Here is a 57,671-nt window from a genome sequence, read left to right as displayed (position 1 = left end):
CTAAAATTAATTGCTCAAGATAAAACGAATGAAGACATTAGTAATTCATTGAATGTAAGTAAGAGAACAGTAGAACATCATGTTTCTTCAATTATAAAAAAGCTCCGTGTCGATTCTCGTGTTGGTGCAGTCGTCAAAGCAATAAAGGAAGGAATGATTGAACTATAAAATGTAGCCCCTATATGAAAAGAAAAAGGCATGGAATCGATTTTCCACGCCTTTTTATTTTACTTGCTGTAGCGTATATTGATTAATTTGAAACACATGGTCACAAAGAATATCGGTATCTTCTTGATTATGACTCGTGATGAGTATCGTCCTCCCTTCCGTCTTAAAGGAAAGAAGTAAATTTCGTATATTGTCTATACTTGTACGATCTAATGCGTTAAATGGCTCATCTAAAATCAATGTTTGTTGATCTTCCATGATCGCTTGAGCTAACGCTAATTTTTGTTTCATTCCTAGTGAATAATGTTTTACTTTTTGTTTTGAATCTGGATCAAGCCCAACTTGTTCCATTGTTTTCCGAATCTTTTGATCATCAATTTGATTTTTAATTAAGGCTAGTTCTTTTAAATTTTGGAATCCTGTTTTATTGGATATATATCCTGGGCGTTCAATAATAATTCCGAAGTGATCTGGAAAGCGGTTGTTTAAACCAATTTCTTTTCCATCTACACGAATGATTCCCGAATCCGGTTTTAAAAAACCACATATTAGCTTAAAAAACACTGACTTACCTGAACCATTTGGTCCCATAATACCATATGTTTTTCCTTTTTCAATCGTTACGTTCACATGCTGAAATATTGGAACACCTTTAAAAGACTTGCATACTTCTTTCAATTCAATATGCACCACGTTTTTTCACCTTCTCTAAAAAATTCTTCTTCGTAAAAGAGCACAAATACTCATTATTATTGCTATCAACCACAGAAGTAAAACAAGGCTAATCAAATAAACGGATTTCCCTTCTAAAACATATCCTAAGCTGTTTAGCTTAAAAGGAATAAACGGCGAAGTAGACCATATCGTCATGATTGAGAGCAATGCTATACCATACACATTTTGGTTCAAAAAGTAAAAAAACATGACAAATAACACATAGAAAACAATTTGCAAATACCCATTAATAAAAAAATGATACAATAAATCAACTACTGCAACGTCCTTTTGAAACGATATGGAAAAGAGAAGCGGCACTCCCTTTAATAACGAAATAGTAAGTGATGCAACAAATAAAAAAACAAGATAAATCAAACTAAATAACGTTATGCTTAAAAATTCTTTTTTTAACCACTTATAAGCTGAGCCGTACCGTATGAATTCATAATAAATCATGTTCTTCTTCTCTTGTTGCCAAAACACGCTGAACACATAAGCAAATCCTATGTAAAAAATCATATATGTTAAAAGAGGCAAGAAGCGAGCATGCTTTGTTATACCTAGGAAAACAGAGCAAAAAAAATCCATTGACGTTCCCATGTCTTTTGTTTGTTGCACCCACATTACGACCACAACCGTTAATAAGAACGAGATATAATACTTATACTCGATAAAGAAAGTAATTATACTTCTTCGATTCCACAACACAATCAATATAAGTACAATAATTAGAAACGTAAAAAAGGGAACTAATAGATGATCAAATGTTTCTAAACTTTGTGCAAGAGAGAAGTAACTAAAAAACTTGAACTCCCCCATATGGCTTGGAAAACGCTTAAAGGACAAAATGGCGTATATCCATACAGAAAAAACAAAAGTAATGAACAAACGAACTCTTTTGATAAGCAAATAGAAAGAACAAAAAATGATATGCAAACAAATAAAAAAGAAAAAAATCAGTAAAATTTGATAAAAAAATGAAAGAAGTGGACTACTAATAAACTTTTGAATTGTTTGTGCTTCAATGAGAAATACATCTTCTTTGCTCAGAGCACTCCAAGAACTAGAGAATGAAACTCCTTTTAATAAAATAAGACTGACAACTAACCAAATAAAAAAAGTTTTGATGAGAACCTCCAAAAAACGGATGGTTGTTTTGTACCCCCATTTATTTAAGGAACCTAACCTTATAAGTGAAACATCTTCATAGTAAGAAATGATATAGAAAACGGAATAGAAGCAAAGAAAAGGAAAGATAAAATACGTAATGAGATAAGGATTTCCAAAATAAGCTATCATAAAATCCCATACATTTACAGCTTTTTTACTTTCGTGACTTAAAAAAATAATATACTCTTTACTTCTTAAACTGTAAAAGTAAATAATGCATGCTACACTACCCCACTTCAAGTAGCCAAACTCACTATGAAAAAGCTTAAACATACATTTCATCCACTCTTCCTTTTAAACGTACCATTAAAACAGTAACAACAACAGCTAATAAAAAAAATGGAACGAGCGCCGTCCATATGGGCTGTTGGAAAATACGAAAAGGAAAAATTGATACATCTGGAGAAAATTTGTCCATACCTATAATCTGAGTAAAAAATGTTCCTAACAAATAGTAGATAAACGGAATAAAAAGCGCAACGATCATCCGATCCATAAGCATAACTAAAACTAACCCAAAAGTAGCATACAACATCCCATTTAAGCCAACCCATGTTGAATAAATAACACCATAAGGTAAATTCCCAAGTGACAACAACTGTTCAAATGTCGTATATGGAATAGGATTGTTTAAGTCTTCATATAAACGAACTAATTCAAACTTTGGTACAATATACATACAAAAAATGAAAGGAATAAACATCATTAGAAAAGATATTACAAATGAAACAGTCGCATTTACTATAATTTTGCTAAATAAATAATAAGGAAGAGGAACTCTCGCTCGGGCGTAAAGTAAGAAATAATTTCTTCTCTCATCAAAAAAATGGACTGTATAAAGCAAAACCATTAAAATTGGGAAGAAAAGAGAAATGCCTCCGGAGTATAGACGTAAAAATATTTCAATATGTCTGTAGAAAATATATTGATCCTTAATAATGAAAAAATAAGCTATCGGAAAAAATATAATAGAAACCCATACAATTACATTCCCCTTATTTAACATCCGATTGAATTCAACATTTACCTGTCGCCGCAAAATAAACACCCCTTCTAATCGAATAAGAGCAGGGGGGATCATTCCCCCGCTCTTATTTAATTGCTACGCCATTCTCCTTTAACTCGCACATCAACAACCTCGTTGAAGTCTGTACTAAACTCTACTCTTGTGGCGGCACCCTTTTTTATAGAATTAGGCAACTTAAAAGGTCCACCAACAGTAGCTATACGAACCCAATTACCTGTCCCACCATCATAAGAATGAGCTCTTGCATCAACCGCTTTTCCTAAAGTAGATACTTTCAGATCTACAGACTCACTACTTTTGGATTTTTCTTGTTGAGGAGTAAAGGCATTTCCATTGAATTTTGGAACGATGACATCATACCCTTCATAGCTTGTTCCAGCCTGAGCAACAACTCCTATAGAGATTAGTAACATCGAAAAAACAATAGTCACTATTTTCTTTTGCAATCTTATCATTCTTCTTCCCCCAATGTTGTATAATGATAAAACGTTACATATTACCGATCGGTCTATTAAAATTATAAAAAAAAAAAGAAAATAATGTATATCCGTATTTTCCGCAATTTTTATTGTGGAAAATACCTAATTTTATCGTTTTAAAATATAAAAAAGGGTACTCCGTTTGTCTTTGGAATACCCTCTGAATTATATATACTAACACACATATAAAATACTATACTTGACAGAAGAACAACTTTAAATTCTTCCGTATTTAACTAACTGCTAAACCCCTTTATACGCTTGGCGATAAATGTCGGCAAGGTCGCTGACTAATGGTAATTTTGGGTTAGCTGTTGTACATTGATCTTCGAAAGCTAATTCAGCAAGTTGTTCGACTTTGCTTTCAAACTCTTCTTTGCTGACGCCTGTTGCCGCGATGCTTAATGGCATGTCGAGTTCTTTTGCGAGCTTAATGATCGCTTGAACGAGGCTTTCTACTCCTTCTTCTGTCGTTTTCGCTGGCAAGCCAAGCAAGCGGGCAATTTGCGCGTAACGCTGGTCAGCAACGAAATGTTCGTACTTCGGAAACGCTGTAAACTTTTTCGGTTTTTGCGCGTTGTAACGAATGACATGCGGCATTAAAATCGTATTCGCACGTCCGTGCGGAATATGGAATTCTGCACCAAGTTTATGCGCTAAGCTATGGTTAATACCTAAAAATGCGTTCGCAAATGCCATACCGGCAATTGTTGATGCGTTGTGCATTTTTTCGCGCGCTACTTCGTCGTTGCCGTTTTTGTATGCACGTGGCAAGTATTCAAAGACGAGCTGAATCGCTTTTAATGCTAATCCGTCTGTATAGTCGTTCGCCATGTTCGATACGTACGCTTCAATCGCATGTGTTAATACGTCCATACCTGTATCGGCTGTAATATGTTTTGGCATCGTCATAACAAATTGTGGGTCAACGATCGCGACATCTGGTGTCAACTCATAATCAGCGAGTGGATATTTTACATTATTTTTCTTATCTGTAATAACCGCAAACGATGTGACTTCTGAACCTGTACCAGACGTTGTTGGAATCGCGACAAATTGCGCTTTTTGACCGAGTTTTGGATATTTAAATACACGTTTACGAATATCTAAAAACTTTTGTTTTAAGCCGTTAAAGTCTGTATTTGGATGTTCATAGAACAACCACATCGCTTTCGCCGCGTCCATCGCCGAACCACCGCCGAGGGCGATGATGACGTCTGGTTGGAACGCATGCATCATGTCGGCACCTTTCATCACTGTTTCAATGGATGGATCTGGCTCCACTTCTGAGAAAATTTCGCAATGCACATAATCTGGGCGTTTGCGTAAATAGTACAACACTTTATCGACATAGCCAAGCTTCACCATGCCTGGATCTGTAACAATAAAGGCACGTGAGATGTTTGGCATTTTCGCTAAATATTGTGTTGCATGTTTTTCAAAATAAATTTTTGGCGGAACTTTAAACCATTGCATGTTTACATTCCTTCTCGCTAATTTTTTAATGTTCATTAAATGTGTCGCACCTACGTTTGTTGAAACCGAGTTACCTCCAAACGTACCGCAACCGAGCGTCAATGACGGAATGTATGCATTGTAAATGTCACCGATCGCCCCTTGTGAAGATGGTGCGTTCGAAATGATTCGCCCTGCTTTCATTCGCTTACCGAATTCAAGAATGACTTCTTGATTTTCTGAATGAATAACAGCAGAGTGGCCAAGTCCACCGAACTCAAGCATTTCTTCTGCTCGTTTTAATCCTTCTTCTGTACTATTCACCTTATAGCACGCCAATACCGGACTTAATTTTTCACGAGAAAGTGGCTCTTGCGGACCGACGCTTTTTAGTTCTGCCACAAGAATTTTCGTATCAACCGGCACGTCAACTCCTGCCATTTTCGCAATTTCATATGCTGGTTTACCGACGATATTCGGATTTACTGCGCACGTATTTTCATTAATGACAAGCTTTTCAACTTTTTTCTTTTCTTCTTCATTTAAGAAATAACATTTGTTTGAAATCATTTCGTTTTTTACCGCGTCATAAATTTCTTTATCAATAATGACCGCTTGTTCAGATGCACAAATCATACCGTTGTCAAACGTTTTTGAAAGAATAAGGTCGTTCACAGCACGTTTTATATTTGCTGTTTTCTCAATATAGCAAGGCACGTTACCAGGTCCAACCCCTAATGCTGGTTTTCCTGAGCTATATGCCGCTTTGACCATGCCTGCTCCACCTGTCGCGAGAATAAGCGAAACGCCAGGGTGATGCATCAATTGTTGCGTTGCTTCAACGGAAGGCGTTTCGATCCATTGAATACAATGTTCTGGCGCGCCAGCCGCAATTGCTGCATCACGTAAAATGCGTGCCGCTTCACTGCTACATTTTTGCGCGGACGGATGGAACGCAAAAATGATTGGGTTGCGGGTCTTAATTGAAATGAGCGCTTTAAACATCGTTGTCGATGTTGGGTTTGTTACCGGTGTTACCCCAGCAATGACGCCAACAGGCTCGGCAATTTCAATAATGCCTTCATGTTCATTTTCGCGGATAACGCCAACCGTTTTATCGTACTTAATGTTATGATAAATGTATTCTGTCGCAAAAATGTTTTTAATGATTTTATCTTCATATACGCCACGTTTTGTTTCTTCAATCGCTAATTTCGCTAAATACATATGTTTATCAAGTCCAGCTAACGCCATTTGCTTGACGATATGGTCAATCGTTTCTTGATCGTAATCGCGAAACGCTTTTAACGCTTTTTGCGCATTCGCCACGAGCGTATCGATCATCTTTGTAACTTCTTTCTTTTGGTCTAATACTTTTTCATCAACAGCCATATAAGACCCTCCTATATTTACTTGTGAATTTTTTCACAAGTTGATCGAAAATAAAAATGTGATTACTTTCACATTCACATTATAACGAAGATAGGATCGTTTGTGTGTGTCAACTTTGTGAAATATTGAGCAAATATATTGTGCAAGAGAACCGCTTCTTATAAAGAAGGCGGTTACTCACATACTGGATTGCGTGGAATTTTTGTAAACGAAATATCGTTGTACATGCGCGTATTTCGCTTAACGATCACGACATAGTTCACTGTCCATATATAAGAAGGAATATCTTGATCATCTTCAAACATCATTGCTTCAAATTCGTCCCCAATCATTTCTTCAAATAGCTCCAATGTATATGTTTCTGCATCTGTTGAAAAGTTTCTCCATTCGCATACGAGCATCATCTGTCACCTCAACTTTTCTTTTGTTACCATTATTGTAACATTCTTTTCTATACTATAGATTGTGAAATATTGAACAAATCATGAATATTGCTTATTTGTTATATATGCTTGTTTTGGATGATTTGGTTGGTCTGGATACTTTAAACGCATTTTCCCTTCCGCTAACAGCTTTCCTAAATAATTATTGCGCAGTCCGTCTGGCGTTCGATCTAATAAATAAGCTAATTCTTTTAACATGAATGGCCGATGGGCACATAGTTGCAAAATGATTTCTTCCATCTTTGCCGGTGCAAGCCTTTTTTTCTTACGCGCAATCTCAGCAATACTCCAGAGCTCTTGATCGATATTCGTTTCTTCTTCGTTATTTACGAAGTTAGGTGAATTATTTATGGAGTTTTGCTCTTTATTATAGGAGTTGTTTTCGTTATTTATGGAGTAAAGTCCGGTGTTTACGGAGTCGGAATCATTATTTACGGACTTAATCCCTTTGTTTATGGACTTCAAGTCGATATTTATGGAGTTTTGATCACTATTACAAGAGTTGTTTTCGTTATTTATGGAGTCAACCAACTCTAAATGGTCTGTCCAATCACATACCATCTCTAGATCATCGTCTTGTTTATGTCTTTCTGGAAAGGACACGATTGGTAATGTAATAACCGTCCGCTCCTGGAAATCGTATTGATCAATAACAGGCTGTTGCAAACAAATCGTTTCGATCGTTTTCAAACCGACTCCAGCTCGCTTGCAAAAATGAATGTAAATAAACATTTTAAACACATTCGGATTACGCAAATGGCTAACACCGCCGCTAAATGCTTGTTCTAATGGGATACCAAAAAGTCCTGGATTAGAAAATTGCACGGATGAGCGCTGCCGTTCGACAATAATGCCCCCATCACCGTTGTAATCGGCATGGACGATCGCATTAACAAGCGCCTCATGCATAGCTTCTTTTTCAGCTTCTGATCCATCTTTTAGCTCGTTCATTACTTTAAAATAAAAATCATAAATATTTCCCGACCACGTTCCATCTTGTGAAGTAAAACGATTTGTCCAATGCATATGATTATCGCCATGTTCACGATATTCAAGAAAGTATTGCGGTAAAACTTCTGTAATCATTCGCTCTTCGCTAAACATAAGAAGTCCTGCGAGTGTGAGACCCTCTTTGCTTGTGTTTCGTATTTTTCCCCATGCCCCAATCTTATATAAAAAATCTTTCGTTTCTAAACCGTTCCATGGGTGGTTTGGTTTGACTTTTGCAAATTGCTCACGATAATGGCGAACAGATTCTAAATGCAATTCATTCAGCCCGTAATGTTCTAAGACGATATTATCTTGTAAACGAACACTTGCATCTTTATTCACTTTAACTCTCCCTCTTACGTTATGTTATAAAAACATTTCTATACACGTCTATTTCCATTTTATCATCTTTACAAATGTTCATCATAAACTTTTCGATTTGGGGAAAATTAAGAAAAACATGGATATGGAGGAACAAACTCATGTCTTTACCAAAGTCATCTCAATCGTATTGGCTACAATCAACAACACTTCCTTCTTTTCCATCGCTTACGCAATCGCTTGATGTCGACATAGCGGTTGTTGGAGGAGGAATAACAGGCATTACAACGGCCTATTTGCTTGCTAAGCAAGGGGTGCGTGTCGCTGTCATCGAAGCAGACCGACTATGTAACGGCACAACAGGACATACAACCGCAAAAATAACTGCCCAACACGATCTCATTTACCACGAACTGATCGCTCATTTCGGTGAAGAAAATGCTCGCCATTATTACGAAGCAAATGAAAAAGCGTTGCAATCGATTTTGCAAACGATAAAAGAACACGATATTCATTGCGACGTATCGCTAGAAGACGCGTACGTGTATACGACGGAAGAAACACAATTACATATGCTTGAAGCGGAGTGGAAAGCGTATGTAAAGCTCGGCATCGACGGGGCATATGTCGATCAACTTTCGCTTCCTTTTTCCGTCCGAGGTGCAGTCATGATGCGCAACCAAGCGCAATTTCATCCGCTCCATTATTTAAAAACATTAGTGGAGCTCGCGGTCAAACATGGGGCATCTTTTTACGAACAAACTGTTGCACAACATATCGAGACAACCAATCGCCCGATTGTACAAACGAAAAATGGCGCAACGATCACGTGCGACACGGTTGTCATTTGTACCCATTTTCCGTTTGTTGACCCTGCTTTTTACTTTGCACGCTTGCATGCAGAACGGTCATACGTCATTGCAGTTGAAGCTCATGAACGACTGCAAGGTATGTATTTAAGCACAAATGAACCAAAGCGATCGTTGCGATACACGATGATAGACGACAAACCTCTTCTTTTGATTGGTGGTGAGTCGCACAAAGTTGGACAAGGAACGAACATGATTCAACACTACGAAGCGTTGCAATCATTTTCAGAACATATATTCGGACTTTCGAACGTGCAATATCGTTGGTCAGCGCAAGATCTCGTCACACTAGACAATCTTCCATACATCGGTCCTGTTCGCACAAGCCTTCCACACATACTTGTTGCAACAGGATATCGAAAATGGGGTATGACGACAAGTGTGGTCGCAGCTCAGCTATTAGCCGATTTAGCATTACAAAAAGAAAATCGTTATGCTCAGCTGTTTGCTCCGTCGCGATTTGTCGCTGATCCGTCGCTCAATCACTTACTGGCAGACGGAATCGATGTCGCGAAACATTTCTTCATTGGAAAGCTTGAATACGCCCTTCGTACCCCCCGCGACATATTGCGTGGAGAAGGGGCTGTGGTAAATGTAGACGGAAAACGAGCTGGTGCTTATCGCGACGATGACGGTACACTTTATGTCGTCGATACGACATGTACACATATGGGGTGTGAACTCGAATGGAACAACAGCGAGCGGTCATGGGACTGTCCTTGTCATGGTTCACGGTTTTGTTTTACAGGAAAAGTGCTAGAAGGGCCGGCCATCGAACCGCTTCAACAGCTGAAAGGGGATGAATAATGAACGGCACTCAACAACTATTGGCCCATTCGCTCGATGCGAATGAACAAACGTTGCGTGACTATTTTACAAAAACGCCTGATCTTGTATATTGCCATCTACTCATTGGCGAACCGAAAAAACGGGCGTTACTTGTATATCTTAATACGCTCGTTGATAAAAATTCGATTAACAATAATATTATTGATCCGCTTTTATTTGAAACGAAACAAATTCATACAATTGCAGATATTCAACTCCCGATTGGTTCAAAATCATACACGACAAAATGGGAACATGTCATTCAACATTTGTTTCAAGGAGAAACCGCACTATTACTAGACGGGGACAATCAAGTATTACTTTTAGATACACAAGGATGGCCACAACGTGCCATCGCAGAACCACAAATTGAATCGTCACTAAAAGGATCACATCAAGGATTTATTGAAACGTGCGAAAAAAATATCGCCTTAATTCGTCGCTATTTGCCACATCAACAACTAAAAATTGAAGAAACGACTGTCGGCAGACGGGGACATACCCCTGTCTCATTATTATATTTAGAAGACGTTGCTCATCCAGAAGTACTGCAAGAATTGAAAGATCGAATTGAACAAGTTGACGTCGATACAATCGTCAATACAGGCGAGCTCATGCAACATATTGAAGACAATCCATTTTCACCGTTTCCGCAATTTTTACTAACCGAGCGACCAGATGCTGCGGTCAGTAACTTACTACAAGGACGCATCGTGATCGTCGTTGACCGCTCACCTAGCGTCATGATTGGACCAATGACGTTTATTACGTTTTTCCAAACAGTTGACGATTACAGTACGCGTTGGATGATCGCGTCGTTTTTACGACTTTTGCGCTTGCTTGCCTTTTTTATGGCGATTTTTTTACCGTCCGCTTATATTGCGGCACTTTCGTTTCATTATGAAATTATCCCACTCAATTTATTGTTAACGATTGGTGAATCGCGCGAACGCGTTCCGCTTCCCCCTATTTTAGAAGCAATTTTAATGGAGCTTGCAATTGAAATGTTACGTGAAGCAGGTTTACGTTTACCTGCACCAATTGGGCAAACAGTCGGCATCGTTGGCGGTGTCGTCATCGGGCAAGCTGCCGTTGAAGCCGGCATCGTCAGCAACATTATGGTCGTTATCGTCTCATTAACTGCCATTGCGTCATTTATTATTCCAAATCCGGATATGTCGGAATCGATTCGTTTACTGCGCTTTCCAATGATGATTGCTGCTTCTTTATTTGGTTTAGTTGGAATGGTCATCGGTTTCATGCTTATTATCGGTCATCTCATTTCGTTAGAGTCACTTGGCACACCTGAAGGGAGTCCATTCGCTCCTGCACGATTGCGCGACTGGAAAGATACGATTTTACGCTTTCCGCTTTGGATGATGCGCACGCGACCATTATCCGCTCGTCCGACACAACTGACGAGACAAAAAAAATTTCGCAAATAAGTGGTGCTTATGAAACGATATAGATTTAACGAAATCACGATAATGCAATATATTTTTCTGATCTCAGGCGCACAAATCGGCATTGGCATTTTATCGCTTCCAGCCCAGCTTGCTGATATTGCCAATACGGATGGATGGATCGCTATTATTATTGGGTGGCTTATTTCTATCATCGCAAGCACGATCATTATAAAAACGATGGCGAAGCATCCACAAGACACGATTTTCGATCTTTCTCGTCGCTATTTTGGAAGGATATTTGGGACATTAATCCATCTTGTTTTTGTCGCTTACGCTTTATTAGCAGCTATTACTGTTATTTTTACGTCCATTCATATTACACAAGTATGGATTTTACCAAACACACCGAATTATCTCGTCATGATGTTATTTATGTTGCCTGCTTTGTTAATTACACGAAATGGTGTGCGCGTGCTTGGACGTTATGCTGAAGTCGTCTTTTACTTAACGCTTTGGATGCCCATTCTTATTGCGATACCGTTACAGAAAGGGACGATTTTATATATGCTCCCTATTTTAAAAGAAGGATGGGCACCTATTTTTCAAGCGGTAAAAACGACGATTTTGTCGTTTTTAGGTTTTGAATTAGCGTTCGTGTTTTACCCGTTTTTAAAAGAAAAAAAACATGCGATAAAAGCGATGGTCATCGCCAACAGCATTTCGGCTTTTACTTTTTTATTAATTACGGTCACATGTTTTATTTTTTTTAGTCCTGATGAAACTCCTTCGCTTATTTGGCCGACGCTGTCGCTACTTAAAACGATTGAGTTTTCATTTATTGAACGGTTTGAAGTCATCTTTTTATCGTTTTATTTGTTCGTCATGTCAACGACAGGCATTCCGTACATTTTCACAACTGTTTTTGGCATGAGTCAACTCATCGGAAAAAAAGACCATATGATTGTATTGCTTATTGCCGTTTGCATATTTATTTTAACGTCTTTTTTATACAATCCATCCTTTTCTCATATTCAAACGATGGGATCGTGGTGGGAACGATATGGCCTATGGGGGGCTTATATTTTTCCTATCTTCTTGTTTATTTATGTTTCCATGGCGCAATGGTTTCAAGGAGGAAAAAAGAAATGAAAAAATATATGTACGTCTTCCTCTGTTTTCTTTTCACAACTGGATGTAGTGCAAAAACACAACTAGATGATCTCACACTCGCATTGACTGTCGGATTGGATACAGGGAAAAATGGAAAATTACTTATCTATTCTGTTAGCCCGGTGTTTAATAAAGAGGCTAAAAACATTTACGAAGTCATTCGTACATTAGGAGTAACACCACGGGACGGACGTTCAAAAGCAAACGCCTTTGCCTTAGGGAAAATTGTTGGAGGAAAAGCTCAAAACATCATTGTCAGCAAAACATTTGCGAAAACACATGATATGTTTTCGTATTTAGACGTGTTTTATCGCGACCCAAAAAATTCAACAACAGCCAATTTCATCGTTTTTGACGGTCCGTTAAAAGATGTCATGTACATTCGTCTTGACGATAAACCGCGTCTATCTGTGGCTATTCGGGATGTGTTATTAACAGCACATAAAAGTAAACAAACAACAAAAATCAATTTACTTGAGTTTCGACGTTTATCGCTTGATCGTGCTCAAACCCCATTTGCACCGATCTTAAAAGTACAGAAAGGTGATTTAGTCGCAGGGGGGATTGCTTTATTTAATAAACAACGAAAATATGTCGGCTCATTATCACAAAAAGAAAGTCCATATTTTGCGATATTAAACAAAAATATTAAACCTGCGACATCGCTTACACTCGCTATAAAGGGTCTAACAAAACAAAAAGAATATGTAAGCATTTCGATTGAAAAGGGTGATTTTTCATATAAACCGTCGTTTCAAAATGGGATGTTTCGCTTTGACGTTCATATACATCTAGGTGCCATTTTGACCGAAACAACGACACATATTGATATGAAAAAAGAAAAGAAAAAACTCGAACAATTGCTCGCAAAAGAAATACAAAAACAACTTGAAGCGATCGTGAAAAAAATGCAAACATATGAAGTCGATCCGATCGGCTTTGGCTTATATGCTCGCGCCTATGAATACAAGCATTTTAAAAAACAAAAAAGCTGGCCAAAAGCGTTTGCGAAAGCAGAAATTAACATTCGTCCAACGGTTGAAATGATTAGCTATGGTGTGCTCCAATAAAAAGTTGCTGAACATAGGGCGATCGTTCATAATGAATTTAAAAAATAGCTAAATGAGGTGAGAAAAACGAGATGGACGATCGCGTCATTATTCGCTTTGACCATGTTACAAAACAATACGATGATGATCTTCCTGTGCTCGATGACGTCAGTTTTGAAATGGAGCGCGGCAAATTTTATACGCTTCTTGGCCCTTCTGGCTGCGGAAAAACAACGATTCTTCGCCTAATTGCTGGGTTTATCGAACCGACAAAAGGGGATATTTACTTTCACGGGAAACGAATGAACAATGTTCCAGCAAATAAACGACAAGTGAATACAGTATTTCAAGATTATGCGCTTTTTCCTCACTTAAACGTGTTTGAAAACGTTGCTTTTGGCTTACGCATAAAAAAAGTGCCAAAGGTAGACATTGAGCAAAAAGTAAAAGAAGCCCTTCGCTTCGTCAACTTAGAAGGATACGAACAACGGGCCATTCATGAAATGTCAGGAGGACAACGACAACGTGTCGCTATCGCTCGTGCGATCGTCAACGAACCGGATGTGCTGTTACTAGATGAACCGCTATCGGCGCTTGATTTAAAACTTCGAACAGAAATGCAATACGAGTTACGAGAATTGCAACGAAGACTTGGCATTACGTTTATTTTCGTTACTCACGATCAAGAAGAAGCGCTTGCGATGTCAGATGAAATCTTTGTGCTAAACAAAGGAAAGATTGAACAACGTGGTACACCAAAAGATATTTATGATGAACCTGTGAACCGTTTCGTCGCTGACTTTATCGGAGAATCAAATATCATTACTGGAACGATGATTGACGATTTTGTTGTGGAATTTGCGAATCAACGATTTACGTGCATCGATCGCGGCTTTGCGAACAATGAACAAGTAGATATTGTCATTCGACCTGAAGATTTAGAGTTAACAACTGTTGAGCGCGGCAAATTGCGCGTGCGCGTTGATTCTGTTTTATTCCGTGGCGTGCATTATGAGCTTTGTTGTTACGATACGTATGGAAATGAGTGGCTCGTTCACTCGACAAAAAAGGCGGATATCGGGGAAGAAATTGGCCTCCATTTTGAGCCAGAAGCTATTCATGTCATGAAGCGGAGTGGGGGTGAATAATATGCGCCGATATGCTTATGCCATCCCCTATTGGTTGTGGATCGGGTTGTTCGTTGTTGCACCGATTATTCTTATTATTTATTATTCTTTTTTCGATATTGAAGGCCATTTCTCGCTCGTTAACTATGAAACTTTTTTCACATCTGTTTATTTACGAATGACAGTAAATTCGTTTTGGTATGCATTTTTAATTACAGCATGTTCACTCCTTATTGCATACCCAACCGCTTATTTGTTAACAAAAACGAAGCATAAGCAGTTATGGCTGTTGCTTATTATTTTGCCGACATGGGTCAATTTATTGTTAAAAGCGTACGCTTTCCTCGGACTATTCGGCACGTATGGGGCAGTCAATGCGCTATTTGAGGCGATTGGAATTGGGACGAAACAACTATTGTTTACGGACTTTAGTTTTGTTTTTGTATCTGTTTATATTTTTATTCCGTTTATGATTTTGCCGATTTTTAATGCGCTTGAAAAATTGAACCCTTCTTTGATCGATGCAGCGCGCGACTTAGGAGCGAGCGAATGGACGATATTTCGTCGCGTCATTTTTCCGCTTACGCTCGATGGTGTCAAAGCAGGGTGTCAAGCGGTGTTCATTCCGTCGCTTTCGCTCTTTATGTTGACAAGATTAATCGCTGGAAACCGCGTTATTACGCTTGGCACTGCGGTTGAGCAACATTTTCTCGTGACGCAAAACTGGGGAATGGGGGCGACAATCGCTGTCTTTTTAATGATCGCCATGGCTAGCATTATGGCGTTAACAGGAAATAAAAAATGGGGGGTGAGACAATGAAATTTTCTCGCCTCTATTTAGCTTTTATATTTTTCGTATTATACATGCCTATTTTTTATTTAATTTATTACTCGTTTAATAGTGGCGGGACGATGCATCATTTCGAATCATTTACTCTTGACTGGTATAAAGAAGTGTTTGCTGATACACGCTTGTTTATTATCGTTTTGCATACAATGATTATCGCCTTATTATCGTCATCACTTGCGACAATCATTGGCGTGTTTGGCGCTATTACCATTTATTATGCAAAACATCGTTGGAAACAAACGTTGCTTACGCTAAATAACGTTTTAATCGTCAGCCCTGACGTCATTATTGGGGCATCGTTTCTGATCTTATTTACGATTGCTGGCATCCAGCTTGGATTTACATCTGTCTTATTGTCTCATATTGCTTTCAGCATTCCGATTGTCGTATTAATGGTGTTGCCAAAGCTGCAGGAAATGAGCCCGACGTTGATTGATGCAGCACGCGATTTAGGGGCAAATGAGTGGAACATATTAACAAAAGTCATCCTTCCATACGTTACACCTGGCATTTTTGCTGGCTTTTTCATGGCGCTCACGTACTCGCTTGATGACTTTGCGGTCACGTTTTTCGTGACAGGGAACGGCTTTTCGACGTTGTCTGTGGAAATTTATTCGCGCGCACGACAAGGGATTTCGTTATCCGTTAACGCTTTATCTACCCTTCTTTTCTTATTTACGCTTGTTCTCGTTGTTGTGTATTACGTCATCACACAACGCGCTAGCGTTAAGGGGGGACAAAAATGAAAAAAATATCATCACTTTTTTTGCTCGTTTGGCTCATTGCTTTTAGTTTGCTTTATGTCACAAAAACGATCGAATCGTCCAAAGGGTATGGGGGAGCTAATACGTTAACGATTTATAACTGGGGCGACTATATTGATCCTGCGCTCATTAAAAAATTTGAAAAAGAAACGGGTCTCAAAGTCATTTACCAAACATTTGATTCGAATGAAGCGATGATGACAAAAATTTCCCAAGGTGGCACAACATTCGATGTCGCTGTTCCGTCAGAATACGCCATCAGCAAAATGAAAGAGGAAGGGTTGTTACTTCCGATCAATCATTCAAAAATCCCAAACTTGCGCTATATTGATAAACGTTTTCTTGACTTATCGTTTGATCCAGGCAATGAATATTCCATTCCTTACTTTTGGGGAACGGTCGGCATCGTCTACAATCGTGCACTACTTGGCGGAAAAGAAATAACGAGTTGGAACGATTTATGGGACCCCGCATTGAAAAATCAAATTTTACTTGTTGACGGTGCACGTGAAATTATGGGCATGGCGCTAAATAGTCTACATTATTCACTTAACGATACAAACAAAATACATTTACTACAAGCAAAACAAAAACTTGATCAGCTAACACCAAACGTCAAAGCGATTGTCGGTGACGAAATTAAAATGCTGCTTGCGAACGAAGAAGCCGCGATCGGCATCGTTTGGTCGGGCGATGCAGCAGAAATGATGTGGGAAAACGAACGGCTTGATTACGTGATCCCAAAAGAAGGAACAAATTTATGGTTTGATAATATGGTTATTCCGAAAACAGCGAAAAACATTGAAGGTGCTCATCAATTTATTAACTTTATGCTTGACCCGAAAAACGCGGCTCAAAACGCGGAATACGTCGGCTACTCAACGCCAAATAAAAAAGCGCTTGAATACTTGCCGAAAGAGATAGTGGAAGACGAACGTTTTTATCCAAGCGAACAGCTTGCTAGTAAGCTGGAAGTGTATGAAAACCTCGGAAAAAACATGCTCGCGTACTACAATGAATTGTTTTTACAATTTAAAATGCATCGCAAATAAGGGTATGGGTTTTTCGCCATACCCTTATATTATTTTAGAAAATTTTTTATTTACTTCATTTACCCATTCGTTTAAAATGATTACTTGTGAAACCTATTTATTTAATATAAGATTGGTTTCATTAAAAAAATACAGAAAATAAAAATTATTATTTTAAAAAATGAAAGGGGTTTCGTTATGTCACAAAGTAAGCAACGCATTGTCGAAAGCGTTCCCCAACGTGGCTTTTTCGGCCATCCGAGAGGACTTTTCACATTATTTTTTACTGAGTTTTGGGAACGTTTCTCTTATTATGGTATGCGTGCTATTCTCGTATTTTATATGTATTATGAAGTATCGAAAGGCGGCTTAGGATTAGATGAACCGACTGCTCTAGCGATCATGTCCATTTACGGTTCACTCGTTTATATGTCGGGCATTATTGGCGGATGGTTAGCGGACCGATTATTCGGGACCGCAAAAGCTGTGTTTTACGGCGGTATTTTAATTATGCTCGGTCACATTGCTTTAGCTGTTCCAGGAAGTGTAACGATGTTTTTCGTTTCGATGGTATTAATTGTTCTTGGAACAGGATTACTTAAGCCGAACGTTTCAAGCGTTGTCGGTGATTTATATGCAGAAGGCGATCACCGTCGCGATGCGGGATTTAGCATTTTTTATATGGGGATTAACCTGGGGGCATTTTTAGCTCCACTCGTTGTCGGAACGGTTGGCATGAAATACAACTTCCATCTCGGCTTTAGTATTGCCGCGATCGGTATGTTTTTCGGACTTCTCGTATTTGTCGGAACAAAAAAGAAAAATCTCGGCCTTGCAGGAACACATGTACCGAATCCATTATCAGCAGCTGAGAAGAAAAAAGTGTTTACATGGGGTACGATCGGTGTAGCGATCATTGCCTTATTCGTTTTCATCGGCTTACAGACAAACACACTAACAATCGATTTGTTTGTATCGCTTGTCGGTATTTTCGGTATTGTCATTCCAACGATTTACTTTGTCGTTATGTATCGTAGTCCGAAAACGACAGATGTGGAACGTTCGCGCATTATCGCCTATATTCCTTTATTCATCGCAGCAGCGATGTTTTGGTCCATTCAAGAACAAGGTTCAACTATTTTAGCAACATATGCAGATAAACGAACACAGTTGCATTTTGCTGGTATTGATCTTTCGCCAGCTTGGTTCCAATCGTTAAACCCATTGTTTGTTATTACGTTTGCTCCGATTTTTGCTTGGCTATGGGTGAAACTAGGAAATAAACAACCATCCATTCCAAAGAAATTTTCTTTAGCGCTATTGTTTGCTGGATTATCGTTCGTCGTCATTTTATTGCCAGCTTATCTTGGTGGAAACGATTCGTTAGTAAGTCCTCTTTGGCTCGTGCTAAGCTACTTAATTGTTGTGTTTGGTGAACTATGCTTATCGCCTGTCGGTTTATCCGCAACGACAAAACTTGCTCCGGCGGCGTTTTCAGCTCAAACGATGAGCTTATGGTTTTTATCAAGCGCAGCAGCCCAAGCGATTAACGCTCAAATCGTGAAGTTTTATACACCAGAAACAGAAATGGCGTATTTCGGAACGATCGGTGGAATCGCCATCGTCTTTAGTATCATTTTGTTCATCATCTCACCAAAAATTGAAAGCTTTATGAAAGGGGTAAAATAAGCGGCTGAATTCAGCCGCTTTACTTATGATACGGTTCTCCCCGATTGATACGGAATGCGCGGTAAATTTGCTCGGTTAAAATGAGACGCATGAGTTGATGTGGAAAGGTCATTTTTGAAAACGAAAGCGATTCGTTTGCTCGTTTCATGACGTCATCGCTTAAGCCGAGCGAACCACCGATGACAAAAGCAATTTTGCTTTTTCCATATGTCGCTAACCGATCAAGCGTTTGAGCGAACTGCTCAGAAGACATCATTTTTCCTTCAATCGCTAAGGCGATCACATGCATGTCATCCGTAACTTTTGCTAAAATACGCTCGCCTTCTTTCTTTTTGACGAGCTCCATTTGTTGTTCGCTTAACTGTTCTGGCGCTTTTTCATCTGCTACTTCCACAATGTCCATTTTCGCATATGTTGATAAGCGCTTCATATACTCTTCGATGCCTTGTTTTAAATATTTCTCTTTTAACTTACCCACAGCAATAATGTATATATTCACAAGTGATCCCCACTTTACAAACATGATATCCACAAGTTTTATCCACATATCCACAACACGAATCCACATATTGTGTAGAAACATTAGTTCCCTACTATATATACAGCGCGTTGTTCACAAAAATCGCATATTTCTTCTTTTTTATCCACAGAAACTGTTGATATTTCTGGCGCTTGTTGTTTTTCATCCACATACATATCGATAGCGATTTCAACATGTTGCTCGCAACATTTCCACAAGACGTACCACTCCTTATTCATGACTGAAACGACAGGGAATTCCCTGCCGTTTCATTATAATGATTGTTTCGCTAATTTTAACGTCACCGTTTGTTTTTTGCCATCGCGGTAAAATGTTACTTTCATCGTATCGCCAATTTGTTTGCGATTATATAAATGTTTTCTTAATTCGATCACATCAGCGATTTTTTCGTCATCTAACGCTACAATGACATCAAACTCACGCAATCCCGCTTGCGCAGCTGGCGAGCCCGGTACAACTTGTAAAATAGCTACGCCTTCTTTGACGTTTGCCGGTAAATGAAGTGTCTGTTGCCAATGATATGCTGGGATGTCGCTTAATGAACGCAATTCTACGCCCATATATGGACGGCGAACTTGTCCAAACTTTTCTAAATCAGCAATAATTGGTTTGGCATAATTAATTGGAATGGATAATCCGATTCCTTCAACAGCTTCTTGAGCAATTTTCATGGAGTTAATTCCAATGACTTGCCCTTCGATATTTACGAGCGCTCCACCGCTGTTTCCAGGGTTAATGGCAGCGTCTGTTTGCAATACTTCCGCATGCCAATCTGGAATACCGTCTTGGTCAATATCAATTGGAATCGTCCGGTTTACTCCTGAGATGATTCCTTGTGTTACAGAGCCTGCGAATTGTAAGCCAAGTGGGTTTCCAACCGCAATGACTGGCTCCCCTACTTTCACGACATCAGAATTTCCGAATTCAGCTACATTTGTTACGTGTTTTGCGTCAATTTCTAATACGGCCAAATCTGTCCACACATCGCTCCCAAGTAAGCGGGCTGGCACTTTTGTTCCGTCGCTTAAACTTACTTCCACACGGCTGGCACCTTCAACAACGTGATGGTTCGTTACGATATATGCCTTATTTCCTTCTTTTTTATAAATGACTCCTGAGCCTGTTCCAGCTTCCCCGCCTTCTGACCAAAAACTTGCTTCTTGAATATTTACAATGCCAACAACCGCATTTGATACTTTATTCACCGCTTTTGTTACTTGAGTCACAACATCGACTGCTACACTCTTATCTACTTTTGGCTGCTCCGTCACAGTCGTCTGTTTTTCTTCCGTTTGTTCAAGTTTATAAGGTAAAATATCCCATTTAACTAACGAAGGAATAGAGACAACGACAATCATTCCGCCTAAAATAGCCCCGACTATTCCCGCTAAAAAAGCTCCACCACGATTGCCTTTTTGTTTTTGACGAATATGTTCGTAATGATCATCATAATAGCCCATCTTTCACCCGTCCTTTCTTTTAAAATATTGACCCCTTTTCCATTATAACCTTCTTTTCCCCTAAGCATCTAACAATATACATACGACATGTTGGTGAAAAAAAGGTGAAATTTATACTGAAATCAGTGCCGTCGGACGAGCTGGATCTGTGTCATACAGTTGAAAAGATTCTCCGACAACTATTCCTTTTCGCTCAAGCGTCTGGGACACTGTCATTCGTGCTAATTCTTTCATATTGTTATCTTGGCTTAAATGCGCTAAATAAATGCGCTTTGTTTTATCACCAATGACGTCTGCTAAAGCAAGACCTGCGTCTTCATTAGATACGTGTCCGACATCACTTAATATGCGTCGCTTAATGTTCCATGGATATTTCCCCATACGTAACATTTCTACATCATGGTTACTTTCAAATACAAATACATCCGCATGGCGAATGACATCTTTCATGCGCTCGCTCACATACCCTGTATCCGTAATGAGAGCTAGCTTTTTTCCTTCATAATGAAACACATAAAACATCGGCTCCACAGCGTCATGGGACACACCGAACGATTCAACATCCAAATCTCCAAATGTACGAACAGAACCCGTTGGAAAAATAAATTTTTGCTCAAGCGGAATGTCACCGATGAACCCGTCCATCGCTTTCCAAGTCTTTTCATTCGCATAAATCGGAAGGCGATACTTGCGAGCAATAACACCTAGTCCTTTAATATGGTCGCTATGTTCATGTGTCACTAAAATACCAGTTACATCTTGAATGCGGCGATCAATATGGGCAAATAATTGTTCTAATTGTTTGCCGCTTAACCCAGCATCAACAAGCAATCGCTCCCGTTTCGTTTCTACGTAAAAAGCGTTGCCTGTGCTGCCGCTTGCTAAAACGCTAAACCTCATGTTATTCACTCCAACACTTTATTTTCATCGCTAATGACTTGTCCTTCAAATGCGTTCACATAATAATCTGTTTTTCCATTTACAACAACGTGCCATGTCGGTGTTAATACTTGCGAAGTCGTAAACTGAACGAGCGCATAGTATCCCAGATCGATTTTTGTTACTCGATCGCCCGGCTTTAAGTAATTTCGCTTATACAACGTCTCTAATGCTTTAATCGCCGGCAAAATTTCTTGTTTTTTCTCGTTTTTCTCTAAATCAACGAGCAACGTTTGTTCATAGCCAACCATTTCATTTCGATCATTCACATAAATAAGCAACATACTGCTCACATTTTTATAGATGGTTTTCCCTTCATATTGTTGAAAATAAATGAGCGCTTGTAAGTCTTCATCATACTTCCAAAATGTATATTGATCACCTGCAATTATATTTTGTCTTAAAAACTCTGTTAGGCGATAGCCGTCTTTTGGATCTTGTAGCGGCACAGGTTTAATAAAATGAGCTTGCAAAACGGTTTCGTTTGCCGCTTCAACTTGTTGGTTTGGCAAATTTTTGACTTCTTCTTCCGTAAACGTTTTACTTTTCCCACTAACGTATGTCGCTTTCGTGATCTCTTTTGGTAAATCGACATATGTAATGCCATCCGCTTCGAGCTGTTCCTCGATAGTCGCTTCCAAAATCACATCAAGCTGGCTACTATTTTTTTTCTGGATGAATTGGTAACCTAAAAATATATCCAGAATGAGAAATGTAATAATAAAAATCGTTTTCGTTTTACTCCAATCCAATGATATCCCCTCTTCGTTCATCTGTCGTCATCACAATTTTTCGCCATGTTCCATTATACAAACAATACCAGCTCGGCTCTAACATGACGATATTTTCTCGCTCCGAATCACGAACGAGCTCATAGCCAATCGCAATATCGTCAATGAATTCATGTTGAATATTTTTTTGCTTTTTCAACTGATCAATGACTTCATATCCGGAGGAAAGTGTAATTGGTAAACTTACCCGGTCAGGAATGGCCAATGTGAATAACGGACGTTGGTAATTCATAATCTCATTTTCTCCCCATATTTGCACAATTTCTGCCATTCCATAACGATTAAATACAGGGTAGCCATTGGCAAACAAACGAAAGGTTACCTTTCTTCCATTTTCGTCTAACTGATCAAAATAATACGTATCCGTCCAACCGCCATGATCGTTCACAAAATCAATGCTCTTTTGCAAAACCGTCGGATCCGCCGCCTTTATCTCGCCACGGGCAGCTGGATTGACATACAACAACAATTTTTTGGATAAATCAACATCCATTAAACGCGACCCGTCTGTATACTCCTCACCAAAATTGAGTACATCTTTTTTCACAAAACTTGGGTCTGTAAATAATGCATCTTTAAAACGATCGCTACTTAACTCGTCCATGTAGTATTGCAAGCGGTTTAATACGAGGGGACGAGCGGGTAAAAACAACGATTTTGTCTCGCTAATGTCATAAGATAAAAAAGGTGTGTAACGTTCTGCCCGCGCATAATATGTTTGTTTCAAATTTTCAATCACCGCATCTTGAACAACCGCTTTATATATACGCTTCTCATTGGCAGATACGAAATAGACATTCATTTCTTCTTCGTTTTCATTCATCGGAATGATGATGCGATCAAACTGAACTTTTTCGATATCCTGGTCTTCAAATTGAAATATCGTTCGATACATTTCGATCGGTATGTCATCAGGATAAATAATTTCAATTTTTCCTTTCCCATGTATAAACGAAAGAAACTGTTCTTTTTTAATTGTGCTTGATATATTTTCGAAATGATCGAACGTCCAATTTTTCATCTCTTTCATAAATTTATAAATATCCGAGTGATGTGTCATTCCATAATGTTGTTCATTTTTATGAATAAAAATATAACGTGGCTGAATAACCGTACTATAATCAACAGCAACATTGCTGACAGGGACGTTTTGAATGTATTTTGCGTTTTCAATAAAGTCATATTTCGGCTGATACGTCCATAAACTCCACGTTAAAAAAACGCTCGTACATACAAGAATCGTCAATACAATGGACTTAATCGTTTCGTATTTCATCGTTTTCATCCTTTTTTCTGTTGTTCAATCGGCAAAGTAAAGTAAATAGTTGTCCCTTTTCTTTCTTGGCTTTCGGCCCAAATACGTCCTCCATGTGCGACGACAACTTCTTTTGCAATAGCAAGACCTAGTCCTGTTCCACCGAGTTTACGTGAGCGCGCCTTATCGACACGATAAAAACGCTCAAAAATTTTAGATAAATCCGATTTTGGAATGCCGACACCCTCATCTTTTACACTTACTTCAATATAGTCCGTTCTTTTTCTTACTCGAAACGTAATTTTCCCTCCTTGTGGAGAGTATTTTAAGGCGTTAGAAATAATGTTATCGAGTACTTGAGTAATTTTGTCTTCATCCATATATACAATCATTTTCTCATCCGGGAAATCTCGAATAAACGAAACATTCTCTTTTTTTGTTAATTCAAATCGATCGATGACTTTATGGAAATACGGGATAAAATGTACACGTGTTTTTTTCAATTTATAATCTTTACTGTCGAGCTTAGAAAGCTGCAACAAGTCATTGACAAGACGAATCATTCGTTCTGTTTCATTTTGCGTCACCTCAATAAACCTCGGGGCAATCTCCTCATCCCGCCATGCTCCATCTGCGAGCGCCTCTAAATAACTGCGCATCGTCGTTAGTGGCGTTCGCAATTCATGCGAAACATTCGCTACAAACTCTCGACGATCACGATCAATTTTTTCGTGTTCCGTAATGTCATGCAACACAACAATTAATCCGTTCACAAATCCTTTTTCTTTTTGAATCACAGATAAAGAGGCACGTAAAATGTACATTTCGTCATCTGTACTAAAATCTAAAATTAATGTTTCACGTTCTTCAATTAACGTTTCGAACGTATATTGTTCATCTAATCCTAATACCGTCACAATCGGTGCAGAAAGCACTGTTTCACGTGAAACATTTAAAATGTTTAGCGCAGCATCGTTAATTAAAATAATTCGTCCTTTTCTATCTGTTGCAATCACACCATCTGTCATGTGCGTCAATACCGATTCTAATTTACGACGCTCTCCTTCTGTCGTCGCTTGCGCTTCTTGCAATTTTTTCGTTAAGTTGTTAAAGCTAAGCGCAAGCTGTCCAATTTCATCGTATCCATATACTTTTACTTTTCGGGAAAAATTCCCTTTCGCCATTGCCAATGCTTGTTTACGCATATCTGAAATCGGGCGTGTGATGGTCTGTGCCAACAAAATGCCTAACAATGCAGTAATGGCTAAAGCAATGCCTGTTCCTGTCGCTAAAATATTATTAATTTGCCTCATTTGCGCAAAAACATTTTCCATCGAAGCAATGACATAAATTGCCCCTTTAATTTCATTTTTCACCTTAATGGGCGTAGAAGAAATATACATACGATGACCTGTTTTTGGATCAACAAGCATTTTTTCTGTCATTTCGCCCGCAACTAATGTTCGTTTAATTAGTAAATCTGTCGTCCGCTTTCCTACAATATTTTGATTATATGGGTTCGATGTTCCTAATACTTTACTTTTATGATCAATGACGCGCACTTCAGAAATATCTTGTGAAACAAAATCTTGTAAAATAGTCCGAATTTCTTCTTCGAGTGTAGGGCTTTTTTTATCACGTTCTTTGTTCATTTCTTGTTCAATATTATAAGCAAGTAAAATGACACGTTCGTTTAATGAGTTTTTAAAAGTTTCAACAAGTTGCGCTTCCAATTGGCGCACGAAATAAGCCCCGATAATTTGCATTGCAATTAAAATAAGCAAAATGTAAATCAAGGCAAATTTCACATGAATCGATTGAAATATACTTACCTTTCTCATGCGGTTACTCCTGTTCTGGATTTCGCAAATAATATCCTACCCCACGTCTTGTCACAATCCATGTCGGGTGCGAAGGGTTATCTTCGATTTTTTCACGCAAACGTCGCACAGTTACATCAACGGTGCGCACATCACCAAAATAGTCGTATCCCCATACCGTTTGCAGTAAATGTTCACGCGTCATCACTTGTCCAATATGCTTTGCTAAATAGTGAAGAAGTTCAAATTCCCGATGCGTTAGTTCAATCTGCTCTCCTCGTTTCGATACAGTATAAGCATCTGGATGTATGGTGAGCGAGCCAATTTTTATTTCACTCATTTCTTTTACATCTTGTTCTTGTCTTTGTTGGTGACGCCGTAAATTAGCTTTGACACGCGCTAACAGTTCGCGTGTGCTAAATGGTTTCGTAACGTAATCGTCTGCGCCAAGTTCTAGCCCAAGCACCTTATCAATTTCAGAATCTTTCGCTGTCAACATAATAATCGGCATATCATATTTTTTACGAATTTCGCGACATACTTCCATTCCATCTTTTTGAGGTAGCATAATATCTAATAAAATTAAATCAGGCTGAATGTCTTCTACTTTTTGTAGCGCTTCCACACCGTCATATGCACAATGTACGTCATATCCTTCTTTTCTTAAATTAAATTGCAAAATATCAGCAATCGGTTTTTCATCATCAACAACTAAAATTTTTTTCTCCATGTATATTCACTCCCCCAAAAGACATATTTACATATAGTGTACCATGTCACCATTATAAAACAAAAAAGCATAGACACACATATGTATCTATGCTTACAAGTGGCTCGGGACGGAATCGAACCGCCGACACAAGGATTTTCAGTCCTTTGCTCTACCGACTGAGCTACCGAGCCATATAAATAACCCATTTACTATCGTTCATTTGTTTGAAACATGCACGTCCTTCGTCCCGCTCTCAGCTTGTTTACTCAAGATGTGACTCGAGCGGTACGCTGTAGCTTCTCAAAGAAACTTATTCACTCGTGCTCTACCGACTGAGCTACCGAGCCATATAAATAACCCATTTACTACCATTCATTTGTTTGAAACATGCACGTCCTTCGTCCCGCTCTCAGCTTGTTTACTCAAGATGTGACTCGAGCGGTACGCTGTTGCTTCTCAATGAAGCTTATTCATTCGTGCTCTACCGACTGAGCTACCGAGCCATATAAATAACCCATTTACTATCGTTCATTTGTTTGAAACATGCACGTCCTTCGTCCCGCTCTCAGCTTGTTTACTCAAGATGCGATTCGAGCGGTACGCTGTTGCTTCTCAAAGAAGCTTATTCATTCGTGCTCTACCGACTGAGCTACCGAGCGATATAAGTAACTATTCCAATAAAAATGGCGGTTCCGACGGGATTCGAACCCGCGATCTCCTGCGTGACAGGCAGGCATGTTAACCCCTACACCACGGAACCGCATCCAAAAGACATTTATTATTTTACTATATAAGTAACAATAAAACAATAGTTTTTTAAAAATACGTCGATGATTTGCTCATCGACGTATTTTTCATGCATACACATTGCGGACAACATTTGTTTGAGAACGGTCTGGTCCAACCGAGAAAATAGAAAGCGGAATACCTGTTAATTGCGAAATACGCTCAACGTAACGACGTGCGTTCGTTGGAAGCTCATCTAAACTTTTGACACCTGTAATATCTTCCGTCCATCCCGGCAATTCTTCATACACCGGCTCACATTCCGCCAACACTTTTAAGTTCGCAGGGAACTCCTCGATGATTTGTCCTTTGTAACGGTAAGCAACACAAATTTTTAACGTTTCAATACCTGTTAACACATCAATCGAGTTTAATGATAAATCTGTAATACCACTAACGCGACGTGCATGACGAACAACAACGCTATCAAACCAACCAACACGGCGTGGACGTCCCGTTGTCGTTCCGTATTCACGCCCTACTTCGCGAATACGATCACCAATTTCATTGTTTAACTCCGTTGGAAACGGACCGTCGCCGACACGTGTTGTATATGCTTTAGCTACCCCAACAACATGTTTAATTTTTGTCGGACCAACACCAGCCCCAATCGTAACCCCACCAGCAACAGGATTTGACGATGTAACAAACGGATACGTGCCTTGGTCGATATCTAACATGACACCTTGGGCACCTTCAAATAAAACACGGCGTCCTTCGTCAAGCGCATCATTTAATACAACAGATGTGTCACAAACGTACTTTGCGATTTGCTGTCCATATTCGTAATATTCATCAAGAATGTGTTCTAACTTAAATCCTTCTACACCGTACACTTTCTCAAAAAGCATGTTTTTCTCTGCTAGATTGCGAGCTAATTTTTCTTCAAATACTTCACGATCAAGCAAATCTGCGATTCGGATACCGACACGCGCTGCTTTGTCCATATAAGCAGGGCCAATTCCTTTTTTCGTCGTTCCGATTTTATTCGCCCCTTTTCTTTCTTCTTCTACTTCATCAAGCTTTAAATGATAAGGCAAAATGACGTGCGCGCGATTGCTGATGCGTAAATTTTCCGTACTTACGCCACGCTCGTGTAAATATGCTAATTCTTGTACGAGCGCTTTCGGATCGACAACCATCCCATTTCCAATGACACAAATTTTATCTTTATAAAAAATACCAGAAGGGATTAAATGTAATTTATACTTTTCGCCGTTAAATACAATCGTATGTCCGGCGTTATTTCCACCTTGATATCGTGCAATGACTTCTGCATGCTGTGATAAAAAATCTGTAATTTTTCCTTTTCCCTCATCGCCCCATTGTGTTCCAACAACAACAACTGAAGACATAGCGAGCACCTCCGCTTCATCAATTCCAAACATAGTAAGTGTACCAAATCAACTATGAAAAATCAATAAAAAACCGAACATTTATGTGTTCACTCTTTATTTTTATTCGTATAAATTACGCTCCCGGCGGAACGTTTGCATCATCGAAGCGGCGCTCTAAGTTGACAAACTTGTTATACTCTTTTACAAAAGCAAGTTGTACTGTACCAACAGGGCCGTTCCGTTGTTTTGCAATAATAATTTCAATGATGTTTTTGTTTTCTGATTCTTTATCGTAATAATCATCACGATATAAAAAAGCAACAATATCCGCGTCTTGTTCAATACTCCCCGATTCGCGTAAGTCAGACATCATCGGACGTTTATCTTGACGTTGCTCGACACTACGTGAAAGCTGGGATAAAGCAATGACAGGGACATCTAATTCACGAGCTAACGCTTTTAGCGAGCGGGAAATTTCTGATACTTCTTGTTGACGATTTTCACGATTGCGTCCACTTCCTTGAATGAGCTGCAAGTAATCGATTAATATCATACCAAGTCCTTGTTCTTGTTTTAGGCGACGACATTTGGCACGAATTTCACTAACACGAATGTTCGGTGTATCGTCAATAAAAATACCGGCATTTGACAGACTTCCCATCGCCATCGTTAACTTTCCCCAATCTTCTGGCGTCAGTTTACCGGTTCGTAAGCTTTGAGCGTTAATGTTCCCTTCTGCGCAAAGCATACGCATGACGAGTTGTTGCGCTCCCATTTCCAAGCTAAAAATTGCCACATTCTCCCCCGTACGCGTCGCTACATTTTGAGCAATATTTAATGCAAATGCTGTTTTTCCAACAGACGGACGAGCGGCAACAATAATAAAATCGCTTCGTTGAAATCCTGCTGTCATCCGATCAAGTTCAATAAACCCTGTTGGAATTCCGGTAATTTCACCTTTCCGATTATGGAGCATTTCAATGTTGTCGTATGCTTGAACAAGCACATCTTTTATATTTTGGAATCCGCTCGTATTTTTCCGTTGAGATACTTCTAAAATTTTTCGCTCGGCTTCATTTAACACATCTTCTACTTCATCTTCACGCGTATAGCCGTCTTGAGCAATGGATGTAGCCGTACGAATTAAACGGCGCAAAATAGATTTTTCTTCTACAATTTTTGCGTAATAATGCACATTGGCCGCTGTTGGAACGGCATTTGCAAGCTCCGTTAAATACGAAACGCCTCCCACTTCTTCAAGTGCATTTGCATCTGCTAATTCTGATGTAACTGTCACAAGATCAACAGGTTCGCCACGATCAGATAATTGTAACATCGTTCGGAAAATTTTCTGATGGGCCGCTCGATAAAAATCTTCGGGAATTAATATTTCTGAAGCAGTTGTGAGCGCGGATGGCTCCAATAAAATCGCTCCGAGCACAGCTTGTTCAGCTTCAATATTTTGTGGGGGGAGTCGATCAGCAAATATGTCTGTCATGTACGCTCACCGTCCTTTCTCATAAGAAAAATGTGATTATATGCACGGAAAAAAATCCGGCATAAAATCACATTTCATTACTTTTGTTCCTGTACATGTACTTTTAATGTAGCAGTTACCTCTGGGTGAAGTTTAATTGGTACATTTGTATAGCCAAGCGCCCGAATGGCATCATCTAGTTCAATTTTTCGTTTATCAATTTTAATATCATGTTGTTGCTGAAGCGCCTCTGCAATTTGCTTGCTTGTAATTGAACCGAATAGACGACCACCTTCACCAGCTTTTGCAAATAATTCAACAGTTAACGTATCAATTTTTTCTTTCAGTTGCTTCGCTCGAGCTAATTCTTCTTCCGCTTCTTTCTTTTGTTTATTTTTTTGCGCTTCCAATGCTTTTAAGTTGCCTGGTGTTGCTTCAATAGCAAGTCCTTGTTTAAATAAAAAGTTTTGCGCATAACCATCAGCAACGTTTTTTACTTCTCCCTTTTTCCCTTTTCCTTTCACATCTTTTAAGAAAATAACTTTCATGTTTTTGTACCTCCCTCAATATATTCTCGAATTGCTGCCTTCAATCGTTTTTCTGCTTCGTCAATTGTTACATTAGCAAGCTGAGTGGCCGCATTCGTTAAATGACCGCCACCATCAAGCTTTTCCATAATTAACTGCACGTTTACATCTCCTAATGACCGAGCGCTAATTCCGATCGTTTGATCGTTCCGTTTCGAAATAACAAAAGAAGCAACAACACCATGTAAAGATAATAGCGTATCCGCTGCTTGAGCAATTAATACAGGATCATATGCTTCATTAGCATTTCCTTTTGCAATTGCGAAACCATGTTCATCAATGATAGCGTTCTCAATTATTTTAGCACGTTTAATGTAATGCTCAATATTTTCTTTTAACAGTTTCTGGACAAGCGTCGTATCTGCTCCTTGAGCACGTAAATATGAAGCGGCATCAAACGTTCGTGAGCCGGTGCGTAATGTGAAACTTTTCGTATCAACAACAATACCAGCTAATAAAGCTGTCGCCTCAAGCATAGACAATTTCGAGCGCTTCGGTTGATATTCTAACAATTCCGTCACTAACTCTGACGTAGATGATGCATATGGCTCCATGTAAACGAGAATCGGATCTTGAATGAACTCTTCTCCACGGCGGTGATGATCGATCACTACAACCCGATCTAACCGTAACAATAACCGTTCTTCAATGACGAGCGAAGGTTTATGCGTATCTACAACAACGAGCAACGTATCTTCTGTCGCTAACTCCAATGCTTGCTCAGGAGAAATAAATCGTGACCACAATTCCGTCTGTTTTCTCACTTCCTCAACCAATCGCTGTACGCCAGAGTCAATACGGTTTGTATCAATGACAATAAACGCCTCTTTTTGATTCATTTGGGCCACTTTTAAAATACCGATAGCCGAACCGATAGCATCCATATCGGGATATTTATGCCCCATAATAAACACTTGCTCACTTTCTAAAATGAGCTCTTTTAACGCATGCGATATAACACGAGCTCTAACCCTCGTTCGTTTCTCCATCGGATTCGTTTTCCCGCCATAAAATTTTACTTTACCGTTCGGTTGTTTAATCGCTACTTGGTCGCCGCCGCGTCCAAGTGCTAAATCTAAACTAGACTGCGCCAACGCCCCGAGTTCTGGTAAAGACGGAGAGTTTGTTCCTATTCCGATACTTAACGTTAGCGGAACATGATTTTTCGCCGTCTGTTCGCGCACTTCGTCTAGAATAGAAAATTTATTTTTTTCTAGTTGCTGTAAAATATATTCGTTTAACACAGCCACAAATCGATCTGACGACGTACGCTTTAAAAATAAGCCGTATTCACTCGCCCATCGATTTAAAATGGACGTCACTTGGCTGTTGAGCTGACTCTTCGTTTGATCATCCATTCCTTGCGTCACATCGTCGTAATTATCAAGAAAAATGACGCCTACTACGATCTTTTCTTGCTCGTATTTTTTCTCTAGTTCTGCTTGTTCCGTAATATCAAAAAAGTAAAGTAATCGTTCTTCTCGGCGAATAATTACTTTAAATGTTCGATCGTGAAATGTAATGACTTCTTCCGTTTCCTCTGTTTTTATGAGCGGAACAAGTTGTTCAGCAACATCATATAATGATTGTCCAACTAGCGTATCCACTCCAAAACAAGAAGATAAAAAAGAGTTTGTCCACTCAATTTCTAACTCCTCATTAATGAGCATAATGCCAATTGGCATCCCCATTAACGCTTCTTCTCCAACTTTTTTTATCCGATAAGAGAGAGTAGAAATATAATCTTCAATTTCCTCTTTTGCAACTTTATACGATCGAAAGACGTGAAACAACGTAGGGCCAAGGAGCACAGCACCAACTATCCCAATCATCCATTCAAAGTACGTAACAATGATAAGCAATATAAACGTAATACCGATTAAAACATACAAGGGATAGCGATGCCTCGGCTTTTCATACAAACTGGACATGAACGTCAGCTCCTTGCGTCATTAATCTTTCAACTTCTTTCGCAAATCAAATCCTAAATCAATTATACCTAATATTCGCACGAGGTGAAGTAAAAAAGGGAAAAATAGCGATAGAACGACAGTTGCAATAGCGCCTTTGCGCCCCATTTTTTTATGGTACATCCAATAAAAGATGAACGAAAATCCTTGAATAGTCATAAGTAACTGTAAAATTTGAAACAAATTAAGCAACGCAATGTAAAGAAATGAACCGTGCTCGATTGGGAAAAATAACAAAAGCATGACCGCTAAATAGTACCATAGCAAACTTTTCGGTAAAACAAGTTCACGAAATGGTTGCCAATTCCCAATTTCCATATTTAACCGTCTCAAAATAGATACGGCAACTTGTTGAGTAATAAAAGCAAAACATGCAGCTGCAAAGACGAATGCAGTCGGTAACAAATCGATGACAATGTCCATCGTTTGTTTCATTGCTTGTTCAAATTGTCCATTTGTTTGCCCAAGTTTCTCTAATATGTTTTGCGCACTTTGAAACGATTGTTGCATCATTTCTTCAATTTGTTTCCCAATATGAATGTCGAAAAATAAGACAGAACTCGCATAAATGATGATCATGCTCACTAAAAAAGAAAGAGTACCAACAAGCAAAACAGTATATTTTCCACCTTGCTTTCGCCACACATGTCCCATGACAACTCCGCTACTTGCAAACATAAATGTCATCGGAACAGAGAAAAGGGAACCGAACCAAATGGATGGAATAAATGATATAGCAAGCAAAAATAAGCCGTTTTTATATGTGTGGCGCATTGTAAATAAAAGAAACGGAATTGCCAAAAAAAATGTTGTAACCATTCCGAACACCGGCATATATAAACTGAGCAAAAGGAGAACTGTGAAAATAGCAAGTTGCACAGCTCCTTCCGTTAATACCCGAGCGTTTTTCACCTTTTTCCCTCCTTGAAAACAAAAAGCAGTAAGGCTCCGTCCCCCTTACTGCTTTTTCTTTTTATTCGCCCGCAACGTACGGTAATAAAGCCATTTGACGAGCACGTTTGATCGCAATTGTTAATTTGCGTTGATATTTTGCACTCGTACCTGTTACGCGACGAGGTAAAATTTTGCCACGCTCAGAAATAAATTTCTTTAATGTGTCCACATCTTTGTAGTCAATGTGTGTAATTCCGTTTGCTGTAAAGTAGCAAACTTTACGACGTTTTGTACGTCCACCTTTGCGTCCTGCCATTGTATTTCCTCCTTTCTTCAAATCAATATATATTAAAACGGCAAATCATCGTCCGATATGTCGATTGGTTGTCCATCGTTCGCAAATGGATCATCGTCAATTCGACTAAATCCGCTACTACGTCCTTGGTTCGGGTTCTGATTTGATCCAAATGGAAACGGCTCGCCATAGCTGCCTGATGCCATGCCACGTTGCTCACCGCCACCTCGCGGCTCTAAAAACTGCACACTATCGGCGACAACCTCTGTTACGTACACTCGTTTTCCTTCTTGGTTTTCATACGATCTCGTTTGAATTCGACCTTCCACTCCAGCTAAACTACCTTTTTTTAAATAGTTCGCCACATTTTCAGCTTGTCGGCGCCAAACGATACAGTTAATAAAATCTGCTTCACGTTCACCTTGTGGATTCGTATACGTTCGATTCACCGCTAGCGTAAACGTGGCAACAGCAACTCCATTTGGAGTATAGCGTAATTCCGGATCTTTCGTCAGTCTTCCAACGAGAATTACGCGATTAATCATCAGAACCACTCCTATTCATGAGGAAATTATTCTTCTTCCTTCACGACGATATGACGAATAATGTCTTCGCTGATGCGTGCTAAACGGTCAAATTCTTGAACTGCCGCAGGCTTCGCAACAACGTTTAAAATCATGTAGTAACCGTCACGGAATTTTTCAATTTCATAAGCGAGACGACGCTTACCCCATTCCTTCACGTTCGTAATTTCCGCGCCATTTTCAGTTAACACGTTGTTAAAACGCTCAACAACTGCTTTTCTCGCTTCTTCTTCCATGTTTGGACGGATAATGTACATAATTTCGTACTTTCTCATCACAGTCACCTCCTTTTGGTCTACACGGCTCTTTACAGAGCAAGGAGCAATATATCATTACTCACATTTGATGATTATATCATGAACATCGTTCATATGCAATATTAGACGTTAAAGCGGAAATGAATAATATCGCCATCTTGCACTTCATAATCTTTTCCTTCTAATCGCACTTTTCCTGCTTCACGGGCAGCTGCCATCGATCCTGCCGCAACTAAATCGTCATATGATACCGTTTCTGCACGAATAAATCCTCGTTCAAAATCAGAATGAATAATGCCTGCACATTGTGGTGCTTTCATTCCTTTTCGGAACGTCCACGCCCGCACTTCTTGTTCACCCGCTGTGAAATACGTAGCGAGCCCGAGCAAACTATATGATGCACGAATGAGTTGATCTAATCCCGATTGTTCGATGCCGAGTTCTTGTAAAAATAGCTCTTTTTCTTCATCGTCTAACTCTGCCATCTCCGCCTCCACTTTAGCACAAACGACGATGACTTCTGCATTATCTTCTTTGGCAAATGCTTTTACTTTTTGAACGTACTCGTTGTTGTTTGGATCAGCTAAATCTTCTTCACCAACGTTAGCAACATATAACATCGGCTTGATCGTTAATAAATGTAGTTGCTTTACTACTTTCATTTCCTCTTCCGTAAATGAAAGCGTTCTAGCCGGTTTTCCTGCTTCGAATGTTTCTTTTAAGCGGCTTAAAATGTCATATTCAAATACTGCTTCTTTATCTTTTTGCTTCGCCATTTTTCCGACGCGATCTATCCGCTTGTCTACCGTTTCAAGGTCGGCAAAAATAAGCTCCAAGTTTATCGTTTCGATGTCTGCGATCGGATCTACTTTCCCTGCCACATGCGTAATGTTTTCGTCAGCAAAACAACGCACAACTTGACAAATGGCATCAACTTGGCGGATGTGGGATAAAAACTTATTTCCTAACCCTTCACCTTTACTTGCACCTTTCACAATCCCTGCGATATCTGTAAATTCAAATACTGTAGGAACCGTACGTTTCGGATTAAATAATTTCGTCAACGTTTTTAGTCGCTCATCCGGTACTTCCACAATCCCAACGTTTGGTTCGATTGTACAAAACGGATAGTTTGCAGACTCAGCGCCTGCTTTTGTAATCGCATTAAATAACGTTGATTTTCCGACATTCGGAAGACCAACAATTCCTGCTGTTAAACCCATAATGAAACTCCTCTCTTCGTCTATTCCTCGTGCTTTACGAGCACTTTTTTCATTTTTTTCTCAAACTCTTTTCGCGGCAGCAAGACACTATGACCACATCCTTCACATTTGATCCGAATATCCATGCCCATTCGGATAATTTTCCATCGATTTGTACCGCAAGGATGTTCCTTTTTCATTTCGACGATATCATGCATGCCATACTCTTTATTCAATATAGCACACTCCTTTCCGTTGTTTAAGCACGTTCAGCTTGTTGCTCACGACTGTAGAGAACTAAACGAGGAAACGGAATTTCAATTCCCCGCTCATCCAAACGGAGCTTAATCTCTTTTCGCAACGCACGTGCAATATGCCAATGACGCATCGGCTTTGTTTCACACGTAATGCGCATGACAACTTCAGACGGTCCTAAATTTTGTACTCCTAACAATTCCGGTGGACTGACAATGTCTTCATATTTACTTGGCATTTCTTCTAACACTTCGCGAATGACAGCTTCCGCCTTTTCTAAATCACCTTCATAAGCAATACTTACATCAACAACCGCCACACTATTATGCAAAGAAAAGTTCGTTACTTGCGTAATCGTTCCATTCGGTAAAATGTGCACTTCACCCGTGAAACTTTTTAGCTTCGTCGTGCGCAATCCGATTTCTTCAACATGCCCCTCAAATGTGCCGATGCGTACATAGTCTCCAACGGCAAACTGATCTTCAAGGATAATAAAAAATCCCGTAATAATATCGCGGACAAGATTTTGTGCCCCAAATCCGACTGCTAATCCAACGATTCCAGCCCCCGCTAAAATGGCGCGAATATCAACGCCTACAGCGTCTAAAATCATCATAAACGCAATAAAGTAAATAGTATACGTCGCCATATTGTTTAGCAATCGCATTAACGTTGCTTCTCTTCGTTCTGATAGCCGAATCGGCGCTTTCTGACGAACAGCAAAAAACTTCGCAATCGTCAACTTAACAATCTTTAATGAAATTGACGCTAATAAAATAATGGCCACGATTTTAAACAAACTAGCACCTATTGTAACAAGCCAGTCACCTTCAATAATTTTTTCAACGACACGGCCGTATATTTTTTGCACTTTCTCCATTCATCCCACCTCCATCGTAGCAAAATGACCTATACAAGCTCCTTTGCTTGCGCATAAGTTATTGTAACAGTATTTTGCTTACATTTGTAGCGCATGAACTTTCTACGTTGCTCAATGTATATATATTCACATTTTTCCGTATACTGTTACCACGCTACTTCATCGGAGGAGGGAACGGACGTATGCAAAACAAATTTTTTTACGACGAACCAAACGCAACATCCCAACTTGCATCATCACTTTTATATTTACTTCCAACTTCCACACATATCCCAATCGTCATCGTTTGTATCGGCACGGATCGTTCGACTGGCGATTCACTTGGTCCGCTTGTTGGTACGATGCTTGGACAAAAAGGAACATTACCTTTTTATGTGTATGGAACGCTAAAAGATCCGATTCATGCTGTTAATTTAGAAGATAGGCTAAAAGACATTCACCAACAACATAAACACGCATTCATCATCGCTGTCGATGCTTGCCTTGGTCGTGTGAAAAACATCGGGATGGTTGCAATTGAAAAGGGTCCATTAAAACCAGGTGCCGCTGTCAATAAAAATCTTCCTCCTGTTGGTGATGCCCATATTACCGGTATTGTCAATGTGAGCGGATTTATGGAATTTTTCGTATTACAAAACACTCGCCTTCATTTAGTAATGAATATGGCGGAAACGATCGCCACAGGTATTTATGAAGCTGGCATACAACTAAAAAAATACCAGCGGCTTGCGTCATTGCAAACAAACGAACTAAAATATAAACTATCTGAATAACGTATGCATAAAAGCAACGATGAGCGCATTTACTAAAATGCTTGGCAATAAGTTCGCTACACGAACAGATGTAAGATTCAACATGTTCAACCCAATGGCAATAATTAAAATTCCGCCTGTCGCGGTCGATTCAGCAATAAATGCCTCAAGGGCGCTTGGTGGAATGAACTGATCGATTTGCGTAGCCATTAAGGCGATGGATCCTTGATAAACAACAACAGGAATAGCGGAAAAAATAACGCCGATGCCAAACATAGCGGTTAAGATGATGCTCGCAAAACCGTCTAAAATCGATTTTGTATATAGTATGAGATGATCGCCTCTTAACCCGCTATGTAGCGCACCGACAATGGCCATCGAACCGACGACAAACAGAAGTGTGGCACTAACAAACCCTCTAGAAATCGTCCCTTCTGTGCCATATCCTACTCGCCTTTCTACCCATTTTCCTAATCTTTCTAGTTTTTCTTCAATACCCCATATTTCTCCTAATACCCCACCGACAACTAAACTAATAATAACAACTAAAAACTGATCGCTTTCTAACCCCATCTTTACACCGAGAACAACAACGGAAAGTCCAATCCCGTTCATCACCGTCGATTTTATGCGCTCAGGAATATGTCGAAACACAGCACCTAACAGAGCGCCAATAATAATGCATATACCGTTAACAATTGTACCGAGTAAAGCCAATATGTGTCACATCCTATTCATCCCTCAATAAGATTCATCGTATGCATTTAGCAACTGCAAAATACGTGTCAAATCTTCTTCTGAGAAAAATTCGATTTCAATTTTTCCTTTTTTTCGATGTTTTTTAATGGAGACGGACGTTCCTAACCGCTCGCGCAATAACGCTTCGCTTTGCACTAAAAATATATTTTTATCTTCTTTCTTTTTCGATGTTTCACGTGGAACATTTTCGTTCAGTTGTTGAATGAGCGTCTCAAGTTGGCGAACATTGAGCGATTGTTGAATAACTCGTTGAATAACTGCTGAAAGTTTCTGCTTGTTCTTTAAGGCAAGTAATGCTCGACCGTGCCCCATCGATAACGTACCTTCTTCAATCATTTGTTGTACATCACTTGGAAGTGAAAGAAGACGCAGATGATTGGCAATATGCGGACGGCTCTTTCCTAATCGTTTGGCTAGCTCTTCTTGCGTTAATTTGCATTTTGTAAGCAACAACTGATATGCTGTCGCTTCCTCAATAGGGTTTAAATCTTCACGCTGTAAATTTTCAAGCAATGCAATTTCCATCATTTTTTCATCCGAAAGTTCACGTACAACGGCTGGGATAGTTTTCAATCCTGCTAATTGTGCCGCTCGAAAGCGACGTTCACCCACGACAATTTCATATCCCTTGATCGTCTGACGAACGATGAGCGGCTGAACGATTCCGTGTTCCATAATGGATTGCTTTAGTTCTTCTAACGCTTGTTCATGGAACGTTTTGCGCGGTTGATATGGATTAGGGCGAAGTTGTTGAATATCAATTTCTTGAACCGTTTCCCCTTTTTCTGCTTCCAAATTCGTAAAAAGAGCGTGAATGCCTTTCCCGAGCCCTTTAGCCATTTGCGATCACCTCTTTCGCAAAGTCTGCGTATACTTCCGCTCCCCGCGATTTCGCGTCGTACAAAATAATCGGCTTTCCATGGCTTGGCGCCTCACTTAGTCGAACATTGCGCGGTATAATCGTTTCATACACTTTTTCACGAAAATACTTTTTCACTTCTTGAATAACTTGAATACCAAGATTTGTGCGCGCATCAAACATCGTCAGCAACACACCTTCAATACGTAAATGTGAATTTAAATGTTTTTGTACAAGACGAATCGTATTTAATAATTGACTAAGCCCTTCCAATGCGTAATATTCACACTGCACAGGAATTAATACTGTATCTGCTGAGGTTAAAGCGTTAATCGTCAACAATCCGAGTGAAGGCGGACAGTCGATAATAATAAAATCGTACACGTCTTTGATTGGACTTAACGCTTTTTGTAGGCGCACTTCCCTCGAAACAATCGGAACGAGTTCAATCTCAGCACCAGCCAGTTGAATGGTGGCAGGAATAATATGCAATCGTTCGATGTTAGTCGGACGAATGACTTGACGCACATCTACTTCCTCAACTAATAAGTCATATGCGCATTGTTCAATTTCATGTTTTTCCACGCCAATCCCACTTGTCGCATTTCCTTGCGGGTCGATATCGACAAGTAACGTCTTTTTTCCCATATGGGCTAAACATGCCGATAAGTTTACGGCTGTTGTCGTTTTGCCAACACCACCTTTTTGGTTGGCAATCGCAATAATTTTCCCCACAATGCTCCCCATCCTTTACATATAATACTTTTATTGTATCATGAATTTTTCAATATTTTCATATACAAAAAGAAAACCTCATCGTCATTTTAGATGAGGTGTTATTTTTGTTTCTTCGGGATGCGGATTGTAATTTGATAATAGTCTTCAAACTCTTCTTCTTCTGAATCGATGGCGACACCACTATCAGCAACCATCGTTAACGACTGGCGAATCGTATTAACAGCAATGCGCATGTCTTTGCTTAACGATTTTCGTTTCGGTTTCGGGCGCTTTTCATCGTTGTTTTCTTCTAGCATTTTCGCGACTCGATCTTCTGTCTGTTTCACGTTTAGTTGCTTTTGGATAATTTCTTCAAGCAATTTCAACTGTTTATCGTAATCTTTCAGCACAATTAAAGCGCGCGCATGACGTTCTGTAATTTGACGTTGTAACAATGCGTCTTGTACTTCTTGAGGCAGTTTTAATAAACGAAGTTTGTTGGCAATCGTTGATTGTCCTTTTCCAAGTCTTTGCGCTAACGCTTCTTGCGTCAAATGATGCAATTCTAACAAACGAGCATAAGCGATCGCTTCTTCAATCGGAGTTAGCTCTTCCCGCTGTAAGTTTTCAATTAAAGCAACTGAAGCTGTTTCCGTATCATTCAAATTTTTAATAATAGCAGGTATATCGGTCCAGCCGAGTTTTTGTGCTGCTCGCCATCTTCGTTCCCCGGCAATAATTTCGAACTTCCCATCTTCACATTCTCGAACAACAATCGGTTGAATCATCCCATGTGTTCGAATCGTTTGAGCAAGTTCATCAATTTTATCTTCAACAAAAATAGTCCGGGGCTGAAAACGGTTTGGAACAATTTGTGAAATAGCAATTCTTTTTATTTCTTCATTTGGTACGACGATTTCTTCTTGCTCTTTTTCACCAAAGCTAAAAAAACGCGAAAAAGGATGCTTCATTTCCCCCTGACACCACCTTTGAGAACTCAAAACATTCATTCAATCGGAAGTTTGTTTGGTACCCCTGGTTTGCGTGGATATTTCTTCGGTGTTTTTCTTCTCTTTTCAATAAAAACGATTGCCCGTTCACTTTCCTCAATCGGTAATAAAAATTGTTCCACTTTTACTACTTCACCACCTAGCACACGAATCGCTGTTTTTCCTTGTTCAAGCTCTTCCTGCGCCGATGCACCTTTCATCGCAATAAACGTTCCCCCTACTTTCACAAGTGGCAAACAAAGTTCACTTAGCACAGATAAACGCGCAACAGCTCGAGCCGTCACGACATCAAACGTCTCACGGACGCTTTTTTGTCCAAACGTTTCAGCGCGATCGTGATAAAAGGCTACCCCTTCAAGTCCGAGTTGTGCCGCTAAATGATTCAGAAACGTAATTCGTTTTTGTAATGAATCAACAATTGATACATGTAAGTGAGGAAAGCAAATTTTTAATGGTATGCTCGGAAACCCAGCTCCTGCCCCAACATCGCAAATAGATAATGGTTGCAAGAAATTGAAATAAAAAGCAGGTGTAATGGAATCAAAAAAATGCTTCAAGTATACGCCTTCTTTGTCAGTAATCGCTGTTAAATTCATTTTCTCGTTCCATTCAACAAGCAAGTGATAATATGTTTCGAATTGAGTGAGTTGTTGAGGAGAAAGTGAAATTCCTTTCTCCTCTAACATTTGTTGAAATACGTTTACATCCATCATTCATCCCTCTTTATTCATTTGACACACGTGCGATTTTTCCCTGCTCTAAATAAACTAATAAAATCGAAATATCGGCCGGATTGACTCCCGAAATGCGTGAGGCTTGTGCAATTGAAAGCGGACGAACTTGCTTTAGCTTTTGTCGCGCCTCTGTCGCCAATCCTGTAATCGCATCGTAATCAATGTCTTCTGGAATTTTTTTATTTTCCATTTTCTTTAATTTTTCAACTTGTTGTAGCGATTTTTCAATGTATCCTTCGTATTTAATTTGAATTTCTACTTGTTCTGCCACTTCAGGATCAACCAGTTGTTCCGCTGGTGCAATCATTTGAATATGTTCATATGTCATTTCCGGACGCTTTAACAAGTCAGCTGCGCGAATGCCGTCTTTTAATTCACTTCCTCCAACATTTCGAATCAGTTGTTGTACTTGTGGTGTCGGCTTAATGATGTAAGACTTTAAACGTTTCTTTTCCGCTTCGATCGCTTCTTTTTTTGCCACAAACTTTTCATATCGCTCTTGTGAAATTAAGCCGATTTTATATCCAATTTCCGTCAATCGTAAATCAGCATTGTCGTGACGTAATAAAAGACGATATTCTGCACGCGATGTTAACAAGCGGTATGGCTCATTCGTCCCTTTTGTCACAAGGTCGTCAATTAAAACGCCAATATATGCTTCAGAACGACTTAAAATTAACTCCTCTTTTCCGAGCGCTTTACATGCTGCATTAATGCCGGCAATGAGCCCTTGGCCCGCTGCCTCTTCATATCCAGACGTTCCATTAATTTGTCCTGCTGTGTATAAACGTTGAACGACTTTTGTTTCTAACGTTGGCCATAGTTGTGTTGGAACAATGGCATCATACTCAATCGCATAACCAGCACGCATGAGCTGTGCTTTTTCTAATCCTGGTATTGTCGCTAACATTTGACGTTGAATATGCTCCGGCAAGCTTGTCGATAAACCTTGTACATATACTTCTTGCGTATGTCTTCCTTCTGGTTCAAGGAAAATTTGATGACGTGGTTTATCGTGGAAGCGAACGATTTTATCTTCAATTGATGGGCAATAACGCGGACCTGTCCCTTTAATCATCCCCGAATACATCGGCGATAAATGTAAATTTTCATCGATGATTCGATGCGTTTCCTCTGTCGTATAAGTGAGCCAACAAGGAAGTTGGTCGGTAATATATTCCTTCGTTTCATACGAGAACGCCCGTGGCACGTCATCTCCCGGCTGAATTTCTGTTTTGCTGTAATCAATCGTATGACTATTTACGCGCGGTGGCGTTCCTGTTTTAAAACGAACAAGTTCAAATCCGAGCTCCTCTAGATGCTCTGAAAGCTTAATCGACGGCTGTTGATTGTTTGGACCGCTTGAATATTTAATATCTCCAATAATGATTTCACCGCGTAAAAACGTTCCTGTCGTAATAACGACAGCTTTTGCGTAATAATGGGCACCCGTATGCGTAATGACACCTTTACACACACCTTCTTCTACGATCAATTTTTCTACTTTTCCTTGTAATAATGTTAAATTCTCTTGGTTTTCTAACGTTTTTTTCATTTCTTGTTGATATAAAAATTTATCTGCTTGTGCACGTAACGCTCGCACCGCAGGTCCTTTTCCTGTATTCAACATGCGCATTTGAATATGCGTTTTGTCAATGTTTTTCCCCATTTCTCCGCCTAACGCGTCAATTTCCCGAACGACAATCCCTTTTGCAGGTCCGCCGATAGATGGATTACATGGCATAAAAGCAATCATATCGAGATTGAGTGTAATCACTAGCGTACTTGCCCCCATGCGCGCAGCAGCAAGCGCCGCTTCGCATCCAGCATGACCAGCACCGACGACGATGACATCATAAGATCCTGCCTCGTAATGCATAAATACCCTCCTTATTTCCCTAAACAAAATTGTGCAAACAATTGATCAATCAAACTTTCGTGTACCGTATCTCCAACGATTTCACCTAACAATTCCCACGCCCTCGTTAAATCAATTTGCACGATGTCGATCGGCATACCTGCTTCGATGCCGTAAATGGCTTCTTCTATTGCTTTTTTCGCTTGTGTTAATAATGCAATATGGCGTGAGTTTGATACATATGTTAAATCGCGTGCCTCTACATCTCCGCTAAAAAACAATGAAGCAATCGCCTCTTCGAGTTGATCGATTCCTTTTTCTTCTAAAAGCGATGTCGTAATAACTGGTGAGCCTTGCGACAATTGCTTCACTCGATCCATATCAATTCGCTTAGGTAAGTCTGTTTTATTAACAATAACAATGACGTCCATTCCTTTGACAGCTTCAAACAGCTGTTCATCTTCTGTCGTTAATGGCTCATTGTAGTTAAGTACGAGTAAAATTAAATCGGCCTCTTTTAACACCTTCCGTGATCGCTCGACCCCAATACGTTCCACAATGTCTTCTGTTTCACGAATGCCTGCTGTATCTAACAAACGAAGCGGTACACCGCGAACATTTACATATTCCTCAATGACATCGCGTGTTGTACCTGGAATATCGGTGACAATGGCTCGATTTTCATGAGCTAAACTGTTTAATAGCGATGATTTTCCAACGTTTGGACGACCGATAATCACTGTCGCTAGTCCGTCTCGTAACACTTTTCCTTGTTGTGCGGTTTGCAATAACCGTTCAATTTCATTTTTTACTTCCGTTGCCTTCTCAAGCAAAAGTCGATGCGTCATTTCTTCGACGTCATCATATTCTGGATAGTCAATATTTACTTCAACATGTGCCAACGTTTCTAAAATCGTTTGGCGCAAGCGACGAATAAGCTTTGATAAACGCCCTTCCATTTGGTTTAACGCGATAGCCATCGCACGATCTGTTTTGGCGCGAATGAGATCCATTACTGCTTCCGCTTGAGATAAATCAATACGACCGTTTAAAAAAGCTCTTTTAGTAAACTCTCCAGGTTGTGCTAGACGGGCTCCGTATGCTAACACGAGTTGAAGAACGCGGTTGACAGAAACGAGACCCCCATGACAATTAATTTCAACAACATCTTCACGCGTAAACGTCTTTGGAGCCCTCATGACCGTAACCATCACTTCTTCAATCGTTTCTTTCGTCTCCGGATGCACTATGTGTCCATAATGAATGGTGTGAGAAGGTACGTCTTTTAGCTGTTTCCCTCCGACACCAACAAATAGTTGATCGACAATCTTTATCGCTTCATCCCCGCTTAAACGGACGATCGCAATCGCTCCTTCACCCATCGGAGTTGAGATCGCTGCAATTGTATCGAACTCCACGCGATTCACCTTCTTTCATAAACGAAATTATCCACATCTATATCATGCATGTTTTATTCACAATGCTAATCAAATAAATTTTAACTTATCCACATGTGAATAACAACATACACACTACGTTTGAATTTACAAAAAAAATTCTCTAGGAACGACTTCCCCTAGAGAATGTTTACCTTTTTAGTGAAATGACGACATGGCGATGCGGTTCCGTTCCAGCTGAAAACGTTTGTATTCTGTCGTCATCGCTTAACGCCGTATGAATGACTTTCCGCTCCCATGCACTCATCGGTTCTAACGAAATATCTTTTCCCATTTGTATCGCTTTTTTCGCCATATTTTTCGCCAAACGAACAAGTGTTTCTTCTCTTCGTTTTCGATATCCTTCCGCATCAATAACAACGCGAAGCGGGCGATCCGTATAACGATTTAACACTCCCTGCGCCAACAATTGTAACGCATTCAATGTTTGTCCATGTTTTCCAATTACTCGCGCAACATCTGGACCTGAAAGGAAAACGACTAAACGCTCTCCTTCCACTTGGCACGCGAGTTGGACATGGACATTCATTTGTTCAATAACATGTTTTAAAAACGATTCGACAAAATGAAATGGATCCCTTACCGTCACTTCAACGATTGCTTCTTGTCCACCGAACAAGCCAAGAAACGGCTTTTTTTCTTGTTGCACAACAACAATATCGACCGCTTCTTTCGACACATGTAATTGCGCTAACGCTTTTTCCACTGCCTCTTCTACCGTTTGGCCCCTCATCGTGATTCGTTTCACTTTCCTGTTCCCCCAGCCTCTTTCGTCGCTTTTAAGTCTGGCCCTTTAATGAAATACGTTTGTACAATCATAAATAAGTTTCCAACAACCCAATAAAGCGAAAGCGCTGCTGGGAAGTTGATCGCAAAGACGACGACCATAATTGGCATTAACCAAAGCATCATAGCCATTTGTGGATTTTGTTGCTCGGTGCCAGCCATCATCATCTTTTGCTGAATAAATGTTGTGACCCCAGCCACAAGTGGCAAGATAAAAAACGGATCCTTTTCACCTAAGTCAAACCATAAAAAATTATGGCGTGCAATTTCTTCTGTGCGCATAATGGCATGGTAAAATCCAATTAAAATCGGCATTTGAATAAATAGCGGCAAACAACCAGCTAACGGATTGACACCATGCTTTTGGAAAAGTAACATCGTTTCTTGTTGAAGTTTTTGCTGCGTTTGTGCGTCTTTTGAGCTATATTTTTCGCGCAGTTTTTGTAATTCTGGTTGTAGCGCCTGCATCGCTTTCGAATTTCTCGTTTGTTGAACCATGAGCGGCAAAATAGCTAAACGAATCAAAATGGTTACGACGATAATGCCTAAACCGTAATTAGAACCAAATAACTCAGACATGTATGTAATTAACCAAGATAGTGGGTAAACGATATACTCGTTCCAAAAACCTTTACTTTCTGCAGTAATTGGTTGGTTAATTTCTGAACATCCTGCTAGTACAACAGCAAGAAGTAAAAACAGCCATGCGACCTGCCTTTTCTTCACTCGTTTTTCCCCCTTACTTTATACGTTCCATGAAATATTTTAGCATATCGGTCGATCAAACATTTAATGAAAAACGTTTGCTCGTCTTAAAACGTGCAATAAACTTTTTTTCGCCTCTTCATACCCCATCGTAGCTACCGGCATGCGTGCAATAATAACATAATCTTTCCCTGCGTCAATCTGCTCTCTCTCTTCGTGGAACACTTGGCGAATATATCGTTTCACACGATTGCGGACGACTGCTTTCCCTATTTTTTTACTAACGGATAACCCGATCCGAAAATACGGTTGCTCTGGTTTATCGAGAACATATAAGACAAACTGTCGATTCGCCACCGATGTTCCTCGCTTGAATACTTCTTGAAATTCATCATTTTTTTTTATGCGATATTTTTTTTTCATGTGCTCTCATCACACCTCGATCGTAACTCCCGTTAGAAAAAAGACCACTGATCGTTCAGTGGCCTATGCAGATAATACTTTTCTTCCTTTACGACGGCGACGAGCAAGAACTTTTCTTCCGTTTTTTGTGCTCATGCGCGCACGGAAACCGTGTACTTTGCTGCGCTTCCGTTTGTTTGGTTGATACGTTCTTTTCATATATGACACCTCCCTGAGGAATAACTGTTAAAAGACAGTCTTTCTAATTATAGTGAGAAATTTAGAGAAATGTCAACTACTCCGGGAGTATCTTTTTTTGAATATATTGTGATTATGAATGTGGATAAATTTTTTGTCGCTTTTTCTGTATCCACAACATTTATCGACAAGTTTTTCACATCTTATAACCTTGTGGATAAAATTTTTTCACAGCTTTTTCGTTTTGTGGATAATATTTTAAAACCATTGCAACATAAGTATTTATCTGCTATTATATTGTTGTTTTTACTCTGGATAATTATATAAGTTTTTTGTATTATCCACAAAATGTGGATAACGTGTGGACAGTTTCGTCCACATAGTGTGTAAATATTTGTCCACAATCGTTGAAAACTGTCGAAAAAAATTTTTTTATAGACAAACACGGTTATACAAAAGTTAAACACCCGCGCGGAGAAGGAGGGAGAGCGGCGTGGAAAATATTTCGGACTTATGGAATAAAGCATTAGCCGAAATTGAGAAAAAAATCAGCAAACCGAGCTTTGAAACATGGTTAAAATCAACGACTGCGCATTCATTAAAAGGCGACATACTCATTATTACCGTCCCAAATGAATTTACAAAAGACTGGCTCGAATCACGTTACACCCGGCTGATTGAACAGACACTTTATGACATTACCGGAGAAGAGTTAAAAATTAAATGCACAATTCCTAATCATCAAACATTGGAAGAATTCGATCTAAAACCAACAAGTAAACCGCGGAAGCATGATGACGAACAAGCAGAATTTCCACAAAGTATGCTGAATCCAAAATACACGTTTGACACTTTTGTCATCGGATCTGGAAATCGCTTCGCTCATGCTGCATCTTTAGCGGTGGCAGAAGCACCGGCCAAAGCATACAACCCCCTCTTCATTTACGGTGGTGTAGGCCTAGGCAAGACGCACCTCATGCATGCAATCGGTCATTACGTTCTTGAACATAACCCATCAGCAAAAGTCGTCTATTTATCTTCGGAAAAGTTTACAAATGAATTTATTAATGCCATTCGCGATAACCGTCCAGATGATTTTCGTAACAAATATCGCAATGTGGACGTGCTGTTAATAGATGATATTCAATTTTTAGCTGGAAAAGAACAAACACAAGAAGAGTTTTTCCATACGTTTAATACACTACACGAAGAAAGTAAGCAAATTGTCATATCGAGTGACCGACCTCCAAAAGAAATCCCGACGTTAGAAGACCGCCTGCGTTCTCGCTTTGAATGGGGCTTAATTACAGACATCACTCCTCCTGACTTAGAAACGAGAATTGCCATTTTGCGTAAAAAAGCAAAAGCCGAAGGGTTCGATATACCAAACGAAGTGATGTTGTATATTGCTAATCAAATTGATTCGAATATTCGAGAATTAGAAGGGGCGCTCATTCGTGTCGTTGCTTACTCTTCTTTAATTAACAAAGAAATTAACGCAGATTTGGCAGCAGAGGCACTAAAAGATATTATTCCAAGTTCCAAACCAAAAGTAATTACGATTCAAGACATTCAACGTGTTGTCGGGGAGCATTTTAACGTGAAACTTGAAGATTTTAAAGCAAAAAAACGAACGAAATCCGTTGCTTTTCCGCGTCAAATTGCTATGTATCTTTCACGAGAGTTAACCGACTGTTCGCTCCCTAAAATTGGGGAGGAATTTGGAGGGCGTGACCATACAACAGTCATCCATGCTCACGAAAAAATTTCAGCTCTCATTCAAACCGACGTTCAACTACAGAAACAATTGAAAGAAATTATGGAGAAGCTGAAATAATGTGAATAACTGTTTGGTGTTTGTGCACAGACTGTCCACATGTGGATAGTCTGTGCTTCCTTTGTTTTATTCACTTATCCACATAATCACAGCGCCTAGTACTATGATTAATAGTTTTTTAAAAAAATATAATAAATAAATTAGGGAGGTTTTCTTTGTGAAAGTTATTATCGATCGCGATCACTTAGTGAGAAGTGTACAAGATGTAATGAAGGCTGTATCATCTCGCACGACAATTCCTATTTTGACTGGAATTAAAATCGTTGCTTCTGAGCAAGGTGTTACATTGACAGGAAGTGATTCAGATATTTCGATTGAATCGTTTATTCCAGCAGAGGAAAAGGATCGCGTTATTGTTGACGTCATTAAACAAGGAAGTGTGGTTCTACAAGCACGATTTTTTAGTGAAATTGTTCGTAAGTTACCAAGAGAAACCGTAGAAATCGAAGTAAAGGATCAATTTGTCACAACAATTCGCTCTGGAAAAACGGAATTTCACTTAAACGGATTGGATCCGGAAGAATATCCACGCTTACCACAAATTCAAGAGGAAAATATGTTTCAAATACCAGCGGATTTGTTAAAACATGTGATTCGCCAAACAGTATTTGCAGTGTCCACCTCAGAAACACGTCCAATCTTGACAGGTGTAAACTGGCGAATTGAAAATAATGAGCTTACGTGCATTGCAACAGATAGCCACCGACTGGCTATGAGAAAAGCAAAAGTAGAAACAGAATCAGAAGCATACTACAATATCGTCATTCCAGGAAAGAGCTTAAACGAGCTAAATAAAATTCTCGAAGAATCCAATGAGCCTGTTCACATCGTTGTAACAGAAAATCAAGTATTATTTAAGACAAAACATTTGTTGTTTTTCTCACGTTTGTTAGATGGGAACTATCCAGATACATCTCGACTTATTCCAACAGATAGCCAAACAGATATGATCGTAAAAACGAAGGAGTTTCTACAAGCAATCGACCGTGCGTCATTACTAGCACGTGAAGGAAGAAATAACGTTGTTCGTTTATCCACGCTGTCTGACAAAGTCGTTGAGATTTCTTCAAACTCACCTGAGATCGGAAAAGTTGTAGAGGAAGTACAGTGTGAACAAGTAGACGGAGAAGAATTAAAAATTTCTTTCAGTGCAAAATATATGATGGATGCATTAAAGGCGTTAGAAGGAGCAGAAATTAAAATTAGTTTTACTGGTGCAATGCGCCCATTTTTAATTCGACCACTTCATGACGATTCCATGCTCCAATTAATTTTACCTGTGCGCACATACTAAAAGCTGCTAGATCACCTAGCAGCTTTCCTTTTCTTCACCCTTCTTTTTTAGTACAATGAAAGAATGGACACTTTTTATAAGAAAGTGAGCGGATGAGAAATGAAAGAAATAAAAATTTCAACAGAAACCATTACACTTGGACAATTTTTAAAACTAGCGAACGTCATTTCAACAGGCGGAATGGCGAAATGGTTTTTACAAACAAACGATGTACTTGTTAACGGGGAACGAGAACAACGTCGTGGTCGCAAACTAAGAGCAGGAGACGTTGTCGACATTCAAACAATCGGTACATTTACGATTTGTTCGTAAAGGTGGGGGGCACCTTTGTTTTTAGAACAGTTAACTTTAAAAAATTACCGCAATTATGAACAAGGTTGTTGGCAATTTCAAAACAAAGTAAATGTCATTTTAGGGGAAAACGCTCAAGGTAAGACGAACATCATGGAATCAATTTATGTCTTGTCGATGGCAAAATCACATCGAACGACGAATGATAAAGATTTAATTCGTTGGGACAAAGATTATGCTAAAATAGAAGGTAAAGTAGGAAAGAAAAACGGCCCAATTTTTTTACAGTTAACCGTGTCGAAAAAAGGGAAAAAAGCAAAACTAAATTATATCGAGCAGGCAAAATTAAGCAGTTACGTCGGGCATATGAACGTTGTCATGTTTGCCCCAGAAGATTTAAACCTTGTAAAAGGAAGCCCACAAATTCGAAGACGTTTTATCGATATGGAAATCGGTCAAGTATCTCCTGTTTATATGCATGAACTTGGTCAGTATCAAAAAGTGTTGCAACAAAGAAATCAATATTTGAAACTACTCCAGTCAAAAAAACAGACAGACGAAACGTTTCTTGATGTGCTCACAGAACAACTTGTGGAACTCGCAGTAAAAATCACACTCAAAAGATATGAGTTTATCGAATTATTACAAACATGGGCGAAACCGATTCATGCCGAAATTAGTCGAGGTCATGAACAATTGGCCATTCATTATTGTCCTTCGGTTGATGTATTAGACAAACAACAATGGTCGAGAATAGTAGAAGTGTATAACGATAAGTTTACACAAATAAAAACCAAAGAAATCGAACGAGGTACAACGCTCATCGGTCCGCATCGAGATGATTTATCGTTTACGATTAACGGAAAAGATGTACAGACGTTCGGTTCCCAAGGTCAACAACGAACGACGGCCCTTTCATTGAAACTAGCTGAAATTGATTTAATTTTTTCGGAAATCGGCGAGTATCCTATCCTTTTACTCGATGATGTTCTATCAGAGCTAGATGATTTTCGTCAAACACATTTGTTAAATGCTATACAAGGCAAAGTGCAAACATTTGTAACAACAACAAGTATAGATGGGATTGAACATCGCGTCGTTCGAGACGCAGATGTGTATGAAGTTGTCTCGGGACAAATGATGAGACGATAGTTGTTCATAAACCTCGAACATATTGTTCGAAAAGGAAAGCGTAGGTGATCAATAGTGGCGATGGAACAAAGAGATCAAATTGTTTATGATGAAAGTCAAATCCAAGTTCTCGAAGGGTTAGAAGCAGTACGAAAAAGACCGGGGATGTATATCGGATCAACCGGACCGAAAGGATTGCATCATCTCGTTTGGGAAATTGTTGATAACAGCATTGATGAAGCGTTAGCTGGATTTTGTACGGAAATTAACGTCATTGTTGAAGAAGACAACAGCATTACAGTAATAGATAACGGTCGAGGGATTCCTGTTGGTATTCACGAAAAAATGGGGAGACCAGCTGTTGAAGTAATTATGACTGTGTTGCACGCCGGTGGAAAATTTGGTGGCGGCGGATATAAAGTGTCTGGGGGATTGCATGGAGTCGGTGCATCCGTTGTTAACGCGTTGTCCGAAGAGCTAGAAGTATATGTGCATCGCGATGGGAAAATTCACTATCAAAAATATAAGCGTGGCGTACCTTGTGCAGATTTGCAGGTTGTAGGTGAGACAGATCGGACAGGTACAACCATTCATTTTAGACCAGATCCAGAAATTTTCACAGAAACGACGGAGTATGATTACGACACACTTGCGCATCGCTTGCGAGAGCTTGCTTTTTTAAACAAAGGCATTCGTATTACCTTAGAAGATCGACGTGATGAAAAGCGACGTAACGAATACTACTATGAAGGTGGAATTTCTTCATACGTTAAACATTTAAATCGGACAAAAGAAACGCTTCACGAGGAACCCATTTACATTGAAGGGGAAAAAGAAGGAATTCAAGTCGAAATCGCCTTACAATATAACGATGGTTATACAAGTAATATATACTCATTCGCTAATAACATTCATACGCATGAAGGTGGTACGCATGAGCTAGGGTTTAAAACAGCTCTGACGCGAATTATTAATGATTATGGTCGTAAAAACAATATGTTTAAAGAACAAGATGCCAATTTAACGGGTGAAGATGTACGGGAAGGATTAACGGCCATCATATCAGTAAAACACCCGGCACCGCAGTTTGAAGGACAGACGAAAACGAAACTTGGCAATAGTGATGCTCGTACGGCGACAGAGTCTATTTTTGCTGAACAATTTGAAAAGTTTTTACTCGAAAACCCAGCAGTTGCCAAAAAAATTGTTGAAAAAGGAATTTTAGCTTCTAGGGCACGTCTAGCAGCGAAGCGAGCGCGGGAATTAACGAGAAGAAAAAATGCCCTCGAAGTATCGAGTTTGCCTGGGAAATTAGCTGATTGTTCATCGAAAGATCCAGCGATATGTGAACTATATGTCGTTGAGGGGGATTCAGCAGGCGGTTCTGCAAAACAAGGACGCGATCGTCATTTCCAAGCGATTTTACCGTTGCGTGGAAAAATTATTAACGTTGAGAAATCAAGATTAGATAAAATTTTATCCAACAATGAAGTACGTGCAATTATTACAGCTCTTGGTACGGGAATCGGAGAAGATTTTGATATTACAAAAGCTCGTTATCATAAGATCATTATTATGACCGACGCGGATGTCGATGGTGCTCACATTCGCACATTGTTATTAACATTTTTCTATCGCTATATGCGCGAGGTAATCGAACAAGGTTATGTTTATATCGCTCAGCCACCTTTATATAAAATTCAGCAAGGAAAACGAATTGAATACGCATATAGTGATCGACAACTTGAAGAAATATTAGCTCGGTTACCTGAACAACCGAAACCAATTATTCAACGTTACAAGGGTCTTGGAGAGATGAATCCAGAGCAACTTTGGGAGACGACGATGAACCCTGAGACGCGTACATTGTTAAAAGTGAGTTTGCAAGATGCCATGGAGGCGGACGAAACATTCGAAATTTTAATGGGGGACAAAGTCGAACCGCGTAGGCAGTTTATCGAGGAAAACGCGAAATATGTAAAAAATCTAGATATTTAAACATGTCGGAGAGTGTTTGTTCACCCTCCCCTTGTTTTATTATTTTGTTAGGTAAGGGAGGTTCGTTGCTGTATGTCTGAAAGAGTAAAGGAAGTGAGTATTAGTCAAGAAATGCGTGCATCGTTTCTCGACTATGCGATGAGCGTCATTGTATCCCGTGCGCTCCCTGATGTGCGTGACGGACTAAAGCCAGTACATCGTCGTATTTTATATGCAATGCACGATTTAGGAATGACGGCGGACAAGCCTTACAAAAAGTCGGCACGTATTGTTGGTGAAGTGATCGGTAAGTACCATCCGCATGGTGATGCAGCGGTATACGATACGATGGTGCGGATGGCACAAGATTTTAACTATCGATATATGCTTGTGGATGGACACGGAAACTTTGGATCAATTGATGGTGATGCCGCAGCAGCAATGCGTTATACAGAAGCAAGAATGTCGAAAATTTCAATGGAGCTGTTGCGTGATATTAACAAAGACACGATCGATTACCAAGATAATTATGATGGTTCAGAACGTGAGCCAATTGTTTTGCCTGCCCGTTTTCCGAATTTACTTGTGAACGGATCTTCAGGGATTGCGGTTGGGATGGCAACGAATATTCCCCCGCATCAACTTGGAGAAGTCATTGACGCTTTATTGGAACTGATGAAAGATCCCGACATGACGGTTGCTGAATTGATGGAATATTTGCCGGGCCCTGATTTTCCGACAGGTGCGCAAATTATTGGAAGAGGCGGGATAAGAAAAGCGTATGAAACAGGACGTGGTTCGATCACATTACGTGCGAAAGCTGAGATTGAGCAAAAAGAGAACGGAAAAGAAATGATTATCGTCCGTGAATTACCTTACCAAGTCAATAAAGCCAAGTTAATTGAAAAAATTGCTGAACTTGTCCGTGAAAAGAAAATCGATGGCATTACAGATTTACGTGATGAATCTGATCGGAGCGGTATGCGCATTGTCATTGAAGTAAGAAGAGATGTAAGTGCACATGTAGTGCTCAACAATTTGTACAAACAAACAGCTTTACAAACGAGTTTTGGGATCAATATGCTTGCGCTTGTTGATGGACAACCGAAAGTATTAAATTTAAAACAATGTTTACAACATTATTTAGACCATCAAAAAATTGTTATTCGTCGTCGCACTCAATTTGAGCTAAACAAAGCAGAAGCTCGCGCACATATTTTAGAAGGTTTACGCATTGCCCTTGATCACCTAGACGAGGTAATTGAGCTTATTCGTCAATCTGCAACTGTAGACATAGCGAAAGAAGGATTGATGACAAAGTTTCAGTTAAGTGAAAAGCAAGCACAAGCTATTTTAGATATGCGTCTACAACGTTTAACGGGACTAGAGCGTGAAAAAATTGAACAAGAGTATGGAGAGCTAGTGAAGCTCATCGCACATTTAAAAGCCATTCTAGCTGATGAGCAAAAAGTTTTACAAATCATTCGTGACGAATTGCTTGAAATTAAAGAGAAGTTCAATGACTATCGTCGCACAGAAATAGTAAATGGCGGTTTAGAAACAATCGATGATGAAGATTTAATTACTCGTGAAAATATCGTTGTTACATTAACACACAGGGGATATATAAAACGTCTTCCTGTTTCAACGTACCGGAGCCAACGACGTGGAGGTCGTGGTATTCAAGGTATGAATACGAATGAGGACGATTTTGTCGAGCATTTAGTCATTACATCGACACATGATATCGTTTTATTTTTTACAAATAAAGGAAAAGTATACAAAGCAAAAGGATATGAAATTCCAGAGTTCAGTCGCACAGCAAAAGGTATTCCAATAGTTAACTTATTAAACATTGAAAAAGATGAAGTAATTAACACGGTGATTGCAATCGAACAATTCCATGAAGATGCATTTTTATTTTTTACAACAAAGCAAGGAATTGCTAAAAGATCCCCTTTATCATCGTTTGCTAACATTCGTAACCATGGTTTAATTGCTATTCATTTACATGAAGGCGATGAATTAATATCCGTAAAACTGACAGATGGTCATAAACATATGATTGTGGGGACGAAAAAAGGAATGTTAATTCGTTTTCCTGAGACAGATGTTCGCTCAATGGGACGCACAGCTGCAGGTGTAAAAGCAATTACATTATGTCCAGGCGACGAAGTGGTCGGTATGGAAAGCTTGGATGGTGATGAGGAAATTTTAATTGTAACGCGAAATGGTTATGGAAAACGAACACCAGCTTCAGAGTATCGTATTCAAAGCCGTGGTGGAAAAGGAATTAAGACATGTAATATTACTGAAAAAAACGGCGATGTTGTTGCTGTTAAAACAGTTACAGGTGAAGAAGACTTAATGTTAATGACCGCAAGCGGTGTAATGATTCGTATGGCAGTGAGCGATATTTCCGTTATGGGACGAAACACACAAGGTGTTAAGCTCATTCGTCTAGATGAAGAAAACGAACAGGAGTATGTCGCGACAGTAGCGAAGGTACCAAAAGAAGAAGAAAAAGAACAACTGCAAGAAGCATAGAGGGGAGTTTTTCCCCTCTATGCTTTACAAAGGGGGGGAGAAGACATGTTGTTAGTAAAAACAGCTCAATTACAAGAAGGTTGCATTTTAGCTGAAGATATTATCGGAAAATCGCATCGCGTTATTGTTCCAAAAAATACGGTATTAAATGCGAAACTATTAACTGTATTGCAAAAGTTTCTTGTTGATCAAGTACGTGTACAGTCAGTTCTTGTTGACGGTAGTACATTTCGACCGAGTGAAGTCATTCAAGAAGATGTACCGAAGCCAAAAATAACGGAAAACAAAGATATATTGACCTTATATTTAGAAGTTGTCCAACAATATAAACAAATGTTTCAAGGATGGCAGGCTGGGTTACCTGTGGATATTGGCAAAGTGCGTAAAATGTTTATGCCTTTGTTTGAAAAAGTATTGGAATCGGAAAAGGAGCTACTCTTCTTTCATCATTACTCTACCAAATCAGAGTACTTATTTCATCATGCAGTAACAGTCGGCCTTCTTTCAGGTGTATTAGCGAAAAAATTACAATATGCAAAAGGGGATTACATGCAAGTCGCCATCGCTGGGCTATTAAGCGATTGTGGTATGTCAAAAGTTGACCCGAAAATACTTAACAAAAGTACGGCTCTTACTCCAATGGAATATAAAGATATGCGCCAACATACCGTTTACGGTTATAAAATGGTTCAAAAAATTACTGCATTACAAGAAGGAGTAAAGCTCGCTGTTTTGCAACATCATGAGCGAAATGATGGCAGCGGATATTTACTTAGTGTTCAAGAAGAAAAAATTCACCCTTATAGTAAAATTGTTGCGGTCGCAGATGTTTATCATGCGATGATTTCTGAGCGTCCTTATCGCAATAAGCAATCACCTTTTAAAGTGTTTGAACAAATTCATAAAGATTGTTTCGGAAAATTCGATCTTTCTGTTGTTCAAGCGCTGGCTTCTCTTTTGATGAACCTTTCTTTAGGAGCAAAAGTAAAATTATCGAATGAACAAGTTGGGGAAATTATCTTTTTTGAACAAGATTCACCGTCCTGCCCAATGATTAAGATAATGAATACAAACCAAATCATTTCACTAAAAAACGAAAAAGATTTGTGCATTGAAGAGATTATAAAATGAAATGACAATGGCGATTGTCCATGTCATTTCATTTTTTTATAAAAAAGTGTTGACATTAACAAAGTGCTCTTGTATGATATATCTTGTGCTTGATGTTCTTTGAAAACTGAACAAAACAGCAGTGTAAAAGCTAGAGATATAAACTTTCTATGGAGAGTTTGATCCTGGCTCAGGACGAACGCTGGCGGCGTGCCTAATACATGCAAGTCGAGCGGACGAATCAAAAGCTTGCTTTTGAT

55 protein-coding genes, 2 tRNA genes and 1 rRNA gene (1 of these 58 running past the window's edge) are annotated in these 57,671 nt (G+C 39.4%); 19 read left to right on the top strand and 39 right to left on the bottom strand.

Translation table 11 applies throughout. The features are described from left to right. Positions 1-168 carry the end of a response regulator gene (locus HNQ84_RS12735; RefSeq protein ID WP_435622340.1) on the top strand. Its footprint begins 435 nt before the window's first position, so only the last 168 of its 603 coding nucleotides appear in the window; its start codon lies beyond the left edge, outside the window; its stop codon occupies positions 166-168. Between the two features lie 54 nt (positions 169-222). Here HNQ84_RS12735 and HNQ84_RS12730 read toward each other — a convergent pair whose 3' ends face one another. The 7 genes from HNQ84_RS12730 to HNQ84_RS12700 all read right to left on the bottom strand — a co-directional run bounded on the left by HNQ84_RS12730 (position 223) and on the right by HNQ84_RS12700 (position 8,183). Beyond that, on the bottom strand, positions 223-861 hold the full coding sequence (locus HNQ84_RS12730) for an ABC transporter ATP-binding protein (RefSeq protein ID WP_435622339.1): 639 nt from the start codon (positions 859-861) through the stop codon (positions 223-225). A gap of 15 nt (positions 862-876) precedes the next feature. Next, entirely contained in the window at positions 877-2,328 is a 1,452-nt protein-coding gene (locus HNQ84_RS12725) for a hypothetical protein (RefSeq protein ID WP_435622338.1), read from the bottom strand. Then, on the bottom strand, positions 2,321-3,103 hold the full coding sequence (locus HNQ84_RS12720) for an ABC transporter permease (protein WP_435622337.1): 783 nt from the start codon (positions 3,101-3,103) through the stop codon (positions 2,321-2,323). Before HNQ84_RS12720 ends, HNQ84_RS12725 begins: the two co-directional genes overlap by 8 nt. Before the next feature lie 47 nt (positions 3,104-3,150). Further along, positions 3,151-3,537, bottom strand: coding sequence for a hypothetical protein (locus HNQ84_RS12715; protein ID WP_435622336.1), 387 nt, complete (start codon positions 3,535-3,537; stop codon positions 3,151-3,153). 267 nt (positions 3,538-3,804) lie between these two features. Continuing rightward, positions 3,805-6,408, bottom strand: a complete 2,604-nt coding sequence (gene adhE, locus HNQ84_RS12710; protein WP_435622335.1) for a bifunctional acetaldehyde-CoA/alcohol dehydrogenase — start codon at positions 6,406-6,408, stop codon at positions 3,805-3,807. 173 nt (positions 6,409-6,581) lie between these two features. Beyond that, positions 6,582-6,809, bottom strand: coding sequence for a hypothetical protein (locus HNQ84_RS12705; protein WP_032101622.1), 228 nt, complete (start codon positions 6,807-6,809; stop codon positions 6,582-6,584). Positions 6,810-6,890: 81 nt separating this feature from the next. Continuing rightward, positions 6,891-8,183 (bottom strand): DUF8451 domain-containing protein, encoded by a 1,293-nt coding sequence (locus HNQ84_RS12700; protein WP_435622334.1) that lies wholly within the window; start codon positions 8,181-8,183, stop codon positions 6,891-6,893. A 140-nt stretch (positions 8,184-8,323) separates the two neighbouring features. Between HNQ84_RS12700 and HNQ84_RS12695 the strand changes: the two genes are divergently transcribed. The 9 genes from HNQ84_RS12695 (at position 8,324) to HNQ84_RS12655 (ending at position 18,945) form a co-directional block, all read left to right on the top strand. Next, complete coding sequence (locus HNQ84_RS12695) at positions 8,324-9,838, top strand: FAD-dependent oxidoreductase (protein WP_435622333.1); 1,515 nt, start codon at positions 8,324-8,326, stop codon at positions 9,836-9,838. After that, complete coding sequence (locus tag HNQ84_RS12690; protein ID WP_435622341.1) at positions 9,835-11,304, top strand: spore germination protein; 1,470 nt, start codon at positions 9,835-9,837, stop codon at positions 11,302-11,304. The genes HNQ84_RS12695 and HNQ84_RS12690 overlap by 4 nt, the downstream gene beginning before the upstream one ends. Positions 11,305-11,346: 42 nt before the next feature. After that, entirely contained in the window at positions 11,347-12,414 is a 1,068-nt protein-coding gene (locus HNQ84_RS12685) for a GerAB/ArcD/ProY family transporter (RefSeq protein ID WP_435622332.1), read from the top strand. Then, positions 12,411-13,505: a Ger(x)C family spore germination protein gene (locus tag HNQ84_RS12680; protein ID WP_435622331.1), complete on the top strand. Its 1,095-nt coding sequence runs from the start codon at positions 12,411-12,413 to the stop codon at positions 13,503-13,505. Before HNQ84_RS12685 ends, HNQ84_RS12680 begins: the two co-directional genes overlap by 4 nt. A gap of 71 nt (positions 13,506-13,576) precedes the next feature. Then, a complete protein-coding gene (locus HNQ84_RS12675; protein WP_435622330.1) occupies positions 13,577-14,632 on the top strand; it encodes an ABC transporter ATP-binding protein in 1,056 nt (351 codons plus the stop codon). Between the two features lies 1 nt (position 14,633). Further along, positions 14,634-15,431, top strand: coding sequence for an ABC transporter permease (locus HNQ84_RS12670; RefSeq protein ID WP_435622329.1), 798 nt, complete (start codon positions 14,634-14,636; stop codon positions 15,429-15,431). Beyond that, positions 15,428-16,207, top strand: coding sequence for an ABC transporter permease (locus HNQ84_RS12665; RefSeq protein ID WP_435622328.1), 780 nt, complete (start codon positions 15,428-15,430; stop codon positions 16,205-16,207). Before HNQ84_RS12670 ends, HNQ84_RS12665 begins: the two co-directional genes overlap by 4 nt. Next, positions 16,204-17,277: an ABC transporter substrate-binding protein gene (locus HNQ84_RS12660; protein WP_435622327.1), complete on the top strand. Its 1,074-nt coding sequence runs from the start codon at positions 16,204-16,206 to the stop codon at positions 17,275-17,277. Before HNQ84_RS12665 ends, HNQ84_RS12660 begins: the two co-directional genes overlap by 4 nt. Positions 17,278-17,454: 177 nt before the next feature. Then, on the top strand, positions 17,455-18,945 hold the full coding sequence (locus HNQ84_RS12655; protein ID WP_435622326.1) for a peptide MFS transporter: 1,491 nt from the start codon (positions 17,455-17,457) through the stop codon (positions 18,943-18,945). A 19-nt stretch (positions 18,946-18,964) separates the two neighbouring features. On the opposite strand, the gene rlmH is transcribed toward HNQ84_RS12655, so the two are convergent. From rlmH to HNQ84_RS12550, 21 genes are all read right to left on the bottom strand, one after another. Further along, positions 18,965-19,444: a 23S rRNA (pseudouridine(1915)-N(3))-methyltransferase RlmH gene (gene rlmH, locus HNQ84_RS12650; protein ID WP_192949113.1), complete on the bottom strand. Its 480-nt coding sequence runs from the start codon at positions 19,442-19,444 to the stop codon at positions 18,965-18,967. An 83-nt stretch (positions 19,445-19,527) separates the two neighbouring features. Beyond that, complete coding sequence (locus HNQ84_RS12645; RefSeq protein WP_435622325.1) at positions 19,528-19,683, bottom strand: CxxH/CxxC protein; 156 nt, start codon at positions 19,681-19,683, stop codon at positions 19,528-19,530. A 54-nt stretch (positions 19,684-19,737) separates the two neighbouring features. After that, positions 19,738-20,946: a S1C family serine protease gene (locus tag HNQ84_RS12640; protein WP_183242636.1), complete on the bottom strand. Its 1,209-nt coding sequence runs from the start codon at positions 20,944-20,946 to the stop codon at positions 19,738-19,740. Positions 20,947-21,057: 111 nt separating this feature from the next. Then, positions 21,058-21,846, bottom strand: coding sequence for an MBL fold metallo-hydrolase (locus tag HNQ84_RS12635; RefSeq protein ID WP_183242638.1), 789 nt, complete (start codon positions 21,844-21,846; stop codon positions 21,058-21,060). Positions 21,847-21,851: 5 nt separating this feature from the next. Continuing rightward, positions 21,852-22,637, bottom strand: a complete 786-nt coding sequence (locus tag HNQ84_RS12630; protein ID WP_183242640.1) for a two-component system regulatory protein YycI — start codon at positions 22,635-22,637, stop codon at positions 21,852-21,854. Further along, the gene (locus HNQ84_RS12625) at positions 22,624-23,952 is read right to left on the bottom strand and encodes a YycH family regulatory protein (protein WP_183242642.1); all 1,329 of its coding nucleotides are present in this window, start codon (positions 23,950-23,952) and stop codon (positions 22,624-22,626) included. The genes HNQ84_RS12630 and HNQ84_RS12625 overlap by 14 nt, the downstream gene beginning before the upstream one ends. 5 nt (positions 23,953-23,957) lie before the next feature. Continuing rightward, on the bottom strand, positions 23,958-25,772 hold the full coding sequence (walK, locus tag HNQ84_RS12620) for a cell wall metabolism sensor histidine kinase WalK (protein WP_435622324.1): 1,815 nt from the start codon (positions 25,770-25,772) through the stop codon (positions 23,958-23,960). A 4-nt stretch (positions 25,773-25,776) separates the two neighbouring features. Further along, the gene (gene yycF, locus HNQ84_RS12615; RefSeq protein ID WP_032101636.1) at positions 25,777-26,481 is read right to left on the bottom strand and encodes a response regulator YycF; all 705 of its coding nucleotides are present in this window, start codon (positions 26,479-26,481) and stop codon (positions 25,777-25,779) included. Between the two features lie 100 nt (positions 26,482-26,581). Then, positions 26,582-26,654 (bottom strand) — tRNA-Phe (locus tag HNQ84_RS12610). Positions 26,655-27,147: 493 nt separating this feature from the next. Further along, positions 27,148-27,223: transfer RNA gene (locus HNQ84_RS12605), tRNA-Asp, on the bottom strand. A gap of 94 nt (positions 27,224-27,317) precedes the next feature. Continuing rightward, positions 27,318-28,604: an adenylosuccinate synthase gene (locus HNQ84_RS12600; RefSeq protein WP_055440860.1), complete on the bottom strand. Its 1,287-nt coding sequence runs from the start codon at positions 28,602-28,604 to the stop codon at positions 27,318-27,320. Positions 28,605-28,719: 115 nt separating this feature from the next. Next, positions 28,720-30,084: a replicative DNA helicase gene (dnaB, locus tag HNQ84_RS12595; protein ID WP_435622323.1), complete on the bottom strand. Its 1,365-nt coding sequence runs from the start codon at positions 30,082-30,084 to the stop codon at positions 28,720-28,722. Positions 30,085-30,161: 77 nt separating this feature from the next. Continuing rightward, complete coding sequence (gene rplI, locus HNQ84_RS12590; RefSeq protein ID WP_435622322.1) at positions 30,162-30,611, bottom strand: 50S ribosomal protein L9; 450 nt, start codon at positions 30,609-30,611, stop codon at positions 30,162-30,164. Next, on the bottom strand, positions 30,608-32,581 hold the full coding sequence (locus HNQ84_RS12585; protein ID WP_435622321.1) for a DHH family phosphoesterase: 1,974 nt from the start codon (positions 32,579-32,581) through the stop codon (positions 30,608-30,610). The genes rplI and HNQ84_RS12585 overlap by 4 nt, the downstream gene beginning before the upstream one ends. Before the next feature lie 21 nt (positions 32,582-32,602). Beyond that, positions 32,603-33,532 (bottom strand): YybS family protein, encoded by a 930-nt coding sequence (locus HNQ84_RS12580; protein ID WP_435622320.1) that lies wholly within the window; start codon positions 33,530-33,532, stop codon positions 32,603-32,605. Positions 33,533-33,593: 61 nt separating this feature from the next. Continuing rightward, positions 33,594-33,830, bottom strand: coding sequence for a 30S ribosomal protein S18 (rpsR, locus tag HNQ84_RS12575; RefSeq protein ID WP_003397568.1), 237 nt, complete (start codon positions 33,828-33,830; stop codon positions 33,594-33,596). 32 nt (positions 33,831-33,862) lie between these two features. Beyond that, positions 33,863-34,354: a single-stranded DNA-binding protein gene (gene ssb, locus HNQ84_RS12570; RefSeq protein WP_032101641.1), complete on the bottom strand. Its 492-nt coding sequence runs from the start codon at positions 34,352-34,354 to the stop codon at positions 33,863-33,865. Between the two features lie 26 nt (positions 34,355-34,380). After that, entirely contained in the window at positions 34,381-34,668 is a 288-nt protein-coding gene (gene rpsF, locus HNQ84_RS12565; RefSeq protein ID WP_009361077.1) for a 30S ribosomal protein S6, read from the bottom strand. Between the two features lie 104 nt (positions 34,669-34,772). Further along, a complete protein-coding gene (gene ychF / locus HNQ84_RS12560) occupies positions 34,773-35,873 on the bottom strand; it encodes a redox-regulated ATPase YchF (RefSeq protein WP_183242654.1) in 1,101 nt (366 codons plus the stop codon). A 20-nt stretch (positions 35,874-35,893) separates the two neighbouring features. Then, a complete protein-coding gene (locus tag HNQ84_RS12555) occupies positions 35,894-36,070 on the bottom strand; it encodes a DUF951 domain-containing protein (RefSeq protein ID WP_006321132.1) in 177 nt (58 codons plus the stop codon). 41 nt (positions 36,071-36,111) lie between these two features. Beyond that, a complete protein-coding gene (locus HNQ84_RS12550) occupies positions 36,112-36,987 on the bottom strand; it encodes a mechanosensitive ion channel family protein (RefSeq protein ID WP_435622319.1) in 876 nt (291 codons plus the stop codon). 182 nt (positions 36,988-37,169) lie between these two features. Here HNQ84_RS12550 and yyaC point away from each other — a divergent pair, with 182 nt between their 5' ends. Further along, the gene (gene yyaC / locus HNQ84_RS12545) at positions 37,170-37,760 is read left to right on the top strand and encodes a spore protease YyaC (protein ID WP_435622318.1); all 591 of its coding nucleotides are present in this window, start codon (positions 37,170-37,172) and stop codon (positions 37,758-37,760) included. Here the strand turns inward: yyaC and HNQ84_RS12540 are convergent. The 11 genes from HNQ84_RS12540 to rpmH form a co-directional block, all read right to left on the bottom strand. Next, positions 37,749-38,456 carry a DUF554 domain-containing protein gene (locus HNQ84_RS12540; RefSeq protein WP_435622317.1) on the bottom strand — a complete coding sequence of 236 codons (708 nt, stop codon included), beginning with the start codon at positions 38,454-38,456 and terminating at the stop codon, positions 37,749-37,751. The two genes, yyaC and HNQ84_RS12540, sit on opposite strands and share 12 nt — an antisense overlap. A 24-nt stretch (positions 38,457-38,480) precedes the next feature. Further along, entirely contained in the window at positions 38,481-39,338 is an 858-nt protein-coding gene (locus tag HNQ84_RS12535) for a ParB/RepB/Spo0J family partition protein (protein ID WP_435622316.1), read from the bottom strand. Continuing rightward, the gene (locus HNQ84_RS12530) at positions 39,331-40,092 is read right to left on the bottom strand and encodes an AAA family ATPase (protein ID WP_183242663.1); all 762 of its coding nucleotides are present in this window, start codon (positions 40,090-40,092) and stop codon (positions 39,331-39,333) included. Before HNQ84_RS12530 ends, HNQ84_RS12535 begins: the two co-directional genes overlap by 8 nt. A gap of 101 nt (positions 40,093-40,193) precedes the next feature. Then, on the bottom strand, positions 40,194-41,045 hold the full coding sequence (gene noc, locus HNQ84_RS12525; protein WP_183242665.1) for a nucleoid occlusion protein: 852 nt from the start codon (positions 41,043-41,045) through the stop codon (positions 40,194-40,196). A 35-nt stretch (positions 41,046-41,080) separates the two neighbouring features. Further along, the gene (gene rsmG, locus HNQ84_RS12520; RefSeq protein WP_435622315.1) at positions 41,081-41,794 is read right to left on the bottom strand and encodes a 16S rRNA (guanine(527)-N(7))-methyltransferase RsmG; all 714 of its coding nucleotides are present in this window, start codon (positions 41,792-41,794) and stop codon (positions 41,081-41,083) included. Between the two features lie 13 nt (positions 41,795-41,807). Next, entirely contained in the window at positions 41,808-43,697 is a 1,890-nt protein-coding gene (mnmG, locus tag HNQ84_RS12515) for a tRNA uridine-5-carboxymethylaminomethyl(34) synthesis enzyme MnmG (protein WP_435622314.1), read from the bottom strand. A gap of 11 nt (positions 43,698-43,708) precedes the next feature. Beyond that, positions 43,709-45,094, bottom strand: a complete 1,386-nt coding sequence (gene mnmE / locus HNQ84_RS12510) for a tRNA uridine-5-carboxymethylaminomethyl(34) synthesis GTPase MnmE (protein ID WP_435622313.1) — start codon at positions 45,092-45,094, stop codon at positions 43,709-43,711. Positions 45,095-45,263: 169 nt separating this feature from the next. Beyond that, positions 45,264-45,881, bottom strand: a complete 618-nt coding sequence (jag, locus tag HNQ84_RS12505; protein ID WP_435622312.1) for an RNA-binding cell elongation regulator Jag/EloR — start codon at positions 45,879-45,881, stop codon at positions 45,264-45,266. Beyond that, entirely contained in the window at positions 45,878-46,645 is a 768-nt protein-coding gene (gene spoIIIJ, locus HNQ84_RS12500; RefSeq protein WP_435622311.1) for a YidC family membrane integrase SpoIIIJ, read from the bottom strand. The genes jag and spoIIIJ overlap by 4 nt, the downstream gene beginning before the upstream one ends. Before the next feature lie 63 nt (positions 46,646-46,708). Beyond that, the gene (rnpA, locus tag HNQ84_RS12495; protein ID WP_435622310.1) at positions 46,709-47,047 is read right to left on the bottom strand and encodes a ribonuclease P protein component; all 339 of its coding nucleotides are present in this window, start codon (positions 47,045-47,047) and stop codon (positions 46,709-46,711) included. A 63-nt stretch (positions 47,048-47,110) separates the two neighbouring features. Next, positions 47,111-47,245 (bottom strand): 50S ribosomal protein L34, encoded by a 135-nt coding sequence (rpmH, locus tag HNQ84_RS12490; protein WP_003397591.1) that lies wholly within the window; start codon positions 47,243-47,245, stop codon positions 47,111-47,113. A gap of 472 nt (positions 47,246-47,717) precedes the next feature. Here rpmH and dnaA point away from each other — a divergent pair, with 472 nt between their 5' ends. From dnaA to HNQ84_RS12450, 8 genes are all read left to right on the top strand, one after another. After that, positions 47,718-49,061, top strand: coding sequence for a chromosomal replication initiator protein DnaA (gene dnaA / locus HNQ84_RS12485; RefSeq protein ID WP_183242677.1), 1,344 nt, complete (start codon positions 47,718-47,720; stop codon positions 49,059-49,061). Between the two features lie 157 nt (positions 49,062-49,218). Then, positions 49,219-50,355 carry a DNA polymerase III subunit beta gene (gene dnaN / locus HNQ84_RS12480; RefSeq protein ID WP_055440879.1) on the top strand — a complete coding sequence of 379 codons (1,137 nt, stop codon included), beginning with the start codon at positions 49,219-49,221 and terminating at the stop codon, positions 50,353-50,355. Between the two features lie 99 nt (positions 50,356-50,454). After that, a complete protein-coding gene (gene yaaA, locus HNQ84_RS12475) occupies positions 50,455-50,667 on the top strand; it encodes a S4 domain-containing protein YaaA (protein WP_183242681.1) in 213 nt (70 codons plus the stop codon). A gap of 15 nt (positions 50,668-50,682) precedes the next feature. After that, complete coding sequence (recF, locus tag HNQ84_RS12470; protein WP_055440881.1) at positions 50,683-51,798, top strand: DNA replication/repair protein RecF; 1,116 nt, start codon at positions 50,683-50,685, stop codon at positions 51,796-51,798. A gap of 60 nt (positions 51,799-51,858) precedes the next feature. Then, a complete protein-coding gene (gene gyrB, locus HNQ84_RS12465) occupies positions 51,859-53,775 on the top strand; it encodes a DNA topoisomerase (ATP-hydrolyzing) subunit B (protein WP_435622309.1) in 1,917 nt (638 codons plus the stop codon). A 72-nt stretch (positions 53,776-53,847) separates the two neighbouring features. Beyond that, a complete protein-coding gene (gyrA, locus tag HNQ84_RS12460; protein ID WP_183242686.1) occupies positions 53,848-56,301 on the top strand; it encodes a DNA gyrase subunit A in 2,454 nt (817 codons plus the stop codon). A 45-nt stretch (positions 56,302-56,346) separates the two neighbouring features. Further along, positions 56,347-57,432, top strand: coding sequence for an HD-GYP domain-containing protein (locus tag HNQ84_RS12455; protein ID WP_055440883.1), 1,086 nt, complete (start codon positions 56,347-56,349; stop codon positions 57,430-57,432). Between the two features lie 146 nt (positions 57,433-57,578). Continuing rightward, positions 57,579-57,671: ribosomal RNA gene (locus HNQ84_RS12450) — 16S ribosomal RNA — on the top strand; the annotation flags it as partial.

This window comes from Anoxybacillus eryuanensis (assembly GCF_051200995.1).
GTDB lineage: Bacteria > Bacillota > Bacilli > Bacillales > Anoxybacillaceae > Anoxybacillus > Anoxybacillus tengchongensis.
The sequence above is the reverse complement of the archived record's forward strand: the minus strand, read 5'-3'. Positions and strand labels throughout refer to the sequence as shown.

Bases quoted from the DNA above. Each gene is read 5' to 3' on its own strand.
- yycF (WP_032101636.1), bottom strand. From the start codon at position 26,481: ATGGAGAAAAAAATTTTAGTTGTTGATGATGAAAAACCGATTGCTGAT.
- gyrA (WP_183242686.1), top strand. From the start codon at position 53,848: ATGTCTGAAAGAGTAAAGGAAGTGAGTATTAGTCAAGAAATGCGTGCA.
- HNQ84_RS12600 (WP_055440860.1), bottom strand. From the start codon at position 28,604: ATGTCTTCAGTTGTTGTTGTTGGAACACAATGGGGCGATGAGGGAAAA.
- rpsF (WP_009361077.1), bottom strand. From the start codon at position 34,668: ATGAGAAAGTACGAAATTATGTACATTATCCGTCCAAACATGGAAGAA.
- noc (WP_183242665.1), bottom strand. From the start codon at position 41,045: ATGAAGCATCCTTTTTCGCGTTTTTTTAGCTTTGGTGAAAAAGAGCAA.
- HNQ84_RS12585 (WP_435622321.1), bottom strand. From the start codon at position 32,581: ATGTCCAGTTTGTATGAAAAGCCGAGGCATCGCTATCCCTTGTATGTT.
- HNQ84_RS12655 (WP_435622326.1), top strand. From the start codon at position 17,455: ATGTCACAAAGTAAGCAACGCATTGTCGAAAGCGTTCCCCAACGTGGC.
- HNQ84_RS12715 (WP_435622336.1), bottom strand. From the start codon at position 3,537: ATGATAAGATTGCAAAAGAAAATAGTGACTATTGTTTTTTCGATGTTA.
- HNQ84_RS12695 (WP_435622333.1), top strand. From the start codon at position 8,324: ATGTCTTTACCAAAGTCATCTCAATCGTATTGGCTACAATCAACAACA.
- rplI (WP_435622322.1), bottom strand. From the start codon at position 30,611: ATGAAAGTTATTTTCTTAAAAGATGTGAAAGGAAAAGGGAAAAAGGGA.
- rsmG (WP_435622315.1), bottom strand. From the start codon at position 41,794: ATGGATGTAAACGTATTTCAACAAATGTTAGAGGAGAAAGGAATTTCA.
- HNQ84_RS12625 (WP_183242642.1), bottom strand. From the start codon at position 23,952: ATGAAATACGAAACGATTAAGTCCATTGTATTGACGATTCTTGTATGT.
- HNQ84_RS12725 (WP_435622338.1), bottom strand. From the start codon at position 2,328: ATGTTTAAGCTTTTTCATAGTGAGTTTGGCTACTTGAAGTGGGGTAGT.
- rnpA (WP_435622310.1), bottom strand. From the start codon at position 47,047: ATGAAAAAAAAATATCGCATAAAAAAAAATGATGAATTTCAAGAAGTA.
- HNQ84_RS12705 (WP_032101622.1), bottom strand. From the start codon at position 6,809: ATGCTCGTATGCGAATGGAGAAACTTTTCAACAGATGCAGAAACATAT.
- HNQ84_RS12685 (WP_435622332.1), top strand. From the start codon at position 11,347: ATGCAATATATTTTTCTGATCTCAGGCGCACAAATCGGCATTGGCATT.
- HNQ84_RS12455 (WP_055440883.1), top strand. From the start codon at position 56,347: ATGTTGTTAGTAAAAACAGCTCAATTACAAGAAGGTTGCATTTTAGCT.
- walK (WP_435622324.1), bottom strand. From the start codon at position 25,772: ATGAGAAAGGTAAGTATATTTCAATCGATTCATGTGAAATTTGCCTTG.
- HNQ84_RS12670 (WP_435622329.1), top strand. From the start codon at position 14,634: ATGCGCCGATATGCTTATGCCATCCCCTATTGGTTGTGGATCGGGTTG.
- yaaA (WP_183242681.1), top strand. From the start codon at position 50,455: ATGAAAGAAATAAAAATTTCAACAGAAACCATTACACTTGGACAATTT.
- rpsR (WP_003397568.1), bottom strand. From the start codon at position 33,830: ATGGCAGGACGCAAAGGTGGACGTACAAAACGTCGTAAAGTTTGCTAC.
- HNQ84_RS12635 (WP_183242638.1), bottom strand. From the start codon at position 21,846: ATGAGGTTTAGCGTTTTAGCAAGCGGCAGCACAGGCAACGCTTTTTAC.
- rpmH (WP_003397591.1), bottom strand. From the start codon at position 47,245: ATGAAAAGAACGTATCAACCAAACAAACGGAAGCGCAGCAAAGTACAC.
- adhE (WP_435622335.1), bottom strand. From the start codon at position 6,408: ATGGCTGTTGATGAAAAAGTATTAGACCAAAAGAAAGAAGTTACAAAG.
- yyaC (WP_435622318.1), top strand. From the start codon at position 37,170: ATGCAAAACAAATTTTTTTACGACGAACCAAACGCAACATCCCAACTT.
- HNQ84_RS12555 (WP_006321132.1), bottom strand. From the start codon at position 36,070: ATGCATGATATCGTCGAAATGAAAAAGGAACATCCTTGCGGTACAAAT.
- ssb (WP_032101641.1), bottom strand. From the start codon at position 34,354: ATGATTAATCGCGTAATTCTCGTTGGAAGACTGACGAAAGATCCGGAA.
- mnmG (WP_435622314.1), bottom strand. From the start codon at position 43,697: ATGCATTACGAGGCAGGATCTTATGATGTCATCGTCGTCGGTGCTGGT.
- HNQ84_RS12550 (WP_435622319.1), bottom strand. From the start codon at position 36,987: ATGGAGAAAGTGCAAAAAATATACGGCCGTGTCGTTGAAAAAATTATT.
- gyrB (WP_435622309.1), top strand. From the start codon at position 51,859: ATGGAACAAAGAGATCAAATTGTTTATGATGAAAGTCAAATCCAAGTT.
- HNQ84_RS12640 (WP_183242636.1), bottom strand. From the start codon at position 20,946: ATGGGCTATTATGATGATCATTACGAACATATTCGTCAAAAACAAAAA.
- dnaB (WP_435622323.1), bottom strand. From the start codon at position 30,084: ATGACAGACATATTTGCTGATCGACTCCCCCCACAAAATATTGAAGCT.
- ychF (WP_183242654.1), bottom strand. From the start codon at position 35,873: ATGGGTTTAACAGCAGGAATTGTTGGTCTTCCGAATGTCGGAAAATCA.
- HNQ84_RS12675 (WP_435622330.1), top strand. From the start codon at position 13,577: ATGGACGATCGCGTCATTATTCGCTTTGACCATGTTACAAAACAATAC.
- HNQ84_RS12680 (WP_435622331.1), top strand. From the start codon at position 12,411: ATGAAAAAATATATGTACGTCTTCCTCTGTTTTCTTTTCACAACTGGA.
- HNQ84_RS12535 (WP_435622316.1), bottom strand. From the start codon at position 39,338: ATGGCTAAAGGGCTCGGGAAAGGCATTCACGCTCTTTTTACGAATTTG.
- HNQ84_RS12660 (WP_435622327.1), top strand. From the start codon at position 16,204: ATGAAAAAAATATCATCACTTTTTTTGCTCGTTTGGCTCATTGCTTTT.
- HNQ84_RS12665 (WP_435622328.1), top strand. From the start codon at position 15,428: ATGAAATTTTCTCGCCTCTATTTAGCTTTTATATTTTTCGTATTATAC.